At 43.6% G+C, this 57671-nt stretch carries 48 protein-coding genes and 3 pseudogenes; 38 read left to right on the forward strand and 13 right to left on the reverse strand.

What is annotated here, in order from left to right; translation table 11 throughout:
• Nucleotides 1–171: 171 nt before the first annotated feature.
• Nucleotides 172–978, reverse strand: a pseudogene (locus tag V7R42_RS12190) (IS110 family transposase); the annotation flags it as partial.
• 178 nt (nucleotides 979–1156) lie between these two features.
• On the opposite strand from V7R42_RS12190, the gene V7R42_RS12195 reads away from it, so the two are divergent.
• Together V7R42_RS12195 and V7R42_RS12200 are read left to right on the forward strand one after the other, a co-directional pair.
• Entirely contained in the window at nucleotides 1157–2311 is a 1155-nt protein-coding gene (locus V7R42_RS12195) for a c-type cytochrome (protein WP_334020521.1), read from the forward strand.
• Nucleotides 2312–2449: 138 nt separating this feature from the next.
• A complete protein-coding gene (locus tag V7R42_RS12200; RefSeq protein ID WP_334020522.1) occupies nucleotides 2450–2854 on the forward strand; it encodes a hypothetical protein in 405 nt (134 codons plus the stop codon).
• 275 nt (nucleotides 2855–3129) lie between these two features.
• On the opposite strand, the pseudogene V7R42_RS12205 reads toward V7R42_RS12200, so the two are convergent.
• A pseudogene (locus tag V7R42_RS12205) lies at nucleotides 3130–3342 on the reverse strand (IS110 family transposase); the annotation flags it as partial.
• A gap of 151 nt (nucleotides 3343–3493) precedes the next feature.
• On the opposite strand from V7R42_RS12205, the gene V7R42_RS12210 reads away from it, so the two are divergent.
• The 3 genes from V7R42_RS12210 to V7R42_RS12220 all read left to right on the forward strand — a co-directional run bounded on the left by V7R42_RS12210 (nucleotide 3494) and on the right by V7R42_RS12220 (nucleotide 5402).
• Nucleotides 3494–3916 (forward strand): MaoC family dehydratase, encoded by a 423-nt coding sequence (locus V7R42_RS12210; RefSeq protein WP_334020524.1) that lies wholly within the window; start codon nucleotides 3494–3496, stop codon nucleotides 3914–3916.
• A 476-nt stretch (nucleotides 3917–4392) separates the two neighbouring features.
• Nucleotides 4393–4770 carry a hypothetical protein gene (locus V7R42_RS12215; RefSeq protein ID WP_334020525.1) on the forward strand — a complete coding sequence of 126 codons (378 nt, stop codon included), beginning with the start codon at nucleotides 4393–4395 and terminating at the stop codon, nucleotides 4768–4770.
• A gap of 278 nt (nucleotides 4771–5048) precedes the next feature.
• Nucleotides 5049–5402 carry a hypothetical protein gene (locus tag V7R42_RS12220; protein ID WP_334020527.1) on the forward strand — a complete coding sequence of 118 codons (354 nt, stop codon included), beginning with the start codon at nucleotides 5049–5051 and terminating at the stop codon, nucleotides 5400–5402.
• A 274-nt stretch (nucleotides 5403–5676) separates the two neighbouring features.
• Here the strand turns inward: V7R42_RS12220 and V7R42_RS12225 are convergent.
• A pseudogene (locus tag V7R42_RS12225) lies at nucleotides 5677–6063 on the reverse strand (IS110 family transposase); the annotation flags it as partial.
• 170 nt (nucleotides 6064–6233) lie between these two features.
• Here V7R42_RS12225 and V7R42_RS12230 point away from each other — a divergent pair.
• The 10 genes from V7R42_RS12230 (at nucleotide 6234) to V7R42_RS12275 (ending at nucleotide 14618) form a co-directional block, all read left to right on the forward strand.
• Nucleotides 6234–6698: a hypothetical protein gene (locus V7R42_RS12230; RefSeq protein ID WP_334020528.1), complete on the forward strand. Its 465-nt coding sequence runs from the start codon at nucleotides 6234–6236 to the stop codon at nucleotides 6696–6698.
• Between the two features lie 130 nt (nucleotides 6699–6828).
• Nucleotides 6829–7794, forward strand: coding sequence for a DUF1353 domain-containing protein (locus V7R42_RS12235; RefSeq protein WP_334020529.1), 966 nt, complete (start codon nucleotides 6829–6831; stop codon nucleotides 7792–7794).
• A gap of 585 nt (nucleotides 7795–8379) precedes the next feature.
• Nucleotides 8380–9018, forward strand: coding sequence for a DUF6630 family protein (locus tag V7R42_RS12240; protein WP_334020530.1), 639 nt, complete (start codon nucleotides 8380–8382; stop codon nucleotides 9016–9018).
• Between the two features lie 116 nt (nucleotides 9019–9134).
• A complete protein-coding gene (locus tag V7R42_RS12245; protein WP_334020531.1) occupies nucleotides 9135–10154 on the forward strand; it encodes a hypothetical protein in 1020 nt (339 codons plus the stop codon).
• A 163-nt stretch (nucleotides 10155–10317) separates the two neighbouring features.
• Nucleotides 10318–10818 carry an AAA family ATPase gene (locus V7R42_RS12250; RefSeq protein ID WP_334020532.1) on the forward strand — a complete coding sequence of 167 codons (501 nt, stop codon included), beginning with the start codon at nucleotides 10318–10320 and terminating at the stop codon, nucleotides 10816–10818.
• Nucleotides 10819–10955: 137 nt separating this feature from the next.
• Nucleotides 10956–11555 carry a DUF998 domain-containing protein gene (locus V7R42_RS12255; RefSeq protein WP_334020533.1) on the forward strand — a complete coding sequence of 200 codons (600 nt, stop codon included), beginning with the start codon at nucleotides 10956–10958 and terminating at the stop codon, nucleotides 11553–11555.
• A 168-nt stretch (nucleotides 11556–11723) separates the two neighbouring features.
• Complete coding sequence (locus V7R42_RS12260; protein ID WP_334020819.1) at nucleotides 11724–11939, forward strand: DUF6419 family natural product biosynthesis protein; 216 nt, start codon at nucleotides 11724–11726, stop codon at nucleotides 11937–11939.
• Nucleotides 11940–12133: 194 nt separating this feature from the next.
• Nucleotides 12134–13183, forward strand: a complete 1050-nt coding sequence (locus V7R42_RS12265; RefSeq protein ID WP_334020534.1) for a DUF2157 domain-containing protein — start codon at nucleotides 12134–12136, stop codon at nucleotides 13181–13183.
• A 31-nt stretch (nucleotides 13184–13214) separates the two neighbouring features.
• The gene (locus tag V7R42_RS12270; RefSeq protein WP_334020535.1) at nucleotides 13215–14348 is read left to right on the forward strand and encodes a succinylglutamate desuccinylase/aspartoacylase family protein; all 1134 of its coding nucleotides are present in this window, start codon (nucleotides 13215–13217) and stop codon (nucleotides 14346–14348) included.
• A 93-nt stretch (nucleotides 14349–14441) separates the two neighbouring features.
• Nucleotides 14442–14618, forward strand: coding sequence for a hypothetical protein (locus tag V7R42_RS12275; RefSeq protein WP_334020536.1), 177 nt, complete (start codon nucleotides 14442–14444; stop codon nucleotides 14616–14618).
• A 223-nt stretch (nucleotides 14619–14841) separates the two neighbouring features.
• Here V7R42_RS12275 and V7R42_RS12280 read toward each other — a convergent pair whose 3' ends face one another.
• Both V7R42_RS12280 and cdd read right to left on the reverse strand, forming a co-directional pair.
• Nucleotides 14842–16023: a murein transglycosylase domain-containing protein gene (locus V7R42_RS12280; RefSeq protein WP_334020537.1), complete on the reverse strand. Its 1182-nt coding sequence runs from the start codon at nucleotides 16021–16023 to the stop codon at nucleotides 14842–14844.
• A gap of 367 nt (nucleotides 16024–16390) precedes the next feature.
• Nucleotides 16391–16798, reverse strand: a complete 408-nt coding sequence (gene cdd, locus V7R42_RS12285; RefSeq protein ID WP_334020538.1) for a cytidine deaminase — start codon at nucleotides 16796–16798, stop codon at nucleotides 16391–16393.
• A 135-nt stretch (nucleotides 16799–16933) separates the two neighbouring features.
• Between cdd and nlpI the strand changes: the two genes are divergently transcribed.
• Both nlpI and V7R42_RS12295 read left to right on the forward strand, forming a co-directional pair.
• On the forward strand, nucleotides 16934–17836 hold the full coding sequence (nlpI, locus tag V7R42_RS12290) for a lipoprotein NlpI (protein ID WP_334020539.1): 903 nt from the start codon (nucleotides 16934–16936) through the stop codon (nucleotides 17834–17836).
• 12 nt (nucleotides 17837–17848) lie between these two features.
• A complete protein-coding gene (locus V7R42_RS12295; RefSeq protein ID WP_334020540.1) occupies nucleotides 17849–19519 on the forward strand; it encodes a sel1 repeat family protein in 1671 nt (556 codons plus the stop codon).
• Between the two features lie 26 nt (nucleotides 19520–19545).
• On the opposite strand, the gene cysZ is transcribed toward V7R42_RS12295, so the two are convergent.
• On the reverse strand, nucleotides 19546–20283 hold the full coding sequence (gene cysZ / locus V7R42_RS12300; RefSeq protein ID WP_334020541.1) for a sulfate transporter CysZ: 738 nt from the start codon (nucleotides 20281–20283) through the stop codon (nucleotides 19546–19548).
• A gap of 262 nt (nucleotides 20284–20545) precedes the next feature.
• Between cysZ and smc the strand changes: the two genes are divergently transcribed.
• The 3 genes from smc (at nucleotide 20546) to ligA (ending at nucleotide 28004) form a co-directional block, all read left to right on the forward strand.
• Nucleotides 20546–24085, forward strand: a complete 3540-nt coding sequence (smc, locus tag V7R42_RS12305; RefSeq protein ID WP_334020543.1) for a chromosome segregation protein SMC — start codon at nucleotides 20546–20548, stop codon at nucleotides 24083–24085.
• 20 nt (nucleotides 24086–24105) lie between these two features.
• Entirely contained in the window at nucleotides 24106–25671 is a 1566-nt protein-coding gene (gene zipA / locus V7R42_RS12310) for a cell division protein ZipA (RefSeq protein ID WP_334020545.1), read from the forward strand.
• A 296-nt stretch (nucleotides 25672–25967) separates the two neighbouring features.
• The gene (ligA, locus tag V7R42_RS12315) at nucleotides 25968–28004 is read left to right on the forward strand and encodes an NAD-dependent DNA ligase LigA (protein ID WP_334020547.1); all 2037 of its coding nucleotides are present in this window, start codon (nucleotides 25968–25970) and stop codon (nucleotides 28002–28004) included.
• Nucleotides 28005–28220: 216 nt separating this feature from the next.
• Here the strand turns inward: ligA and V7R42_RS12320 are convergent, their stop codons facing one another.
• A complete protein-coding gene (locus V7R42_RS12320) occupies nucleotides 28221–28748 on the reverse strand; it encodes a DUF2062 domain-containing protein (RefSeq protein ID WP_334020548.1) in 528 nt (175 codons plus the stop codon).
• A gap of 210 nt (nucleotides 28749–28958) precedes the next feature.
• Between V7R42_RS12320 and V7R42_RS12325 the strand changes: the two genes are divergently transcribed.
• From V7R42_RS12325 to V7R42_RS12350, 6 genes are all read left to right on the forward strand, one after another.
• Entirely contained in the window at nucleotides 28959–31565 is a 2607-nt protein-coding gene (locus V7R42_RS12325) for a ComEC/Rec2 family competence protein (protein ID WP_438823654.1), read from the forward strand.
• Between the two features lie 220 nt (nucleotides 31566–31785).
• Nucleotides 31786–33534 (forward strand): lipid A export permease/ATP-binding protein MsbA, encoded by a 1749-nt coding sequence (msbA, locus tag V7R42_RS12330; RefSeq protein WP_334020550.1) that lies wholly within the window; start codon nucleotides 31786–31788, stop codon nucleotides 33532–33534.
• A complete protein-coding gene (gene lpxK / locus V7R42_RS12335) occupies nucleotides 33531–34562 on the forward strand; it encodes a tetraacyldisaccharide 4'-kinase (RefSeq protein ID WP_334020551.1) in 1032 nt (343 codons plus the stop codon). The genes msbA and lpxK overlap by 4 nt, the downstream gene beginning before the upstream one ends.
• A 5-nt stretch (nucleotides 34563–34567) precedes the next feature.
• Nucleotides 34568–34762: a Trm112 family protein gene (locus V7R42_RS12340; RefSeq protein ID WP_334020552.1), complete on the forward strand. Its 195-nt coding sequence runs from the start codon at nucleotides 34568–34570 to the stop codon at nucleotides 34760–34762.
• Nucleotides 34763–34804: 42 nt separating this feature from the next.
• A complete protein-coding gene (gene kdsB / locus V7R42_RS12345) occupies nucleotides 34805–35557 on the forward strand; it encodes a 3-deoxy-manno-octulosonate cytidylyltransferase (RefSeq protein ID WP_334020553.1) in 753 nt (250 codons plus the stop codon).
• A gap of 127 nt (nucleotides 35558–35684) precedes the next feature.
• The gene (locus V7R42_RS12350) at nucleotides 35685–36344 is read left to right on the forward strand and encodes an SDR family oxidoreductase (protein ID WP_334020555.1); all 660 of its coding nucleotides are present in this window, start codon (nucleotides 35685–35687) and stop codon (nucleotides 36342–36344) included.
• Between the two features lie 142 nt (nucleotides 36345–36486).
• On the opposite strand, the gene V7R42_RS12355 is transcribed toward V7R42_RS12350, so the two are convergent.
• A complete protein-coding gene (locus V7R42_RS12355; RefSeq protein WP_334020556.1) occupies nucleotides 36487–37227 on the reverse strand; it encodes a substrate-binding periplasmic protein in 741 nt (246 codons plus the stop codon).
• A gap of 233 nt (nucleotides 37228–37460) precedes the next feature.
• Entirely contained in the window at nucleotides 37461–38915 is a 1455-nt protein-coding gene (rimO, locus tag V7R42_RS12360; protein WP_334020557.1) for a 30S ribosomal protein S12 methylthiotransferase RimO, read from the reverse strand.
• A 309-nt stretch (nucleotides 38916–39224) separates the two neighbouring features.
• Here rimO and V7R42_RS12365 point away from each other — a divergent pair, with 309 nt between their 5' ends.
• Entirely contained in the window at nucleotides 39225–39695 is a 471-nt protein-coding gene (locus V7R42_RS12365; RefSeq protein ID WP_334020559.1) for a DUF2919 family protein, read from the forward strand.
• Nucleotides 39696–39772: 77 nt separating this feature from the next.
• Here V7R42_RS12365 and V7R42_RS12370 read toward each other — a convergent pair whose 3' ends face one another.
• Complete coding sequence (locus V7R42_RS12370) at nucleotides 39773–40186, reverse strand: hypothetical protein (protein ID WP_334020560.1); 414 nt, start codon at nucleotides 40184–40186, stop codon at nucleotides 39773–39775.
• Between the two features lie 110 nt (nucleotides 40187–40296).
• Complete coding sequence (tcdA, locus tag V7R42_RS12375) at nucleotides 40297–41073, reverse strand: tRNA cyclic N6-threonylcarbamoyladenosine(37) synthase TcdA (RefSeq protein WP_334020561.1); 777 nt, start codon at nucleotides 41071–41073, stop codon at nucleotides 40297–40299.
• A 222-nt stretch (nucleotides 41074–41295) separates the two neighbouring features.
• On the opposite strand from tcdA, the gene V7R42_RS12380 reads away from it, so the two are divergent.
• From V7R42_RS12380 to V7R42_RS12390, 3 genes are all read left to right on the forward strand, one after another.
• On the forward strand, nucleotides 41296–42261 hold the full coding sequence (locus V7R42_RS12380) for a glutathione S-transferase family protein (protein ID WP_334020562.1): 966 nt from the start codon (nucleotides 41296–41298) through the stop codon (nucleotides 42259–42261).
• A gap of 85 nt (nucleotides 42262–42346) precedes the next feature.
• Nucleotides 42347–43210 (forward strand): pirin family protein, encoded by an 864-nt coding sequence (locus V7R42_RS12385; RefSeq protein WP_334020563.1) that lies wholly within the window; start codon nucleotides 42347–42349, stop codon nucleotides 43208–43210.
• Nucleotides 43211–43501: 291 nt separating this feature from the next.
• Complete coding sequence (locus V7R42_RS12390) at nucleotides 43502–44962, forward strand: phosphomannomutase CpsG (protein WP_334020565.1); 1461 nt, start codon at nucleotides 43502–43504, stop codon at nucleotides 44960–44962.
• Nucleotides 44963–45211: 249 nt separating this feature from the next.
• Here the strand turns inward: V7R42_RS12390 and V7R42_RS12395 are convergent, their stop codons facing one another.
• On the reverse strand, nucleotides 45212–45634 hold the full coding sequence (locus V7R42_RS12395; protein WP_334020567.1) for a DUF3429 domain-containing protein: 423 nt from the start codon (nucleotides 45632–45634) through the stop codon (nucleotides 45212–45214).
• A gap of 99 nt (nucleotides 45635–45733) precedes the next feature.
• A complete protein-coding gene (locus V7R42_RS12400; protein ID WP_014949444.1) occupies nucleotides 45734–47011 on the reverse strand; it encodes a citrate synthase in 1278 nt (425 codons plus the stop codon).
• A 703-nt stretch (nucleotides 47012–47714) separates the two neighbouring features.
• Here V7R42_RS12400 and sdhC point away from each other — a divergent pair.
• The 8 genes from sdhC (at nucleotide 47715) to sucD (ending at nucleotide 57637) form a co-directional block, all read left to right on the forward strand.
• Entirely contained in the window at nucleotides 47715–48089 is a 375-nt protein-coding gene (gene sdhC / locus V7R42_RS12405) for a succinate dehydrogenase, cytochrome b556 subunit (RefSeq protein WP_014998321.1), read from the forward strand.
• The gene (gene sdhD / locus V7R42_RS12410) at nucleotides 48083–48430 is read left to right on the forward strand and encodes a succinate dehydrogenase, hydrophobic membrane anchor protein (RefSeq protein ID WP_334020569.1); all 348 of its coding nucleotides are present in this window, start codon (nucleotides 48083–48085) and stop codon (nucleotides 48428–48430) included. Before sdhC ends, sdhD begins: the two co-directional genes overlap by 7 nt.
• Nucleotide 48431: 1 nt before the next feature.
• Nucleotides 48432–50204 (forward strand): succinate dehydrogenase flavoprotein subunit, encoded by a 1773-nt coding sequence (sdhA, locus tag V7R42_RS12415; RefSeq protein ID WP_334020571.1) that lies wholly within the window; start codon nucleotides 48432–48434, stop codon nucleotides 50202–50204.
• A gap of 14 nt (nucleotides 50205–50218) precedes the next feature.
• Nucleotides 50219–50929, forward strand: a complete 711-nt coding sequence (locus V7R42_RS12420) for a succinate dehydrogenase iron-sulfur subunit (protein ID WP_012518362.1) — start codon at nucleotides 50219–50221, stop codon at nucleotides 50927–50929.
• A gap of 176 nt (nucleotides 50930–51105) precedes the next feature.
• Nucleotides 51106–53925 carry a 2-oxoglutarate dehydrogenase E1 component gene (locus V7R42_RS12425; protein ID WP_334020572.1) on the forward strand — a complete coding sequence of 940 codons (2820 nt, stop codon included), beginning with the start codon at nucleotides 51106–51108 and terminating at the stop codon, nucleotides 53923–53925.
• Nucleotides 53926–53934: 9 nt separating this feature from the next.
• Nucleotides 53935–55446: a 2-oxoglutarate dehydrogenase complex dihydrolipoyllysine-residue succinyltransferase gene (odhB, locus tag V7R42_RS12430; RefSeq protein ID WP_334020573.1), complete on the forward strand. Its 1512-nt coding sequence runs from the start codon at nucleotides 53935–53937 to the stop codon at nucleotides 55444–55446.
• Nucleotides 55447–55598: 152 nt separating this feature from the next.
• On the forward strand, nucleotides 55599–56765 hold the full coding sequence (gene sucC, locus V7R42_RS12435) for an ADP-forming succinate--CoA ligase subunit beta (RefSeq protein ID WP_334020574.1): 1167 nt from the start codon (nucleotides 55599–55601) through the stop codon (nucleotides 56763–56765).
• Complete coding sequence (gene sucD / locus V7R42_RS12440; RefSeq protein ID WP_334020575.1) at nucleotides 56765–57637, forward strand: succinate--CoA ligase subunit alpha; 873 nt, start codon at nucleotides 56765–56767, stop codon at nucleotides 57635–57637. Before sucC ends, sucD begins: the two co-directional genes overlap by 1 nt.
• The last annotated feature ends 34 nt before the right edge of the window (nucleotides 57638–57671 follow it).

A 57671-nucleotide genomic window follows, 5' to 3' on the forward strand; every position in this document is an offset into this window, starting at 1 on the left:
TGACCTCTCCCCCAAAAATAACATCATAACGCCCTCGTAGGTTGTGCCACATTCCGCGGCCTGATCCGAATGCGTTAGCTCAAACTCGTTTTTCATGCAGGTACTCGGCTTAGTCTTAGTTTTGGATTAACCGGTGTGAGTACCACTTCTTTTGCAATAGCCCAGATGTAAGCGGCCATTTCCGGCTTTGGTAATGGCTCCTAAGTGTCGCTTTCCACCTGATGATTGCTCACTGGGTACTAAGCCCACGTAAGCCATGAGCTTTCTGGGATGGTCGAAGCGGTTCAAATCGCCAAGCTCTGCTACCACGCCAACAGCAACGAGTAATCGAACGCCTCGCATCGCCTGTACGGCTTTCACTACCGGATAATAACGCCATTGTTGAACGTGATGTGTTAATTCATTATCTAGCCTTCCTAAACGGCGAATGCGCTCTTCTATGGTTTGCAACTGTTCTTGTAAGACTATTTGCTGGGCTGGGTGAGGCAATATCAATTCCGTGAGCCAGCGAAGGTGTTTCTTCGACCAGTTGGCAGTGCCTTCATAGCGTATGTTGTTGCGCAGCATTAAGGCTTTAAGCTGGTACTCCGCTTCCTTTAAATCCTTCATTGCTGCTTCTCGAGCTCGGGATAAATCCCGCACAGCCTCATCTTCCGGCTCGGGCACATAGATGGGTGTAAGGTCTTCAGACTTTAGTGACCTAACGAGCTTAAGCGCATCCCGTCGGTCGGTTTTAATTCGCTCTCCTGGCTTTTTTGGAATAAGAGACGGTGCCACAACATAGCAACAATGCCCCAAGCTCGTTATCAAACGATAAATCCAGTAACCACACGGTCCTGCTTCATAAACAACATGAATGGTTGCGCCCGGATATTTAGATTCAAACTGGCGGAGCAGGTTTTTAACACTAACTTTTGATGACTGTATCCGTCCATAGTGAACCGGACACGCCCTTCGATGTTCCTCACAATAAGCCACTTCATGGAACTCTTAGTGCGTATCCAAGCCGATAAAAATCATGCTATGTTTATTCATGCTTGCCTCCAAATGATTTAGTCTTAAGCAAACTAATTATGGTTCTGGCCGGCACCCGGTGGCTATTAGCTAACCCACGAAAATGCGGGGGCTAGCACTTTTACAAGGAATCATTGTGTCTATGCTCCCATCTAACATCGTCATCGATTTTAGATATCGGTTTTTAAAAAAAGGATTATTTAATATGCGCCGATTTTTACTTTTAGGTTTTACTTCGCTAATTGTGTTTTATTGTATACCCAGCAACGCTGATCTGTCATTAACGCTGAATACTGATGAAATGGAAAAGGCGGATGCTATGTATCAGCAGTATTGCTCTCTTTGCCATGGAAAAAACCGCGAGGGATATAAAGCAGATCATGCGCCTTCATTAAAATCAAAATCGATGCTGAGTACAGCGTATCCACAGTTATTGTTCGATTCTATTTCTTGGGGAAGAGTTAATTCGGCGATGGATGGCTACAGTCAAGATGCCGGAGGCCCTCTTACAGATTCAGATATCATATTACTGATAAGGTGGCTTGCTCAGAAAGAGAACGTCTCACCTATAGAATTAGAGCAAGTTTCAATAAAAGGAGATTCTTCCAAAGGAAAAGCACTCTATGCTTCAAACTGTTCAAGTTGTCATGGTCAGCAAGGCCAAGGTGTCACAGCACCTGCTATAGCTGACCAATTGTTCCTCTCTAGCGCAACAGATAGTTATATTAAGTACGCGATTGTACATGGTCGAGTAGATACACCGATGCAGGGTTTTAAACATCTTCTTGGAGACGAAGAAATTAATGATTTGGTCGCATATTTAAGAAGTCAAGCATCAGGTTGGAAGCCAGCACCGGTTGAACTTGCCGAATGGCCTAGTCCGGATGAGTACGTGGTGAATCCTAGAGAAGCCGAACCGACTTTCAATCTCAGGGAAGGCCGGTATGTACCTGCCATGGAGGTAGTAAAGGCTATAGAAGAGAAAAAAAGAATGATTGTTTTAGATACTCGCCCAGGGTCCGCGTGGCAACGTATTCATATTCCTGGGGCTGTCCCTATGCCGTATTATCGAGACAAATCTAGGATTGCAGAAAACTTACCCAATGACGGCACTTGGATAGTAGCTTACTGCGCTTGTCCTCATGCCGCTTCTGATTCAGTTGTAGATCATTTACGCAGCCTTGGTTATGAAAATACAGCGGTCATAGATGAAGGTATTTTAAAGTGGATCGAAATGAGTTTACCTGTTGTCGCTGGCAAGGATAAAACTGGCAGTGTTAAGAGAGAGAATAATTAAGGTCAAATTTGGGGAGTATAATTAGTGTTCACTTTATTGGGCCAAGATCACCCTTCGGTCACTGGGACAGTAACGCAGCGGCTCTTCGCTATTGTACCGCTACGACACTGCCTATTAGCTTAGCGTTAGGCACCACGGATGAAGGCCAAGAAAAATTTAAATGTTTTACATTTGGATGGCGCCGCCGGTTCCATCGTCGGGTTGCTATTGTTTCTGCTGCAAAACTGGGTAAGTAGCTTATATAACTTGCCAATAGCAACTATTCATTTTTTAGCGACTGCAAATGTTTGTTATGGAGTGTATGCATTATCACTTGCTTTTTCGAGCAACAGAAGTCTTTTATCAATTTCATTGCTAGCAATTGCAAATGCTCTTTGGATGGTCGTATGCGTTATTATGGTTTCGCTATTCTTTCAAACGGCAAGTTCTATTGGTCTAATATTTATCAGCCTCGAAGGTATATTTGTAATTGGTCTAGCAATATATGAATGGAAAAATAGATATCAGTTGTCGGTGGCAAGTGGTGCCATACAAACGCATTAACTCTCGCTGCGCTCGCTAGGGATAAAAACACGTAGGTTCCCTGCGCTTCGCTTGAAACTGTAGCCTACGTGTTACTGCCCATTATGCGGGCGTTGGTATGACTCCCTTTGTCAACCTTGAACGAGCGCTTTCCTGACACTCTTTCAGCCCATAATCAGTTGTTTATATCACTCAAAATAAATGAGCTAACGCACCGGATGAGGCAGTAATGTCGTCGGTTGATATGCTGGTATCCGTAGGTTACTTATTCAATGAATAAGCAGTGCTTTCCAACAATAACCATACGGTCCTGCTTCATAAACAACATGAATGGTTGCGACCGGATATTTAGATTCAAACTGGCGGAGCAGTTTTTTAACACTGACCTTAGAGCAGGGGATGCGGCCATAATGAACAGGTACAGCCCCATGCAGTTCTTTATAATAAGCAACTTCATGAAACTCTTTATGCGTATCCAAGCCGATAAAAATCATGCTATGTTTGTTCATACTAGCCTCAAAATTGATTTAGTATTGAACAAACTAGTAATGGACTCCGGCCGGCGCTCCGGTGGCTGAAAAGTTAACCAACGGAGGGGTGGGGCTAGTATTTCACAGGGAGTCATTATGTCTATGTTGTTTTCAATTGATAAGGATGTTTATGAACAAGGATATCTACGTTGGCTATTCGTTTGAGAAAGTCTGTAAATTCACTAGAAGCGAACTTCGGGAAATGGCCAAAGCTTGCGGCGACATGAACTTTATTCATCACGATCTAGAAGCAGCCAAAAGAACTCGGTTTAAAAACTTGATCGGGAGTGGGAGTGCAATCACTGGTTACTTCTCAGCACTAATTCCAACACACTTTGCTACATTAGCTCCAATTCTTGGGCTAGAAATGGCTCAGAAGTTTCTTGCTCCTATATTTCCGGACACAACGTTATACATGAAATGGCAAGTAAATAAGGTTAACCCTAAATCAAATAACGACTTAATTATAGAGTTGTATGGAAGCATCACCGACGAAAATGAAGTAATTTGCATATCGTCAACGGCTTCTATTCTGCTGGTTGATAAAATGTAGCTAGCATAATAAGCGACTAAAGGTAATCTTCTTCCTAGTGTATGTAGAGATAATCCGACAAAAAATACAACAGAAGCAGAACGAGATACGCTTGATGAATTGCGAAGGATGGGAAGTTCTCTGATCTCAAGTCCTGACATGTGTGATTGGGATCTATTAGTTGTTGCACAGCACGGGTGGCTTACATCTCATAAATTCTCTCTGAAGACTAAAAAATTCGTAGCCCTAGAGAAAAATACTGAGATTAAAAAATCTGTATTTGAAATTCATATGCCGCCGGGCCTTAGGAAAGATTTACTTAAGACGCTAGATAGGCTTCGTGTAAATAGCCATACTTTATTTCCAGATTTTGAAGGGCTCTGTAAATACTTAAATTGGCGTCATGACCGTGCATAACAATCAACTACCTCGGATCAATTTACGATCCGCTACAATTGCCCGCTGAATGTGGCGATAGGCTTTCAATAGGAGATGACATGGATAATCCCGAAGCATATATAGCAATGATGGAGTCGTGGAGAAGTTTGGCTTCAGAATTCGGCCAGCTTGCAGTTGCGGCTTTAATACTACCTATAGTTTTTCTTAGGAACATAATAGGTGTACCTGACGGGCAAGGCTTAGCGAATAAAATTAATAAGTGGCTTTATATCTCATGGGCACTTTTATTTGTGTCTATAGGTTTGAGTATGGCCTATCAAAGTACTGCCATTTGCAAAATTGGTCTTGTTTCCGGTCTCGGTACAGGTTTCGCTTGCAAATTTAATCCACACATCATTTTCACCGCGTTTTTCATTTCTTTTGCTCTTGGTATATTGGCATTTATCGTCGGCGCACTTAAATCATTAAAGGACTAAAAAATGAATCAATGCTTGCTTGTTAGTTTTCGGTGGTTTTTGCTTTCTCAAATAGTATTTGCTATATCTTGGGTCTTTCCCTTTCAGGAGCAAATAAGTGATTTCACGAACCTGAATTTTGAAGATAATCTTAGCGATATATCAGGGGGGATTGGTTTTGTGTTTTTGATTATTTCCATCTTGAAACTTAAGCCTAATAAGCAAAGTCAGTCGGACGCGTAAACGCGACGCTGTTTTTAGGGGAAAGGTTAGGCGTTATAACGATAAGGAATATTACGATGCTTCTTACACCGAAAAATATAAAATCAACAACGATAATGTCAATTGTAATGGCGTTGACGCTTTTTTTCATGCGTGGCTTTTATTCAGAGGTTGAGATAACCCCTATTAACATAATACCTTATTTTCTATCCGCTTTTTGTGGCGTTGTTTTCGCTTTTTTATATTTATCTCTTTTCCCAGGTCAAAGAAAAAATAGTTTTCTCACATTTTTTATACCTGGTGCTGCCCTACTAATTGTATTGCTTCTAACGGGACTAGCTAATTTATGGCTAATAGAGGAGTTAATGTTTATGTTAGCTTTTATATTTGGTGGGCAAGAAATTTCAAAGCCTATTGAAAAGTCGTTATAAGCTGTTCAAGCGGAACTGCTAAAGTTGTGCTTGGCTTCGCTTCGCTACACATTTTAGCCAAACATTTATTAGCCCCTTAACAGCGCGTTGGTATGACCCTTTGCTAATCCTGAACGAGTGCTTTCCCGACATTCTTTCAGCCTATAATTAGCTTTGTTTTTCATTCATAATAAATGAGCTAACGCACCGGATGAGGCAGTAGTGTCGTTGTGTCCACTTCTTTTAAATCTTTCATTGCTGCTTCACGGGTACAGGACAAATCCCGAACAGCTTAATGTTCCGGCTCATGTAAATAAATAGGTGTAAAGTCTTCCGACTTTAGTGAACTAACTAGTTTAAGCGCATCTCGACGGTCGATTTTAATTCGCTCCCTCGGTTTTTCGGGAATAAGAGACTAAGCCACGATATAGTAACAATGTCTCAAGCTCGTTATCAGCCGATAGATCCAATAACCGCACAATCCTGCTTCATAAACAACGTGAACTGTTGCGACCGGATATTTAGATTCAAATTGATGTAGCAGCTTTTTAACACTGATCTTAGACGAGGGAATACGGCCATAATGAATAGGCTCAGCCCCACGTTGCTCTTCACAATAAGCAACTTCGTGAAACTTTTTATACGTATCCAATCGGATAAAAATCATGCTATGTTTGCTCATGCTAGCCTTCAAATTGATTTAGTATTGGTCAAACTAATAATGGACTCCGGCCGGCGCTCCGGTGGCTAAAAAGTTAACCCACGAAAATGCGGGGGCTAGCATTTTTACAGGGAGTCATTGTGTCTAGGCCCATTAGTAATTGCAGTACGTTTTTTTAAAAGGAGAATGAAATGACAGAAGAAAATGAAGTTAAAAAAGAACCAGAGTTATCAAAAGTTAACGACAACCTTACAATTCTGACCAACGGAATGCTTTCAATATCCAGTAGTGTTGTTGATAGTATTGGAAAACTTCATTTAGAATCAGAAAAATTTGCTGAGAAAGCTCCAGGGCAACGCTCATCGCAGCTTGGTTTTTTGTTAGTAATTGCCGCATTTCTATTGGAAATAATTCAAGGTCTTCCCACAATCGGTTTTGAGTTTTCAGACACAATGTCCATAAGTATGTTGTTTTCAGGAGCCTTTCTTGTTGTTTTGGGTGGAGCATTTGAAACGTTTTTCACTTTAAAACTGGCTCAGATGCAAGAAGCAAGAGCAAAGATTTTGGAACAGGCCGCTCAAACTGCGATGTCGCAAGCTGAAGAAGTGCGTAAAACAAGCGAATCGCTCTTTAGTAAACTGACAGGAAGGGCCTAACAAGACACTTAACACGTGTAGCACTGTGTGCCACACTGGGACACAAACGCAGCGGTGCTTCGCAATATTACCGCTGCATTTGTGCCCTTTAGCTTTGCGTTAGGCAAAAGTATTAACAATGGAGATTGATATGAGGTTAAAGATAAAAGTACTAATTACCTTTGTTATCGCCTTATCATCTGGGTTTCTTCATGCAGAAGAATATTTTGGAGGATTTAAGGGTGATTTAAAAGGAACTTTCTTAAAAGCAGATCCAAGACCTATATTTAAACTATCCGATAAGTTCGAATTTAATGACCCCAATGGTTTGTTATGGTCAGTGCCTGCAAATGAAGAAGTAGATGGCGCATCCATACCACCTGCTTTTTGGTCGTTCATTGGGGGACCTTTTTCTGGGCACTATATAAAAGCTTCTGTAATTCATGATTACTACTGCGATGAAAAAACGCGAACCGAGCATGATACACATAGAAATTTCTATTATGGAATGCGTGCAAATGGTGTGAGCAAATGGAAAGCCAAGTTTATGTACTGGGCTGTTGCTACTTTTGGTCCGAAATGGACATTAGAATCGAGAGTTGTTCAAAACTTTAAGTGTGTACGTATAGGTGAAAAACAAGTTTGTAGCTCAGTTCCTAAGGTCGAAACACTCGTTGTTAATGTACAGAGTGTGGATCTTGACGATCCGGAGGTGCTTGCAGCAGCTCTCAGTAAAGCTTCGGCAGTTGCTAGAACTCTCAAAACAAGCAACGGCGAAATTCTGGATGTCACTCCGGAAGGTTATATTTCTTCAGACATCGAGACTATTAGCAAGAGCGCTGATGGGTATCGGGAATTATTCTCTGAAAAAAACTATTTGGATTCACCACAAAAATTAGGTGTGTTATCCAAGTGGGATGTAAAAGAACTAGATGGTGTTAAGACTTGGAATGATAATAAACTACCAATCATTCAAAATGTCTCACCAATCAATATAGATAACCTTAATCTTATAGAGCAAGGGCAACAATTTAGATTGGACGAAAGCGGAATTGAGTTGCTAAATAAGCAGCTTGATATGAAATCTCTTGAAATGGAGATGCAAATTGAAAGATGAAGTCGATATCCTCGAGTGTATGTGCCTAACAAACGCGCCAATTAGGACGCTCGCAAGCTCGCGCCTATTACGCGGGCGTTATACCCAGGACTTACCCAAACTTACTGGGCATTTCCCATAGTTAGATGGGAGGTGACTTATGACTAATAAAAAGAAGGTTCATGCTTACACTGAAAAGCTGCGTAAGGCGCTGTTCGTGAGGCGAATCAAAATCCCCAAAACAAATCTACCACTGACGTCGACAGTTTAAATAATGCGGCAGCAACCAGTTCTCGAGCATTCAATAGTGTGAAATTTCATCAAGAAGAGACTGATGAGTAACAAGCAATTGAACGCCAGTCGGTCGACCTTAAGAAAGTGCGTTTTTGAAAATGGCCGCGTATTTGCGAGTGAGAACATGTAGGGCTTACCTGCACAAGTCGAACTCACATAAGGTTTCAAATTCAACTCGCATCAGAAAATTAAATCCTGTATCTTCATATACATCAACAATTTATAGAACTGTTAAATCGGCATGCACCACTAGGTGATATAAGCCCAACTGAATGCGAAGCGGCATGCACTTAACATGGAAGTCCACTTTTAGTGAGTAATACCAAACCAGATTGGAATCAAGGAATGAAAAAAATACTGATAGTTATAACTGCTCTGATTGCCGTAGGTTGTAATGAGAGTCAGCCAAAAAATCATCTCCCAGAAATTGCATTAGCGAAGATAATAGGCAATGGGAACAAAGCAATCGTAGAAGACGTTCAACTTTATCTTTCTGATAAGAATGCATACAAACTAGAACACAAAGACGGACTAGAAGAATACGGATTTGACGGTGCCTTTGAAGATTCATTTGACCTTACATTTGTAATTATCGAAGGCTTGAACAGTATTAACCGTGTAGCAGTTGTAGATTGGAAGGAAGATGCGCAATATGTCTTTAGTTTGTTGAATGACATTTCTCAAAATACGCTTTCAACATGCAACATTTCGAAAGAGCTGACGGCAGATATGCAGAAAACTCAGTTCAACATATCTTACTATTTGGAATCGAATGAATCTGGTTTTATGTTTTCAACCTGTGCAAAAAGCGTAGGGTTGGAAATTATTGGAATCGACGATGGGTCAGACTCGTTCGTCTTGTCCTTAGTACCAAGTAGTAGTGTGGAACAGCTTAAAGCCTATTCGCAGCAAGTAGGATTGGAAATAAACACCTACGGAAAACGTGTTTAATTAGTGAATGTAGCGTAAAAGCACGTGCTGCGTTCGCTTTTTTCTTCAGCTTTGATACAGCGCGTATAAGCCTGTATCAAAGCTGTTACCTGTTATTTACTCAAAGGAATGCAAAGATGCTGTACAAAATAGAAGAACAAGCAGAAGTGTTTGAAAAGTTGGAACCCGTAGAGTTCAAAGACTTTTCTAGCTTTGGAAAATTAGAGAAAGATCTAGAAAACTTAATAGCGAACAGTATTTTAGACGTCTTATTTGAAGACGCTAGATTGATGCCGGTATTTCAGGAACGACAATGGCAGGCAGAAGCTGACATATATGCACTGAATGAAAGTGGTGAACTAGTTATATTCGAGCTGAAGCGTGCATCTGCCGGGAAAGATGCCGTTCATCAAGCGCTAAGATATGCACAAGATGCTGGTCAATGGAGCTATCAAAAATTAGAAAATAAGTTCAAAGAATATAGCAAAAGTGACATGTCGCTAGTTGAAGCGCACAGAGAAGCTTTTAGTCTTGAGCATCAATTAGAGCCTAAAGAGATCAATAATAAACAGCACCTATTAGTTATTGGCAGTGCAGCGGATGACTCATTAATATCTTCAGTCGATTACTGGAAGAAAAGTGGCATATCTATCGATTTTTTGCCCTATAGAGTTTACGAACTTGCTGGCGAAAAGTATTTTGAATTCTTTGCGCTTCCCTATGATAAGCACAAAAACCCAAGTGATGTGAAAGGTGTATTATTTGATACAAATCGCAGTTGGAATGAGGACTCTATTTGGTCGATGATGGATAATAGTCGTCTGGAGGCGTATGGAGACGCCAAAAGATTTGTTCACCATGTTCATATAGGCGATATTGTTTTCTTTTCCCACAAATGGTGTGGCTTGATAGCTGCCGCAAAAGTGAAAGGTGAGGTTAAAGCGCCAGACAGTGAAACTTTGTATCGAGACGTAGAGTTTTTAACTCCCATCCCAAACCGAGACGATAACACGTTATTGGCTATGCCTTTTTCAGAAGTGAGTGCTAAAACGGGTAAAAGTTTCTTTTGGGCTAGAACGATAAAAGTACCTTACTTAACAAAAAGCGAAGCACTTGAATTGGTCGATGAGCTCAATAATTATTTACATTGCACATAACAAGTTAACGCAGTTGGGCTTTCTTACAGTCTAAACTTTTGGCGTTAGCGCACTTTTAATGGCCTCTTACTAGTTTCTTGCTACGTTGCCCGTGGATTGTTATTGGTCGTTTAAAACGGGTTGTTAACGCCGCATTTTAATATTTGATTTAAGGAGCGTGGTTTTGGCAAAAATTTTGATATTTGGTAACTCTGGCTCCGGAAAATCCACGCTGGCAAAGCACTTGTGTCGTACAAAGGGCTTAGCTCACTTGGATTTAGATACACTCGCGTGGAAACCAACCAGCCCGCCAGAAAGAAGGCCCATTGAGGAGTCTGAAAAAGAGATCCAGGCTTTCATTACTTCTAACAACAACTGGGTCGTTGAAGGTTGTTATACCGATTTGCTGGAACTCGTGGAAGCGCAGTCTACTGAAGCTATATTTATGAATTTACCCGTTGAGTCCTGTATTGCCAACGCGAAGGCGAGACCTTGGGAGCCCCACAAATATAAGACTAAGCAGGCCCAAGACGATAACTTGGCAATGCTCATAGATTGGATTGAGCAATATACACAGAGAAACGATACATTTTCTTATGCGGCCCATAAGCGGTTTTATGATAGCTACCATGGCCATAAAAAGATGATTACGCAAAATGTCTCAACCATGCCAAGTTCAGTATAATCTGGTTAAGACTGGGTATTTTTGTCGCTTTTTATGGGCTATATTTTTAAAGGATTATGCCAGTTTAAGGAAGGTGTTACTCTGGCATTACGCCAGTCTTTTAAAAGCATATACCTTTTTTCAAGGAGGACATTGGTTTGGCTAGTTTTTTGTCTTTTACAGGGGTTGTAGCTTCAGTTTGGATAGTGTCAGGCATTTATATTGCGTCTCGATTTTATCCAAATTATAGCCATTCAAAGCAATTCTGCAGCGAGCTTGGCGCATTTGGTAGCCCAACTCAAAAACTCTCTCCTGCAATTAATAATTACCCTTTAGGTGTTCTATTCGTACTTTTCGGATATTACCTCATTGATCTACCGTCAGCGCCATTGCCCACTGCGGTGATAGGGGCGATGGTTATTATTCACGGCATATGCACTTGGGTTTGTGGTTACTTCCCAATGGATGCTGACCCTTACACAGCAACGCCCTCGAAAAGTTGCAAAATCCATACGTGGTCGGGGCTAATAATGTTAGTGTCGTTTATTGTGGCGCCGCTGGTTGTTACTTTCTCTAGCGACTATTCTTTTGCATTGCGTTCTGTGTCTGCACTAAGCGTTGTTGGCTGCGTTTATTTTTCTTATAAGTTAGCCAATGCGCTTGAACAAAAAACTGTTCCAGGGCTATACCAACGGCTAAGTTACGGTTGCCAAATTATTTGGCTATTTATTTACTCTTTGTTCGTGGTAGCCCAGTAACGAAGAGTTGAAGAACAAATGCTATTAAGCGTCTTGCTTGTCTGTATTATTTTCTTAGAGGATAAGTTTGTGAATACACTTTTTTTAACATCAACTGTACTTATATCTGTTTTGTGTTTGCTTTTAGCGGCTGCGCCGTTTACGCCGGCCATTGCGGGTTCATTCGTAATGCTTATTCTCGCTGGTGTTTTAGGCCTTAAAGGTTATTCAAAAACAAGTTTGCTTTTACTTTGTATTAACACATTTTCAGTCGTTGTTAGCCCTAATACAAGTAACGCTAGCTTTACCGTTTTGACCATCATATTTATTATTTTCGTTTTTGCTTTCACCGGTGTGGCCCTAGGACTAAGGAAGGATGTCCAAAGATATGGCAGTTGTTCGTAGGTAACCAGATTTTCCATTACCGCAACAATAATTATATCGAGTAGCCTTATGCTAATGAGGATTATTTTACACTTATCGATAGCGTGGAATCTGGTATCGAAAAGGGAAGTGAGTAAACTTCAAAGCACTGGCTTTTTAGCCGTAACTGAGTAAAGTGATAGCTTACAGCTTATTAAGCTCATTCAAGGAAGTACATGGAAGTATCGAAAGCCACTATTCAAAAAGCAGTAGCTAAAAATATCATATCTGAGCAGCAGGGCAGTGCCCTGTATCACTTTTTGAAAGAAGAGAGTCGTCATACCCCGTCTTTTACTTTTACCCATATTCTGTATTACTTAGGCGGCCTTATTGCTATTGGCGCCATGACATTATTTATGAATTTAGGATGGGAGCAGTTTGGCGGTGCAGGGATCATATTTATCTCAATGCTTTATGCAGGAGTGGGCTTAAAGCTTGCTAATTCCTTCGCACGTAAACGTTTAATAATACCAGCAGGTATTTGCGCCACCTTTGTGGTTTGTTTAACGCCACTAGCTATTTACGGTGCGCAGCAATGGCTGGGCCTTTGGCCCGACGATAATGCGGTTTATCGCCAGTTCCACCATCGCATTGAATGGCTATGGCTATACATGGAACTTGGTACGCTCATCACAGGGATTGGAGTAGCGTGGCGATATAAGTACCCGTTCCTCGTAATGCCGATTGCGGTAACGCTTTGGTATATCAGTATGGACGCTGTTATGCTCATTATTGACCAAGACGATATGTGGAATTCCCACACCTGGGAATTTCGCGCGCAAGTTTCTATGTACTTCGGCATATTTATGACCTTTCTAGCTTTTTGGGTTGATATAAGGGTACGAACCACCGCTGACTACGCATTTTGGCTGTATTTTTTTGGTGTGCTTGCGTTTTGGGGCGGGCTGACTAGCCAACATTCTGACAGCGAGCTTTCGAAGTTTTTCTATTTTTGTATAAACCTTGCCATGATAGGTATAGGTGCTTTGTTGATTCGAAAAGTATTTGTGGTTTTGGGGGCGATAGGCGGTTGTCTTTATCTCGGGCACTTAGCATCTAACGTCTTTAAAGATAGTTGGCTTTTCCCCATTGCGTTAACGGCAATTGGTTTAGGCGTAGTGTTTTTAGGAATATGGTGGCAGAAGAATGAAGTTAAAATTACGCGCAAAGCTCGTAATATAATGCCAAAGCCGCTGCAGGAGCTGTTGGATAAAAAGCTAGGGTAAGCAGCACTACCTGCTTTAAGGCGGTTGTTTTTTGCAAAGGTGTTTTAAAATACTCTTTATTGATTTAGTTGAAACGTTCTGGCTTACTAATGCGCTGTATTTTTATGAGTTGTCTGCTATGTTGTTTAAGAAGAACCATATTACTTCCGTTGTTGTCTCCCTATGCTGTGCGCTAAGCCTGAGCGTACATGCGAATGAACCGTATGAATTAATGGGGGTCACAACAAATACAGGGGAAAAAACGTCTTATCTTGCTCAGGAAAAGAATATAACCCTGCCAGTGACCGTTATAAACGGAAAAAGTGACGGTCCTGTATTATTGCTTACTGCCGGCATTCACGGCGATGAGTTTCCTTCTATGTATGCGTTACAGCGACTGCAGCAAAGCATTGAACCTGAAGAAATGAGCGGGGTGTTGGTAGTGCTACACCTAGCGAATCTAGACGGCTTTCATGGACGAAGACAAGCGCTTAACCCTAAAGATGAGAAAAATCTCAATCGGGAATTTCCCGGAGATGCGAATGGCACACCAACAGAGCAAATTGCCGAATTGTTAACACGAGAGTTTATTAGCAAGATAGACTTCTTGGTTGATATGCATTCAGGCAGTACCAATCAAACATTGCTTAACCATGTTTACTCGCCTTTTGTCGGCAATACGGAACTTGATGAGTTGACTTTCGAATTTGCCAAGGCAACGGGTATGCAGCACATAGTGCTTTACGGTGAACGTCCTAGGGATCCAAATAACTCTATATCCTATCCAAACACTGCAATGACAAGGGGAAAGCCGGGTCTCACTACGGAAATCGGTCACTTGGCTCAGTCAAATGAAGCGTTCGTGACTGAAGCGCTTCAAGTTGCTAAAAATACCATGGTTTTTCTTAAAATGTTGCCGGGAACCATAGCGGAACACCCTAAGCCCGTTATTTACGAAACAATAAAGTATCCGGTTAGCACTACCACCGGTTTCTTCCAAGCGTCGAAAGCGATAGGCGATAAGGTTGAGAAAGGGCAAAACATCGGTACTGTTATAGATTATTTTGGAAACCTTATAGAAACGATTACTGCCCCTGTAGACGGCACAGTTATGATGGTAAATCAGACCCCTGCCATTAAAAGCGGCCAGTCTGTAATGGCGATTGGTGTTGAAGTTTCTGAATAGCGAAGCTATTGGCGTAATAACAACCAATGTTTAATTAACCTACGCAATTAAATAAGTGTTAAGGTTAATTCAGACATTGTATGAGGGAATGACATGGACTTTCTTTTCAACGTATTGATTTGGGCAGGCGTGGTTATTTTTGCCATTTTTATTATTGGCTTTATGGCAGCAGCTAAATTAAATAAGCGACAAGATGAAGATCGCGCCAGTCAGTCCTGTGCAGAGCCCATTCGAGAAGGCGAAAAGCCGAGTAACCAAAATAGAAATTAGCTTTTCATCCGTTTTAAACCGGGCGAGAGCAGCTCGGCTCTTTTAGTCATTATTTTGAACAGCGTTTTTCCAAAACTTACTTGTCTGAGTCGTTGTGTTTAATGGCTAAATGATTCGGCAAAAAACGCTGTCAATCACACGTAGCGTGCTCAGCGTGTTTCTGCCGCTCCCTCAAAATTAAACGTTTTCCAACACCTTGCTTAATTTAGACCGCATTTGCGTGCTACTCGTAGTTCTTTTTAGCCTTGGTAACTTTCTCTAGATATTTACACGATTCGGCGCGAGGGTGGTTGTATCGTAGCTTGCTATAAACCCCGTCGGGCGAATGTTGGTTTATCTTTGCCATGGCAACCGAACGATTGGGATGAAAGGTTTTTAGTACATTTCCCGCACCACCGTTGTATGCTGAAATCATCGAGTATTCTTGGCTTGTTTTATTGTTGATTTTTGCCAAATATCGGGTTTGTAGTATGTGAAGATAAGCACTGCCTATGTCGATGTTATGTGCAGGAGAAAACAACGTTTGTTTGCTTGGTTGTCCAGGTTTATGTTTAACCAGTTTATAAACGTCACGGCCCGCTGTGGCCGGAACTACCTGCATTAAACCATAAGCGTTTGCACGGCTAACCGCATAAGGGTTGAAAGAGCTTTCGGTTTCTATAATGCCATAAATAAGTGCGGGTGATAAATTATAGCGTCTCGCCGCTTTCAATACATATTGACTGTATTTCATTTGACGAATGTGTTCGTGCTGATCGACAAGGTCAAACTCAACTGAATACACTGATTTTCCATTTGATAATGAACGTTTTAATTTATTGCTTACCAGATAGTTTGCATAACGTTCTGCTCGCCAGCGATATTTAACGATTTTACCATCGTGATCGGTAACTTGCGGATAGAGAAATGGTACGCCATCAATATTAGGGGCTGCGCTGGAGAAAATATCTGTTTTAGTGGGGTCTGCTGTGGTCAGCAAGGTAGTGGTAATCGCTTGCACCAGCATAGCCTTTGGATTTTGGTTATCTAGTGTTTCTACCTGTACTTTGCCGGTATCAAAATTAACAATGGCACGGGCTTGGTAATCGTTAACGTATTTAACATACTTTTTCTTGTTGGGCAGTTGTTGGTTTTTTTTACCCCATTTTTTACTTACTTTTTTCGAAAGGCCGTCATAAAGTGTTTGAATTACGTTAAGGTCGGCACGAATATGATTTCGCGTAATGGTCGCCTGTTTGGCAATGGCCTCCACATCTTCCAAGCTATCTGCATTTTGAACCTGTTTTGAGAGTTTTTTTACTGAATTGATGGAATCAAACTTCATCGAAGACTGACAGCCACTAAGTAAAACCGTCAATAGCCCAAAGAAAAATAATTCCGTAAGGCGAAGTCCTTTTATATACATCTTTTTTTACTCACAAATCTAGCGCAACTTTAGTATAGCAACCCCCACAGACATTTCCCATTTAAAACAACGTATTAAACAGCTTTGGTTTGTCTTACGCATCTAATGCAGACTAATAAAGTTAAAAAAGCGATAGTTTAATTAGGGGGCAGCGCATTGCGTGCCGTTAGAAAGCAGACTGAAAGTATCTCAATGTACTGGGTATGCAGCCAAAAACTTGTGACCGATTTTGGCCGCGCATTTAAATGTTATATTTTTCGGGTATTTTGACAGTGATGAAGCGACGCAAAATCCGGTGGCTGTGATTGGAATGCACGTCGCTATGTGTTTCTGATTCTTTCACGCACCATTAGGCTACTTTTAGCGTTTACTTGTCTAAGTCGTGGGCTCGGAAGGCATTTGGAAGTAAATCACCAATTGTCGTTTCAAATGTTTTTCCATTTTGACTAACCATGGTCACGGGGGTTTCATCTGGCGCAAATTCTGCAATTTTCTGTCTACACCCGCCGCACGGAAAGCAAAACTCATCGTTCGGGCTGGCAATTACTATATGAGAAATTCGTTTTTGGCCTTGTGTAACCATATTCCCAATAGCGGTGGCTTCAGCACATTGTCCTAGTGGAAAGGCTGCACTTTCTACATTGCAACCAGAGAAGATTTCTCCTGAAGGAGTAAGTACTGCAGCACCAACTTTAAAGTTGGAATATGGAGAGTGAGAGTTTTTCTGTGCATTAAAAGCAAGTTGAAATAGTTGTTCTAAGTTATTTTTCTTCATAGCTACCTGTGTTAACCACCCAATACACTTTACTTTTCTCATCAAATGCGAGAAGGTTGGCGGCATTAACGCCGCAACTAGCGTATACTAAATACTCAGGCGGTTTTTTCTTTTTTTATAGAATGCTTTTTTACCATGCGCAGAAACGTTAGTCTCATCTTTTTTTCCTTATTCGTTGCTATTTTAACCGGTTGTGCGCAAACATCGGCGGTTTCCGAAAGGCCACAAATGGGAAACTTGCTTTTAGCCGAGCCAGCACCTGTTAATCCACGCTCGGAAATGGCGATTGCGCGCTACAATCAGGTACTAACTAGTCCTGCGCTTTCAGATGAAGACAAGGCAGAGCTGCATTTTCAACGAGGCATGCTTTACGACAGCGTAGGTCTTGCAGGTTTAGCACAGTTTGATTACACCCAAGCAATCAACTTAAAGCCAGATTTGGCAGAAGCCTATAACTCTATGGGTATTCACTACATTCAACAGAATGATTTTATTCAGGCTTACGATGCATTCGACTCTACGCTGGAAATTAATCCAGAGTACGATTTCGCGTTCTTAAATCGCGGTATTGCGCTTTATTACGGTGGCCGCGCTGAACTTGCCACAAACGATCTAAATCGTTTTTTTAAAAAAGACGAAAGCGATCCATTTCGTGCACTGTGGGCATATTTTGCTCACCACGATGTGTCAGCGCTTGAAGGGCAAACCTATTTAGCTTCAGTTCGACCAACGCTAGACAATCAGCACTGGGCTACTACGCTGGTGGATTTGTTCTTGGGTACAGTAAATGAAAATGACGTGCTTAACTCATTGTTAGACGGCGTTAAAAGTCAAAAAGCGCTAACAGACAGACTATGTGAAGCGTATTTTTACTTAGGTAAATTTCATACCCAACGGGGCAATAGCGGTATCGCATCGAATTACTTCAAGCTTGCGTTAAGCACCAATGTATTTGATTACGTTGAACATCGCTACGCAAGAATGGAACTTAATCGTTTGCGTGAACAAGCCAGCAATAATCTAGTTAGCGAAGAGTAAGTCACAAGCGTTATGCGAGGCTTATTTTTAGCAGTGTTCGCACTGCTTATTGTTGCGGGCGATAGCGGGCGCTATGTCCCTCAACTCATTGTTAACGCCACCCGCGTGCTCGCACCGCTAAGCCAAGACTTAGCCAGCGCGCCAACTGGAGTAGCGGGGGCCACGTCATCTGTTAAGCAAGAAGTGGACGGTGCCGTTCAGCAAAGTACAGCATCTATATCGCCAGATCATTCCTTAAGTAGCACTCATCTTAATTATGATCACAACGCTATTAATAATGCGCTGGCGTTACTGTGGTTAGCGTCAATACAAGGCAGTGAAAATGCCCAATCACGCTTGCTTGCTCATTTCGAGCGTGCGTACAATGAAGCGTTTGCCCCTCATAGCTTTATAGATGAAGCCACCGCTACCTATTTTCTTGAAAAACTGGTTAATTTGGAAAATGCAGATGCCGCATGGCTGTTGTACCAAATATTGGGAGAAGAAGGGGCATCGCAACGCTTCATGCGTTTGGCGGCATTAGGGGAGGTTGCAGAAGCACAACTTGCTTTTGCAATGTCTACCGAGTCACCAGAAAAGCGTGAGAAGTGGTTAGTTCGCGCGGCATCCCAAAACTACCTACCTGCACAGGCTGCACTTGCCGACTGGTATCTTTTGCACGGACAGCACCAGTTAGCCAAACCACTACTTGCTACCACGGCTAATGTAGACATGCAAAGTGCGTTTAAGTACGGCAGACTTCTGTGGGACGAAGGGGAATTTTCTGAGTCTAAAAAACATTTTAGCTTTGCCTCGAAAAAAGGACACCTTCAGGCAAGCAGAGCCCTAGAGGCAATTAATCTTTATACTCCTTACTCTATAAAGCAAGCGGTAGAACAGTCTTCGTTATCTAATTGGAAAAGCCGAGGGAACTGCCTTCAGCGTATACAGCCTTTTGCTACCAGTTTAGCTACCATTATGCGTGCTCACAGCCTGTACAACTCATTTAATGACGATACACGCTTGCAGAACCTTTCTATTTGCCTAGCACCGCCTATTTGGCTTAAATCCGATGTGCTCAGTTGTAACCCAGATTACAAAAATGCTGGGGTTCTGGGCTGTAATATTACGCCATTAGCGAGCATTGCGAAAAAGCAAAAATTTAGCCATGCGGTAGTAGTGGCAGAGCAGGGTAAGGCCAATGTTCAAAACGGTGTAATGTATTTAGACATAAGCGACGCTTATTCAGTGTTTGTCCACGAGCTAGCACACTTTGCTGGCTTCGCTGACGAGTACCCTATTGGCACGGGCATGGCGAACAAGCTATGCGATGAAGATGAAATAAGTGACTTTTCACCACCTAACCTGGTCGTAGATTCCGAGTACTGGTATGCACCGCATGAGACCGTAGAAAATTGGCTTGAGATTGATCCGACAACCATTATTGCCCGCGCTAAAACCTGTACTGTGCTGGGGAAAAACAGTTATAAGCCTAGCCGAAGAATTACCTTTATGGAGCATCACGACAGCGGCGTGATCCCCCCTTTATATTTGGTACTTTGGCAGCAGCAGTTAGAAAAACAAAACGCGCAGCGACCCATTTCCATGAATTTTTTTCAAGCTTTTCACAATAGCGGAAATCAAAAAGAAGCCGCACACTGGTTAGCTGAATACGAAGTTTTCACTGGTACAAGTCACCATTAACAGCATTTACAAAAACACACTCGCGGTTATTGGGTGAGTGTGCCTTTAAGCTCTCGCACCCACATCGAAGTGGCACCGCAAATTGCTACGGGCATAACAATAAAGTTAACCACGGGAATAAGTGAGAAGACATTTACCATTATGCCAAAGGTCATTGCTTTTCCTTTATGCTCGCCAAGGTGCAGGCGCATGCGCGTAAAATCTATCTTGTGGTTGTCGTATGGGTAATCGCAGTACTGAATTGCCATCATCCAGGCGTTAAATAAGAACCACAACACTTGACCAATAATAGGTAGGAAAAAAAACAATAACAAAAATCCAATAGCGCGAGGTAAATACCAAACGAGCTTGGTAAGTTCACGGCCTACAGTCCTAGGAATGTCTTTTACCAACGACATTACGCCTTCGTCACCTAAGTCTTGTCCCGTTAAATGTCGCTCTACCTTTTCAGATAAAACGCCGTTAAAAGGGGCAGCTATCCAGTTTGCGAGCGTGCCAAAGATGAGTGCGAAAATGAGTAACACACTGATGACGGCGAGGGGCCACAAGAAGAAGCTGATAGCCGTTTTAATCCAACCCAACCATTCAGGTACAAGGTCAATTACATAAGCGATGCCCATTTCTATTTGACCAAATAAGAAGTAAAAAGCCACAGAAAAGAGCACTAAGTTAATTGTTAGAGGCACAAAAACAAAACGCTTTAACCCTTTGGTTTTTATTAGCGAAAAGCCTTCAAAAAAATAATGTACACCGCCTGAACTCATTCGTACTCCTTCGCGTTTGAAACGCCACGTATGTTGACTATTCTCTCTATCATACGCGCTTGGCGTATTCTCTGCCTAACCCAATGAAATGGTAATTGTTACAAGCTGTTAGATTTGGTAGAGTCGAAGCATAATAACAAAAGAATCGTCCGTGTGATTGCATCATTTCTACATCTACTTGCATTTCAGCCGATAGTTAGCTGGCTTCTGGCCAATTTCAAGGCGATACCGCGTGCAGCTTTGTGTTTAAGAGGGATGATGTGTGAGGCTTAAAAAGATTAAACTCGCGGGCTTCAAGTCCTTTGTTGAGCCAACTACAATTCCATTCCCCGGTGAAATGACTGCCATTGTAGGTCCAAACGGCTGCGGTAAGTCGAACGTCATCGACGCCGTGCGTTGGGTGTTAGGTGAAAGTTCCGCTAAAAATTTACGTGGCGATGCAATGACTGACGTAATTTTTAATGGCTCTTCGTCACGTAAGCCTGTTGGGCAATGCAGCGTTGAACTTGTATTCGATAACAGTGCAGGGCGGATAACAGGTGAATTTGCTAACTACAATGAACTGTCTGTTAAACGCTTAGTTACGCGAGATGCCACGTCTACCTATTTTCTCAATGGCACCAAATGTCGCAGGCGCGATGTCACCGATCTTTTCTTGGGAACGGGGTTAGGCCCGCGTTCTTACGCCATTATTGAGCAAGGTATGATCTCACGGCTTATTGAGTCTAAGCCACAAGATTTGCGCGTCTTCATTGAAGAAGCCGCGGGTATTTCAAAGTATAAAGAACGCCGTAGAGAAACAGAAAATCGCATAAGACACACCCAAGATAATCTTGAACGCTTAAATGATGTGCGCGATGAATTGGGCAAGCAACTCGAGAAATTACAACGTCAGGCCGCGGCGGCTACTCGATATAAAACACTACGCGCACAAGCCCGAGAATTGAAAGGGCAGCTAGCTGCGCTTCGTTTTCTTAAAAATAGTGAACATATAGAAACGTTGCAAAAGCAGCAGCAAGCACTTCAGTTAGAAGTGGATGATTTAGTTGCTCGGCTACAGGGTGATGAAGCTGGGCTTGAGTCTTACAAAACTAAGCAGCTGGAAACAAAACAAACGATAGATGATCTACAGCAGCAGCTGTTTACTACCAGTAACGCAATAACGCGACTAGAGCAAAACGCACTGCACGCAAAACAACGAAAAGGGCAGGTTGAGCAGGAGTTAGCCCGAATTAACGAGCAACACGAACTGCTTAATCACTCTATAAACGAAGCACAGGAAGCGCTCGCGGTGTCAAATGAGGCGCTTGAAAACATTGAGCCTGAATTTGCCCTCAAGGAAGCAGAGTTAGAGCACGCCAAAGAGTGTTTTGAAGACGCTGAACAAGCGCTAAGAGAGTTCAACGCGCAAGCGCGAGCGCAAGAGCAAACCTACAATCAACTTCGTCAAAATATTCAGCAATGCCATAGCCAAATTCAGTCAACCATGAGTATGCAGCTACGCACATCGCAGCGTATTAGCGAACTGCAAGACGAGCTAAAACAGCTAGGCGATGAAGACTACACCAGTCAGGTAGCTCTTTTAGAAGAGCAATTTAGCGAACTTGATTTTGACATTGATGAAGCTAAGCAATTACTTCAAGAGTCCAGTCAAAAGGTGTCGCAGCAACAAGGCGAGGTGAATGCTATTGAAGCGAAGCGCCGTGATGCGCAGGGCCAGTTACAAACTGCACTCTCCACAAAAGCTGCGCTAGAAGCGCTTCAGCAAGATGCCTCAAATAATGAAGACGTACTGTTAGACGGGATAGAAAAGCTGTGGCAACAGTTTAGCTCTAACCAAACGCTTGCGCCTTGCGTAGAATCGATTTTACAAAACGCCAAAGACCCCGTTGTTGCTAAAAGCCATGACATACAGGCACTGCTTCAAAACCAAGCTAATCTGCCAAGTGGCGTTAAAGTGTTCACCGGTAAGGCGCTTGTAAGCACCGCCAGAGCGGGTTCATTAGCACACGCTCTATTAACTGAATCTAGCACCAATGAATCGTCAACACAGCGTGTTCCCGCATTTTTTGATGACATTTACCTTTGTAGCGACGATGACGAACTTGCGACAACGATTGAAAGTGCTTTTGCAAGCGCTCTTGATAATGAGGATGAATCTGAAGGCATAGCCAAGGGGTTTACTAGCGCAATCTCGCCTTCAGGGTTGTGGGCAAGCTCACAGTGGGTAGTAAAACCTGGAGAAGTAAGCGACGGTGCATTGCAGCGGGCGAACAAAATTAAGGGGCTAGTAGACAGCATTGAAGAAACTGAAAGCCTTATAGATGAAATTGAGCATTCATTCGAGCGCGCCAAACAGGAACTTGAACAGAGCGAAGAGCAAAAGCAGGCTATTCAGAGCGCCTTGGGTGAAAAAGAAAACCAGCGTGCACAGCTTAAAAATAAACTTTCTTTGCTTGAAATGCAGCAAGAACAGCAGTCTACACGCACTGCCAAACTTAATGACGAGTTAGCAAAACAAGAATTAATGTTAGCGAAAGAAGAAGAGCAACTAGCTCAGCTTTCGGAAAAATTAGAGCTACAAGAGGCACAAATTCTTGAGCACGAAGTACACATTGACGATGTGAACGCTAAGCGTGATGCCAAGGAGCGAACTACATCAGAGTTGCGCGCGTTAGTTGATACATTAACATCGCAAAATCATGAGCTTGCACTTAATAAGCAGCAGCTTAAAAATCATCAAAATTTATATGGTCAGCAGGTTACGCGTAACCTTCAGCAGCGTGAGGAGTACATAAAAAATAAAGAAAGGTTACAAAAAGAGCTTACACAGCTGACGTCTCCTGAAGAAATTCAAGAAGTAGAGCTTCAGTCGTTGTTAGAGAATAAAGCGGAATTAGAACAGCTAAAAAGCGCTAAGCAAAGTAGTCTAGAAGATATAGAGCAGTGGTTGCGAGAAGCCGAAAAAGGGCATCAAGCTCTGGGTAAAGATATTCAAACCCGACAAACTAATATCGATAAACTTAACATTGATATTGAAGGTTACCGAGTACGTGCGAATACGATCTTAGAGCAGCTTGATGAAACGAAACAGTCGCTCAAGAGCATTTTGGAAACGTTACCCGAAGATGCCGAAGAGAAACGCTGGCAAGAAGACCTTGAAAAAACACAGGCTAGTTTGCAGCGCTTAGGTGCAGTGAACTTAGCTGCGGTTGAAGAATTTGAAACCCAGTCAGAAAGAAAATCTCATTTAGATACACAGCATAACGACCTTACCGATGCCTTGGAAACGCTACAATCGGCCATCCGCAAAATTGATAAAGAAACGCGTACCCGCTTTTCAACGACCTTTGAACAGGTTAATGAAGACCTTAAAATGTTATTTCCCAAAGTGTTTGGGGGCGGTTCGGCGTACCTTGCGCTTACCGATGACGATTTGCTAGAAACGGGGGTGACGATAATGGCTCGCCCCCCTGGTAAGAAAAATAGTACCATTCACCTCTTAAGCGGTGGAGAAAAAGCACTAACCGCTTTATCATTGGTGTTTGCTATTTTCAGATTAAATCCGGCACCGTTTTGTTTGCTGGATGAAGTAGATGCACCATTGGATGATGCAAATGTAGGGCGCTTTTGTAACTTAGTGTCAGAAATGTCACAAACAGTGCAGTTTATTTATATCACCCACAATAAAATAGCGATGGAAATGGCCAGTCACCTAACTGGTGTTACGATGGCGGAACCAGGAGTTTCGCGCATGGTAGCAGTCGATGTGGACGAGGCTGTAGCCTTCGCAGAAGCATAACAAAGGGCGAAAGAAATTAAATGGAAGATCAATTACGTCTATTTTTACTCCTAGGAGGCACGGTTTTTATCATTGCAGTGCTTGCCCACGGTATTTGGAAAATTCGTAAAAACAACAGGCCTTTAGAAAAAGAGCGATTAGAGCCTCGTCAGTGGCAAGATGATGACAATGATTTTGAGCCAGACGAGCAAGAGGGCTTTGACGACCTTGGCATTGGTGCGGTGCGTGTGGTAAGTAAATCGCCAAATCAAGCCCGTGAGGTTGACGGCAACGCATCAGAAAACTCTGAAAATAGTCCAGCACATCATGATTTTGATGAGGAACATGCTTACAACAGCGAAGAGCTTGACGAACACAATAGCTCGTCTCAACACGCTACATTAGAAGCGAAGCATAACGTAAAAGAGCGCGAAGTTGGTGATTATGCGGATAGTCCTGCAAGTAGTGCAGGTGATCCTGCCATGCTGCCTGATGCCCAAGAGGAAGTTCAGAAAGCGCCAAAGCTTTATGGCTCTGTGGTAACGAATCCAAAGCCGCACATGAAAGGACAAACTCGCCCAGATGGAGCTTCAACTAAAGGTACTAACCGAGGCGATGAAAACCTTGCTGCGTTCCCTGAACCACCTGGTTTCTTACTTCGTGAAGGCGAAGAGCAAGACGAACCTTCGACAAAACTTCAAGAGGAGAACAAAGAAGGTACTGAACACGGTGCTTCGACCATTCAAAGAAGTGTCGATAATGCACAGTCACGTGATCAAATTCTGAGCCAGCAGAGCGGCCGTCATGAAGGAACGCGCGTAGAACCAACCCGTCCTGCTCAAAAGTTTTATATCGACCCTACGCTGGAAGAAGAGCCTGAAGCAGTACAGCCGCCAGCTAAAAACGAAAGAGAAGTCGCAGATTTTAGTTTAGATGCACCAAAGGAGTCATTCTCGTCTAGCGACATTCAAGAGGAAAATGAACAGGCGAGGCGTTTTACGCGTAATAAACGAAGTAAAACAACGACAAGAAGACGTGAAGAGCCGAATTTTGGTGACGATCAAATGCGCATCGATTTCGACACCAGCGAAGCAGAGAGCGCTGATTTTGATGAAGACAGTTTTAGTGCGAATGAAGCTGACAGTACATCAGTGCCTGAAAAGTCGTCGGCTATCGAACCTGAAGTGTTGGTATTAAACGTAAGAACGCCAGAAGGGGAACCTATTTCTGGCGCAGCGCTGCTACCTATGTTGCTGACGTTAGGCTTCAAATTTGGTGACCAGGACATTTTTCATCGTCACGTGAATTCAAACGGCAAAGGGCCGGTATTGTTTAGTCTTGCTAACATGTTTAAACCAGGGGTGTTTGATATTGATAATCTGGAAAACTTTGAAACTCAAGGTATTTCACTGTTTATGATATTGCCTATTGAGGGTGACCCTCATCAAGTGTTTAACATGATGCACAACGCAGCTCGAAAATTGGCAGATGAGTTCGGTGCTCAGGTTCTTGATGGACGTCGAAGTGTATTAACTAAGCAGGGCTTGCAACAGTACGTAGAGAAAATTCGTGAATTTGAACGCAAGCGCATGATTGCTCGCAGCTAACGTTACCATTGTCTCTTGCGTCTAAATCCTATGAATTATTCGTGTAGACACAAAAGCGTTTAAAAAAGGACTTGGCTTATACCCTGGTCCTTTTCTATTGATTAGGGGCTGCTGATTTTTGGTGTACAGCAAAGGCTAGCGGGCCTCAGCGTTATAGCGTGGCTGTTCGTTTCACTACCAAACCGAGTTTGGTCATATTTTTACAGCCCCATAGAAACATACAATGGCTTTGGCAAAAAGACCTTGGCAACAAATTGTAATACTTTTAACTATTTAAACGGCGTGACAACAACTCCATGTCAGATTCTTTAGAACAAGCAAAGCAACAAGTAGCAGAACTTCGCAATACGCTCAATGAGTATAATTATCAGTACTATGTATTGGACGAACCATCGGTTCCCGATGCCGTTTACGATAGGGATATGCAGGCGCTTATCGCGCTTGAAAAAGAATATCCTTCGCTTCAAAGCCCGAACTCTCCCAGTCAAAAAGTAGGAGGCGCAGCGTTATCGGCTTTTGAACAAGTTACTCACGATGTACCTATGCTATCGCTGGATAATGCCTTTGACGAAGAATCATTACTTGCATTCGAAAAACGTTTAAAAGACAGACTTAAAGATTCAACGACGTTAGACTTTAGCTGCGAGCCAAAGTTAGATGGTTTAGCGGTAAGTATTTTATACGAAAATGGTGAATTGGTTCGCGCTGCAACCCGTGGAGACGGCCAGGTAGGCGAAAACATCACGGCTAACGTGCGCACCATCTCGAATGTGCCGTTAACCCTTCGTGGTGGTCATTATCCCGAGCGCGTTGAAGTGCGCGGTGAAGTGTTCATGCCTCGTGAGGGCTTTGCAAAACTCAACGAACATCAAAAAGCGACGAGCGGCAAGGTTTTTGCCAACCCTCGTAATGCTGCGGCCGGTAGTTTGCGTCAACTCGATTCTAAAATTACAGCCAAGCGTCCGTTAATGTTTTATGCCTATTCACTAGGTGTAGTACAACCCGAAAGTTTTGAACTGCCCACAACACACAGCGAACGCCTTATGCAGTTAGGTGATTGGGGGTTGCCGCTGTGCCCTGATATCGATACCGCCAAGGGCGGTAAGGGCTGCTTGGCGTACTACAACCACATTTTGGAAAAGCGCGACAGTTTGCCGTATGACATTGACGGCGTTGTGTTTAAGGTTAACCGTATTGACCTACAAAGTGCCCTTGGCTTTGTGGCACGCGCTCCTCGCTGGGCGATTGCACAGAAGTTTCCTGCACAAGAAGAAGTGACTACGCTACTGGACGTTGAATTTCAGGTGGGAAGGACGGGGGCGATCACGCCGGTCGCCCGCTTAGAGCCTGTGTTTGTAGGTGGAGTAACAGTATCAAATGCTACGCTTCATAATCAGGACGAAATTTCCAGATTAGGCGTTAAAGTTGGCGACACCGTGGTGATCCGTCGTGCCGGTGACGTTATTCCTCAGGTCGTGTCTGTGGTTGAAGCCAATCGCACGGGAAGCGAATATGACATTACTTTCCCATGCCACTGCCCGGTATGTGATTCACAAGTTGAAAAACTGGAAGACGAAGCCGTTGCCCGTTGCACCGGTGGGCTAATTTGTGCCGCGCAACGCAAGCAAGCACTTAAGCATTTTGCCTCGCGTAAAGCCTTCGATATTGATGGTCTGGGCGATAAGCTCGTTGATCAATTAGTTGATGCTGATCTTGTGCACAGCCCTGCGGATTTTTTTACCCTCTCCCTGGGCGATGTCATTGGGCTAGAACGTATGGCCGAAAAGTCAGCCAGCAAGCTGTTGGCTTCACTGGAGGCATCAAAGCAAACTACACTTGCTAAGTTTCTATATGCATTAGGTATTCGTGAGGTAGGTGAAGCTACGGCGGCAAACCTGGCTGCGCATTTTGAGACGTTAGACGCTATTCGTAAAGCCCCTCTTGAAGCGTTGGTCGAAGTGCAGGACGTGGGTGAAGTGGTGGCTACCCACATATTTAATTTCTTTAACGAGTCACATAATACGGATGTTATTGATGCGCTATTAAGCGAAGGCGTTAACTGGCCTGCGATTGAAAAGCCCGATTCGGATAACTTACCCCTTGAAGGCAAAACCTGTGTGATTACCGGCACACTCAGTGAAATGGGGCGTTCTGATGCGAAAGCCCGTCTGCAGTTACTGGGTGCAAAAGTGGCGGGGTCGGTGAGTAAGAACACCGATTTCTTAGTTGCAGGTGAAAAAGCGGGTTCCAAGCTAACTAAAGCGCAAGAACTTGAAGTGGAGGTGTGGGACGAAGCTGCTCTTATTGCTTTTTTATCAGAGTATGAAAAGTAGCTTTTTAGCTAAACCAGTAAGGGAGCTAGGCGTAACGGTTTTCCTGATTGTTTCACTGCTTAGCGCCTATTAATAATTCTACAAAAAAGCCACTTCAGAAAAGTGGCTTTTTTATTAGATAACGCTTTAGCTTTCACGCTGAATGTCGTGTTGCCGTGGTTTCGGTTTTTGTCGAGGGCAAATATTTTTAAAAAACTCAAGGTTTGGTCTTTTGCGTTAATGCGCTTCTTTATTCCGCATTTGTCTGCGTCTCTCCCAGGCCTTTTTCACTTGAAAGCGCCAAACCCAGTTTAAAGAGAAATAACCCGCCAACCCAAATACAACAGAGCAAATACCACAACCAACCAAGAATGCGGGGCCTATGGTGTTTATGCTCTCGACGACCCACTGCCAGCTAAACTGAAACTCAAAGTGCTCAGGTTTGGTCCCAAGTACAGTAGTGCCAACTTTATAAGCGCCATAGAATATGGGCGGGATAGTAAACGGGTTGGTTACCCATACGGTTGCTACAGATAGGGGTAAGTTTGCGCGAAACGGAATTGCTAAACCGGCAGAGAGCCACATTTGAAATGGGACCGGCCAAAACGCAAAGAATAAGCCTATGCCAAATGCACCGGATGCAGAGCGACGGTTTAGGTGCCAAAGATTGGGTTCGTGCAATACGCTACCAAAAATTTTTAAAGCCTTATTTTGCTTAATGCTTTGGTGATCAGGCAGAAAACGTCGAATAAATTTCTTAGGCATAAATATCAATGCATCTCGAAAATAAAATCAAAAAAGACAGAGAAAACGACCGCAAACGGAACCGCGCAACATGAAATTGCGCTACTCACATTTACTCACTGTCAATTGCTACGTAAAAACATGGTCAATCGTATCACAATTTGCTTAAGCTGTTTTTGCGTTGGCGCAATGAGTGCGGTTTTCTGGCAAAAACTTCCAAGTACTCACAGCATGGCATTGATGATTGCGATCCTTGTAACATCCGCAGCAATCATCTTGCTGTTTTCGGTGAAGAAACTCAGCGAGTTTCATGCTTTGCCAGAAGTACTGCTTTGTTGGGCAGTGTGTGGATTACTGTCTGGAGTACTTTGGGTGGCGAGTTTAGGGCATTTTTACTACGCTTGGCAACTGCCTCAAGGGAAAATTCAACAAGATGTCATAATTTCAGGCGAAGTTATGTCTGGGGGATGTGTTTCAAGCTTAGAAAGTGTGCCGGGAGCAGCCTATCAATATGTTGTTGCGATTAAATCGGTCAACGGTGAAAGTACTGCGGCGTATTTAAATGAGGGAGCACTATTCCCCGTGTTCAAACGGCTTTTGACTAGCACCTTTGTGTTTAAAGCGCGTCTTTCTCATAAGCATTACGCATTTAGATACAACATAAATGATCAATCATTTCGTTTTCACAATGCTGTTTTAGGTGAGAAATATCCATCAAAGACGCAGCGACTGGCTAAACCAAAGAACTTTACTTGTTTACACAACGGCGACACGTTTTCCGCTGTTGTTAGGCTTAAACCCGCGTATGGGACTGCGAATCCCGTTGGCGCCAGTCGCCAGCAACAGTTGCTCAGTCAATTTATTCATGCAACCGGATACATCAAATCCATAAATCATAATCAAACACAGCATAACCATTCGGTGCGCCAGGCACTTGCTACTACATTAAAGCAGCAAAACCTGATCAACTATTCATGGTGGCGAGCACTACTATTAGGAGATAAAACAGACTTTACCTTGCACGATTGGACGTTATTACAACGCTCCGGCACTGGGCACATCTTTAGTATATCAGGCATGCATCTTTCGCTTATTGCGGCAGTGAGCTTACTGCTCTTTAATCCAGTTATATTTTTGCTGGCGCACCTTGTTAATGCGCTAGAAAGCGCAAAAGATTGTTTTAACATCAAGATAAATTATAGATATAAGGCAACGTCGCGAAAGCAAAGGGAGCAGTGCAACCAAAAAGTAATCACCACTAAAGCGCCAATTAGAACCACGGTACTCGTATCTCTTGTTGTTGCTTGTTTTCTTTATGCGTTATTAAGTGGGAGTGCTTTACCCGTTGTACGTGCATTAGTACTTTTAACCGTTGGTTGCTTTTTGTCTCTATCGCGTCTTGCCTGGAGGCCAGTGAACATTGCACTGACAATGTTAGCCTTAAATTTACTTTTGTTTCCTTTTTCAATGCTTAGCGCAAGCTTTTACTTGAGCTCGGTGGCGGTGGTGTGCATTTGGTTTTTAGTGGTTATTTGGGGGCTGAAGCGGGCACCATGGTATGTATCGTTATTTAAATTACAAATAGCCCTAACTGTGTTAATAATGCCACTAACCCTAATATGGTTTGGTAGCGCTAGTTTCATTTCAATTATTGCTAATTTAATTGCCTTGCCGGTAATAACCGTACTTTTACCTATTTGTTTGTTATCCCTTCTAAGCCTTCATTTTATCGAGTTCGTCTTTATTCAGCACCTTTCAGGTACGCTAATGCATTACAGCGATGCGTGTTTAGGGTATTTGTTATCGCTTTTAAATAGGCTTAGTGACGTTTCATTCAGCGCAATAGATTTTCATGTAAGTAGTAGCGCGGCACTTTGTTTAGTCGGAGCTTTGTTCGTATTGCTTTTACCAACATGGCGGTATAAGACTCTCTGTGTAGTTCTTCTCTTATTGCCATTAGTAAGCACCATTAAAAAATGGTTACCTAGCAATGAAACCTTGTGGGCATTACACGTGTTTGACGCAGGCCAAGCCAGTGCAATTGCGATTACTAAGGGAGATAGAGCTATCATTATTGATTCTGGCGCGCAATTTAATGGGATTGCCCATACAGCCACGGAACACCTGTTACCTTTTTTAGAAAGTAAGCATGTTGAAAGCATAGATGTCGTTATACACACGCATAGTGATAACGACCACGCTGGAGGCGCCTTAGCTGTTCAACAACATTCTCTTGCAACACATGCGACTTTCTATACGCCTACATTGGGTTGCGAACGAGGAAAGCAACTAGTTTGGCAGAATTTAACAATCAGTTTTTTATGGCCGCTTAAAGGTAATGAACAAGATAATAATGCCATGTCTTGTGTGGTAAAAATTGCAAGTAAATCTAGTAGCGTATTAATTCCCGGTGACATTGAGAAGGCGAGCGAATACGCCCTGATCACGCGTGAAATTAACGAGAGCCGGAAAAATCGGGCGTCATCTTTACGTAGTGCTTCGCTAAATACTTCAAGAACAAGCCCTTCGAAGCTCAGTGCCGACATTCTTGTTGCACCACACCACGGTAGCAAAACGTCATCGACAAACGTTTTTATTGAGCATGTCGCACCCAAGGTGGTTATTTTCACGCAAGGGTTTGAAAACCGCTGGCAGTTTCCCGCCCGCGCTGTGGCTAAGCGTTACGAGCGTTTTGGCGCAACGCAATATTTGACAAGCTATCATGGGTATATAAGAGCAAACTTCGATAACGATTCTTTCTATATTGATACCCAACGAGCAACGTTACAAAATCGCTGGTATTTACCAGGCATTGCGCCGCGTCACCTTAAAGAATAAGCACTATCGCCATCGACTTAAAACAGAGGCTAAAAATAAAAGCTTGCGACGAAACGAAGATGCGCACAAAGCCCTTTAAATAGATATAAAGTGACCACACATTGTTCAGTTAGTTGGCAGACTAACCAATTTCGCCGCTATATTAGTGAATTAGAGCGAGAACGAGTACAATACTTCAAACGCGTTTTTGTTAACGTTTCAAACAGGTTAAAAAAACTACATGCAACAAGCCGACAACTCGGATTATCAAATTAAGCGCTTTTTACAGTATCTTAAAGCGTATAAGGTGCCTTTCGTTTTTGCCATCATTGGTATGATTGGTTATTCCGCGGTAGATACCTTTGTATTTTCCCAGCTTCAGCCAATGATTGACGAATCATTGGGAAAAAACGATCACGACTACCTTCGTTTAGCTGCCTATGCCATTGTGCCGTTGTTCTTGTTACGCGGTATATTTAACTTCTTAGGGAGCTACACGTTAAGCTGGATTGGTGCTCAGGTGGTCATGCGCATGCGCCAGCAATTGTTTGAGAAATACATTCATCTACCGGTGTCGTTTCACGATAATCATGCGGTTGGCGGGCTTATCAGTAAAGTCACTTACGACACAGAGCAAGTGGCGAATGCATCTGGTAAGGCGCTGCTAACATTGGTGAGGGAAGGCGCACTAGTCATCGGTTTGCTGTGTGTGATGTTCTATTACTCATGGCAGCTTTCGCTCATATTTCTTTTAATTGGCCCCATTGTGGCGGTGATTGTTTCTATCGTCAGTAAGCGTTTTCGCGTTGTAAGTAAAAACATTCAACAGTCAATGGGCAACCTAACATCGTCGGTAGAGCAAGCAGTGAAAGGTCACAAAGTTGTGATCATGTTCGGCGGTCAAGAAATAGAGCAAAAGCGTTTCGAGCAGAAAAACAATCACAACCGTCAACAGTCGATGAAGCTGAATGTCACCTCTATTTTGAGCGTGTCTTCAATACAAGTGATAGCGTCAATTGCCCTTGCTGTCGTTCTGTTTATTGCCAGCACGCCGGGCATGCTTGAAAAGCTTACCGCAGGTGTGTTTATTAATGTGGTCTTTTGTATGGTGATGCTGCTTAAACCCCTTAAACAGCTCACTACCATTAATAACCAGTTCCAAAAAGGTATGGCAGCGTGTGCCAGCATTTTTGAAATTCTTGATGAAGCTGACGAGGAAGATAAAGGGAAAACCAAAGTAAAACGCGCAACAGGAAAAATTGAATTTGACGACGTTACGTTCTCTTATCCAAGTAAACAAACGCCCGCCTTATCTAATGTGAGCTTTATTGCAAACCCTGGCCAGTCTATAGCGTTAGTAGGGCGCTCAGGAAGTGGTAAATCGACTATCTCGTCGCTGCTTACGCGCTTTTACGTGCCGCAAGAAGGCCAAATTCGCTTGGACGACACGGCGCTCAATGATATTGATCTTAAGGACTTGCGGGCGCAGTTTGCTGTGGTATCGCAAAACGTTACGCTGTTTAACGATACTATAGCTAACAATATCGCTTACGGTGCGCGTCAAAACGTATCGCGTAAAGACATCGAGAATGCGGCAAAGATGGCGCATGTTGAAGAGTTTTTATCAAACTTGCCTGAAGGGTTAGACACGATTATTGGTGAAAACGGCTTAATGCTTTCGGGTGGTCAACGTCAGCGTATTGCTATTGCGCGCGCGATACTCGCCGACGCCCCCATCCTTATTCTAGACGAAGCGACATCTGCCCTTGATACAGAGTCCGAGCGCTTAATCCAAGATGCATTAGAAACGCTGCAAAAACGATGCACCAGCATTGTTGTGGCGCATCGCTTGTCTACTATCGAAAACGCAGATTGCATTATGGTAGTGGAGCAGGGGCGTATTATTGAAAAAGGTAAACACAATGAATTGCTTGAAAAAGGTGGTCATTACGCGCAACTGCACGCTTTGCAATTTGGTGAGACTAAGTGAGTCTGCCACAAAATAAAACCAGACACGACAAATGGTATTTTGGCCATCCCTTAGTGTGGCTGCTCTCACCGTTTGCGCTGCTGTTTTACTTTGTCTCAGCGATTCGTCGGTTACTTTTTAAAATTGGACTTAAGAAGGTCTTTAAAGCTAATGCTCCCGTTGTCATTGTAGGTAACATATCCGTGGGAGGAAATGGCAAAACGCCTGTTGTACTGGCACTAGCCGACTATTACCAAAATCAAGGCATAAAGGTCGGCATTTTGAGTCGTGGTTATGGCGCTAAATCACCGGTGTATCCGCGATTGGTTAAAGGCGAAGACGACGCGTCTGAAGTAGGTGACGAGCCTCGTTTATTGGCCATTCGAAGCCAATGCGATGTGGTCATCGATCCGGTCCGTGCTCGTGGAGCCGCATATTTAAGTGACGAATTGCATTGTGACTTAATTATCTGTGACGACGGCCTTCAACATTATGCGCTTCATCGTGATGTTGAAGTTGTAGTGATGGATGACAGAAAGGTGGGAAGCGGTTATCTGTTACCAATGGGCCCACTTCGTGAAGGACAATGGCGATTGGGAACCGTTGATGCGCTAGTGCATAATAGCCGTTCAATGCCAACATTCAACCATGCCGTAGCACCTCAATATTTGATGACCTTGGTAGCAGGGGACTTTACCTCAGTACCGAACAGAGCAAGAACTAGTCCTCTAGAAGAGATAAAAAAAGTTCCATGTAGCGCCATAGCTGGAATAGGGGCTCCTCAGCGTTTTTTCTCTCAGCTTAAAAAAATGGGTATACAGCTTTCTACCGCAATGCCACTGAATGATCACCATGCAATAACAGCATTAGATATACCGAGTGGTAGAGTATTGATGACAGAAAAGGACGCCGTAAAAGCAGCGTCCTTTGCTCATCACGACTGTTGGTTTTTACCGGTTACCGCACATTTAGCGCCAGATTTTTTTAATTTAATAAACGTAAAACTTGCTAAGGCAGGTTTAAATATCAACCAAAACGGACAGGAATAATAACAATGGCCTTTGATAAAAAGCTTTTAGAAGTTTTGGCTTGCCCAGTGTGTAAGGGGAAATTAGTTCTGAGTGATGATAGCACTCAGTTGGTGTGTCGATTTGACAGGTTGGCATTTGATATTAAAGATGGCATTCCTGTACTTATTGAAAGTAAAGCAACCGCATTGTCGCTAGACGAGGTTGATGGAACCCGGTAACAAAACGTTAAACTAAGTGATAAATAAGGGCGAAATAAAGTTATGTCATTTATAGTTGTGATCCCCGCTCGATACGGCTCAAGTCGGTTTCCTGGCAAACCCTTAGCGCTTATTGACGGAAAGCCGATGATTCAACACGTCGTTGAACGCGCAAAAGAGGCGGGAGCCGATAACGTTATTGTCGCGACAGACGACGAACGTATTCAAAATGTGGTGCTTGGTTTTGCCCAGGTATGTATGACGTCTGTTGATCATCAATCGGGAACAGAGCGTATAGCCGAGGTTATTGTAAAAGAAGGTATTCAGGGTTCTACTATTGTAGTGAATGTGCAGGGCGACGAGCCATTTATACCTGCTGAGAACATCAGACAGGTTGCAGATAATCTTGCTAATGCACCTCAGTGCCAAATGGCTACACTGTCTACGCCAATTGAACGAGTTGAGGATGTGTTTAATCCGAATATCGTGAAAGTTCTGGTGAACGAAAAGGGGGAGTCTATTTACTTTTCACGGTCTCCTATACCTTTTGAACGCGATCATATGATGGCGAATCCACAATCTGCGAATACACATTTATACAAACGCCATATAGGTATTTATGCCTATCGCGCCGAGTATGTTAAACAATATGTAGCTTATAGACCCAGTTCACTTGAACAAATAGAGTCATTAGAACAGCTTCGAGCTATATGGTATGGCGATAAAATTCACTGTGAGGTAGCGATAGCCCCACCACCAGTTGGTATTGATACACCAGAAGATCTAGAACGCCTTTTAAAGACTATAAAACAATAAGAAATGAGTGCTGAGATAGGGCGGATGCTTTTCAATCACTTTGCTAAGGTCTTATCAAAACAGCCAATTCTTGAAAAAGGTTAGTGAAACCTTTCAAACGCATACACAAAGTAACAAGGGAACCGTTATGAACGTAGTTATTACTGGTGGCAATAGAGGCATAGGTCTTGCGCTTACCAAACAATACAAAGCACGCGGCGCAAAAGTTTATGCTACGTGTCGAAACAGTTGCGACGAGTTAAACAATGCAGGTGTAACCATTATTAACGGTGTCGATGTATCCCAGTCGGAAATGTTGGCAGAGAAACTTGCACCTTTAATGGATGTCAATATAGATTTGCTCATTAATAATGCAGGAGTGCTGGGACGCGAAAGTATTGACGATTGGGACCCAAACACCATCGATTATCAATTTCGGGTTAATGCATTGGGGCCATTGTTAGTGACTCAAACACTATTACCAGCAATAGCGAAAGATGGCAAAATTGCAATGATTACCAGTCGCATGGGTTCAATGGCAGACAATGGTTCGGGCGGCTACTACGGCTACCGAATGTCCAAAGCCGCACTAAATGCGGCAGGGGTGTCCATGGCGAATGATTTAAAGCCAAAGGGGATTGCAGTAGGTATTTTCCATCCTGGATTCGTTCAAACAGAAATGGTGAATGGAGCGGGAGACATTGATGCTGATAGCTGTGCCGAGCGTTTGTCTAAACGTATAGATGAGCTAAATGTAACTAACGCAGGTCGCTTCATCCATTCAAATGGTGATGAGTTGCCTTGGTAGGTTTAATGTTGGCTTGCCACAAACTCAATCAATAATGCATCACACCAAGAGAGCGCTTACGAAAAGCGCTCTTTTACTTTTAAACTACACCTGTCTTTAACTGCACGTGTCCTTAACTACGCCGTTCCAATGCGCCCTAGCTTTAGCGCGTTAAATCATACGTATCAATGATTTGCTTAATAGACCCGTCTTTTAGACGAGCGCTAAGGGCTTGGTTAAACTCAGGAAATAGTGATGCGCACTTTGATTTGGCGGAGATAGCAAAATGTACGTTGTTTGATGATATAGGTGACTGGCTTATTCGCATGCCGTCATTTTCTGGGTCGTTCAAGTGGCTTAGTGCTGCACTTTGTGGTGAAACTGCGTAGTCAGCACGATGTCGACGCATCATTTCATACATTTTGTCGTGGTCTTTAACTTCGATAATATTCAAGTTTGATTTAATGCTATCGAATTTTTCACCTAAGCTTATTCCTCGAGGCATCACACCTATATATTGCGCGAGTGCGTTAAGCGAAAGGTCGGTACCTCGCGTTTGAGAAAATGAAGGGGAAAGCACAACGTAAACCTCTTCTGCTGCAAACGGTGCGGTGATAAGCCATTTTCGACTACGAGCTTCGTTCCAATAGTTTCCCGCCAAAATATCAAGCTCGCCCGCGTCGAGTTTGGATTCTATTCGTTTCCAGGGTAGCCCAGTTTCTATCTTCAGTGTGACACCTAAATCCCGTGCTAGCAGGGTTAGAACGTCAAATGCTATCCCCGTAGCGTTCAACCTTCCTTCAAACTCGTTAAATGCGTAGGGAAACCACTGTTGTGCTCCCGCGGTGTGTAAAGTCTTACACTCTGTGGTGGCTAGTGCTCGGGGAGTGAATACAAAAGTCAAAATGAGCAATATGCCAAATGATAAGATGTGGCGGGAAGAGTGTTTCAATTTGGAGTAGGGTAACATTGCCATATTTTATTCACGTACCACAGAAGATGGCGTTGATTGTATTTCTAGTTTAATTGTTTATAGGGTTTGTTATACATAAAACCCTATCGACTGGCAATTAGCCGATAGGGTTACAAAAATAACGAATAGATGACTTTCGAGTATAGACTGCAGTTAATCGAAAGTTACAGCGCGGGAGCAGCGCCTTCGTCTTCTTCGTCTTGGTCGTCAGACAATACTGCCCATACGTCGTGTTCGTTAGCGTGAATAACTTCAGCCCATACACGATCGCCAGGTTTTACGTCATAAACGCCGTTTAAATGAACCAGACCATCAACTTCCGGTGCGTCTGCATAGGTACGGCCGACTGCACCTTCTGCATCAACGCTGTCGATAACAACTTGATATTCGTTACCGATTCTCGCTTGAAGTCGCGCTGCGCTTATTTCTCCCTGTACTTCCATAAAGCGTGCGAGGCGGGCTTGTTTCACTTCTTCTGGTACTGGGTCGGGGAGGTCATTTGCTCTTGCACCTTCAACAGGGGAATAGGCGAATGCACCAACGCGATCAAGCTGCGCTTCGCGAAGGAAGTCCAATAACTCTTCAAACTCTTCTTCCGTTTCGCCCGGAAAGCCGACGATGAATGTCGAACGAATGACTAATGATGGGCACTGTTCACGCCACTTTTTAACGCGCTCTAGCACGCGCTCAGCACTACCCGGGCGTTTCATTAACTTAAGAATACGTTTGTTGGCGTGTTGAAACGGAATATCCAAGTAAGGAAGGATCTTTCCTTCGTTCATCAGTGGAATTAGGTCATCCACATGCGGGTAAGGGTACACGTAATGTAATCGGACCCAAATGCCCATTTCGCCCAGCTTTTCACACAACTGTTGCATGTGTGCTTTAACCGGCATGCCGTTCCAAAAGCCTGTTCTGTGCTTAACATCAACACCATAGGCGCTAGTGTCTTGTGAAATAACCAATAGCTCTTTGACACCGGCGTCTTTCAAACGCTTAGCTTCATCGAGTACGTTACCCACTGGGCGGCTGACAAGGTCGCCACGCATAGAAGGAATGATACAGAACGTGCAACGGTGGTTACAGCCTTCTGAAATCTTCAAGTAAGCATAATGACGAGGCGTTAATTTTACGCCATGGTCAGGGATCAGATCTTCAAACGGATTGTGCTGGGGTTTTGGAAGATGATCGTGTACTTGCTCTACTACCGTTTCGTAGGCATGAGGCCCCGTGATAGCCAGTACATTTGGGTGAAGCTCTCTAATTTCGTCTTCTTTAACACCTAAACACCCGGTAACGATAACTTTGCCGTTTTCTTTAAGTGCTTCGCCTATGGTGTCTAATGACTCTTCTACCGCCGCGTCAATGAATCCACAGGTGTTAACGATAACCAAGTCGGCATCGTTGTAGGTAGGGACTACGTCATAACCTTCGGTGCGAAGTTGAGTAAGAATACGCTCTGAATCAACTAAGTTCTTAGGGCAACCTAAGCTAACAAAACCAATTCTGCTGCCATTGCTTTGTTGCGAAGGTTTGTTGTCACTTAATACCTTCACTGGCGTTTCTAGCGTGGTGGTTTTATTTACTACTTTGTTTGGATTAAACGTTTCTACTGTCATCTAAAATATCACCTGGAAAATGACTGTGCTTAAAATGGCCGCGGATTATACAGCAAAACACGTTTGTACGCAGTATATATAATTAACGACGAAGATATAAATTTTTAATGCATACTCACAATGCTGCCTTTGGGTTAGACTTAAAAAGAGGAAACAAATTCAAATGGCCACGGGTTTCATTGTTTAAGAAACAAGAAGAAGGTTTAAAAACAGATTGTTCACCCCCACCTCTATCACTTCTCGAAAATAAACACTAACAAAGTTGAACGTGTTTTATGGGTTCAGAATTAAGATCTAAGAAATGGAAACATGCTGAAATTACCGCTAACGTTTTATGATGAGTCAGGACGTATTCTTCCTCCTCGTTGGCTTTACAGTGTGTGTATACTTTTATGCATTGACTGGCTCGCGTTCATATTTTCTCTTGCCTCTCGTACTCAAACCAGTGAATTGCTGGCGTTCTTTTATCCGCAAAAAGAAGCCTTAGGACTGGGGTTAGCGGCAAGTCTACCCGTGTTAATCGCTTTGTCTTTGGTTAGTCAGCGAGATCGCCTGTGGAAGAAAGGCTATTTAGCGTGGCGCAGATGGGTTATTCCACTGGCACAGTTAGGTATACTCGCGCTGTTGAGTGTTCAGCTTTACTACACTATGCATCATCATTGGGGGTTTGAGTATATTACGGGCGTAAAAATCGTATTTTACAGCGTTGCCTTGTACGCTATTTCCAAGAGTCGCCATTTAAAGTGGATGGTAGAGGATTGGGAAACCCCTAATCCCTGAAAATACAGTCTCGTGGATGCATTTTTACACGCATCCAGTTGAATGGTTTTTGAATGAATGCTAAACGGGTGGAAACACTAATGTCTGCGCGAGTGCTTAGCCAATGCTTGTTGATAATAGGAAAATACGCTGATTTGAGTATCATTCACGAGGCGTTCATAGCAAATGCCTGCAAATGCATAAGTATTTTCACCTACCTGAAGAAATACTGCAGGTGCTTTGGGATTGGACTGATCATAAATCCATTGGCCATCTAATTGCGTTTTTAAAATCTCTCCCACATAAGCACCGAAGATATTGCAGATGGTGAACACTGCCTCATCTTCCAGTGCTAAATCGTGGTACCTCTTAACGAATCTAAGTAAGACATCGTCTACCAGCGCTACGCTAGCCGGGGAATGGTCGAGTACAATATCAAACTCATCAGCTGCCGTTACTACAGCATCCTTTGCACTGTCTGCCATCAATTTGTTGAGTTCATCAGGTGACATTTTATTCTCCTTCTCGCCGATACCTACGGAATAACAAGCTAACGCTTAAAAAGTCGTAAAGACAAGGTGTTATAAGTTTTTGAGTATTGTTCGCAAGTTATCTGCAAAGTCTATTTTTGTCCAGTTATTCTATTAATGACACTTGCAGCGGCGAACATTCCAAACGTGGCTGTTACCGTGACTACAGCACCAAATCCGCCTGCACAATCAAGGCGGGTGCCGCCTTCCAACGCAGATTTATTGTAGCAAACCGAGCCGTCTGGCTGAGGATAGCGCAGCTGCTCAGTTGAATAAATGCACTCTACACCAAAGCGGCGTTTAGGGTTTTTACTGAAGTTGTAATTACGTCGAAGTTCACTGCGTAGTTTAGCCGCGAGGGGATCTTGCGTTGTCTTCGCTAAGTCGCCTTTAGTAACTTGAGTTGGGTCTATCTGCCCCCCCGCACCGCCAACCGTGATAATGGGGATTTTGTTTCGTTTACAATGCGCAATCATCGCCGCTTTAGCTCGAATACTGTCTGTCGCATCGACCACAGCGTGCATTTCTTTGGTTAGAAGTGTGGCTGTATTATCTGGGGTGACAAAATCTTCAATACAGTTCACTTTGCAAGCTGGATTTATCAAGTGAATTCTTGATGCAATGGCGTCGACCTTCGCTTCTCCTATGGTATTGGAAAGTGCGTGAATTTGTCGATTTGTATTAGTTACGCAAACATCATCAAGATCAATAAGTGTAATAGTACCAATGCCCGAACGTGCCAATGCCTCGGCAGTCCAACTTCCTACACCGCCTATGCCGACAACGGCCACATGACTATTGGCTAAATTATGGGTTTGTTGTGCGCCATACAAACGCACAATACCGCCTAAACGTGGATCATCAGACATGTTTCACTTCACTTAAAAATAAACTAACTCAAAGGCGCGTGTTTACGCAAAAACGTGCAAACACGCTAGCAGGGCGCGCATCATCTCAAAAGTGAACACTAAAGATCAACACACTCCAGTTTTTTCGAATAATAAATCCGTTTTTACGCGACATACGTTCTACCCAGTACATGCTTAAATGAATTTATTGTTTAATGAAGTAATAAAAAAGGGGGCAGGCATATGGGCTTACTCGTCGATGGTAAATGGCAAGACAAGTGGTACGACACCAGCAAGAATGGTGGGAAGTTTGAGCGCCAAGCCTCAAAATTTCGTGACAAAGTCAGTAATGAAGATGACTCGACGTTTCCTGCTGAATCAGGCCGCTATCACCTTTATGTGTCGTTAGCTTGTCCTTGGGCGCATAGGGCACTTATATTTAGAAAATTAAAGGGATTGGAAGCGCATATTGATGTTTCGGTGGTTCATCCTGAGATGCTTGATAATGGGTGGGAATTTAAAAGCTACCCGGGGGCAACGGGGGATAAGCTTTATGACTTTGATTATGCGCATCAAATGTACACCAAGGCGGAACCTGAGATTACTTCGCGTGTTACCGTTCCAATACTATGGGATAAACAAACCGAAACCATCGTTAATAATGAGTCAGCTGAAATTATTCGTATTTTTAATAGTGGGTTTAACTCACTCACTGATAATGACGATGATTACTATCCTGAAGCGTTACGCAATGAAATCGATACCATTAACAATATGGTGTATCACGATATTAACAACGGCGTGTATAAGGCAGGATTTGCTACCACACAAGAAGCTTATGAAGAGGCAGTCACTGCCTTATTTGACTCATTGGATAGGGTTGAGGAAAGATTGAGTAAACAGCGTTATTTGGTTGGTAGCAAAATTACAGAAGCTGACTGGCGCTTATTTACTACGCTAATACGTTTTGATGCTGTTTATCACGGGCACTTCAAGTGCAATAAAAAGCGAATTGCAGACTATCCAAATATATACGGTTATATGAAAGAGCTTTATCAGGTGCCGGGTGTTGGTGAAACGGTTAACTTCGAGCATATCAAAAGGCACTACTATTTCAGTCACACCATGATTAACCCAACGCAGGTTATTCCCGTGGGACCGGAGCAAGATCTTATGTCATCTCATGGTCGCGATAAAATCGGACGTTAAAAAATCAAAAGGTCAGTAATTTTAGAGGCTGAACGCGAAGTTCGTAGAATTGATTGAAAGCTAAGGTTTAAGGTAGTAACAAATTATGTCAGAGGAAGTGATTGAACAAAAAGCGATAGAGAAAGTGGTTACAGGTATGCCAACAAGGGATGGCGCAGGCGTGTCGCTTACTCGTATTATCGGGCAACCTGATTTACCTCGCCTCAATCCTTTTCTAATGTTGGATTTTTTTGGTTCAGATAATCCAGACGAATACATTGCCGGTTTTCCACCACACCCTCACCGTGGTTTTCAGACAGTTACCTATATGCTCGCAGGTAAAATGCGGCATAAAGACTCTGTAGGCAATGAGGGGGTTATCAATGCTGGTGGCATTCAATGGATGAATGCGGGTCGAGGGATTATTCACGAAGAAATGCCCGAGCAAGAAGAGGGACTATTGCAAGGTTTTCAATTGTGGGTGAATCTGCCGGCAGCAGAGAAAATGTCGGCACCGAACTACCAAGACATACAGCCAGATAGTGTTCCCACCGTGCAAATACAAGACGCTTTAGTAAAAGTATTAGCAGGGAAAGTTGGTGGTGTGAAAGGACCTGTCAAGACAACGGCGGTTGCTCCCACTTTTTTAGACGTATCGCTAAAAGGCGGGAGTGCTGAAATTGCCCTAAACTCCGATGAAACGGCCTTTATCTATGTGTACGAGGGTAACGTAAAAATTAAAAACGGCGATCAAGGCAGAGAAACTATTGTGTCTCCGGGAGAACTGGGCGTTTTGTCACAAAATGGAAAGCAGCTATCTGTATCTGCCGATACGGGATGTAAGTTTATCGTTGTCTCAGGTAAACCTATTGAAGAGCCTGTGGTGCAATACGGGCCTTTTGTAATGAACACACAGGCGGAAATTGTTCAGGCTTTTAACGATTTCCAAAGCGGTTCATTGGCGAAGTAGAGACTAGACTGGTCTTTTTTGAATCTACCGTACTTTCGCCGAAAGTATCGTCATAAAGACGTTCCATAACAGTATCTACTTCGAACTCGCACTTTAAATTTATCGATTGGAAACAGCGTTAGCAAAACGTTGCGCTGTTCAAATTGAATTAGTAATTCACCCCCTCTAATGATTTAATATCGGCATGTCTAATCTCTTTTACGACTATAACAAAGGGGCGTATGCGCTTTTTAGTTGTAAAATGCGATAATGTAATCATAAATAGTTAAAACACAGGGAATTTCGATTTAAATGGCAACCCCAATTACCTGCTTTAAAGCGTACGATATTCGTGGCGAATTGAACTCACAACTGACTGAAGATGTAGCGTATCGAATTGGCTATGCTTTTGCGCAAGAATTAAATGCAAAAACTGTTGTTGTTGGTAGTGATGTGCGTCTTACGTCAACACCATTAAAATTAGCGTTAAGCGCGGGTCTAATCGATGCTGGTGCAACAGTGACCGATATTGGCATGGCAGGAACAGAAGAAATTTACTTCGCTACCAAACACCTTGGCGTTGATGGTGGTATTGAAGTAACGGCAAGTCATAACCCCATTAATTACAACGGTATGAAACTGGTGAAGTCAGGCTCTGTTCCAATTAGTGGCGACACAGGCCTAAACGCGATAAAAGAGAAAGCGGAAGCACTAGAAGATAGCTTCGTGTCAGAGCGATTAGCACACTACACTGAGGGTGCGTTGATTGATGCTGATGCGTTTTTTAACGGTACGGCCCATGTAAAAGAAGACAAGCTTTCTGAAACCGATAAATATGCGGTTAAATCGTGTATGTCTGACTATGTTTTTCACATGCTTTCTTACGTTAATTTGAGCAATTTTACGCCGTTAAAAGTGGTGGTTAATGCAGGTAATGGTGCCGCAGGCCCTGCGCTAGACGCTATTGAAAAAGAAATGAAAGTGCAGGGTGTTCCGATAGAGTTTGTGAAAGTACATCACAATGCTGATGGTACATTTCCAAACGGCATACCCAATCCATTGTTACCTGAAAACCGTGCTGACACGGCTGACGCTGTTAAAGCGTCGGGTGCTGACTTTGGCGTTGCGTGGGATGGTGATTTCGATCGTTGTTTCTTGTTTGATGCTGATGGTGAATTTATTGAAGGATATTATATTGTTGGCTTGCTTGCTGAAGCCTTTATCGAGAAAAATACCGATAGCAAGATCATATATGACCCTCGCGTATACTGGAATACAGAAGATATCGTGGCGAATGCAGGCGGTACACCTATTAAGTCGAAAACCGGCCATGCGTTTATTAAGGAGCGTATGCGCAAAGAAGATGCGGTCTATGGCGGTGAAATGAGTGCGCACCATTACTTTAGAGATTTTGCCTACTGTGATTCAGGCATGATCCCTTGGTTGCTAATTGCCGAATTGGTGTGTGTGAAAAAGCAAACACTAGCGAGTATGGTAAAAGCGCGAATTGAAGCGTTTCCTTCTTCTGGTGAAATTAACAGTAAACTGAAAGATGCTGACGCTGTGCTGGAACGCGTTACAAGTAAATATCAGCCACTAGCCAGCGTAGTCGATACTACCGATGGCCTGGGTCTGGAGTTTGGTACTTGGCGCTTTAACTTACGTAAATCGAATACTGAGCCAGTTATTCGTTTAAACGTCGAAAGTAAAGGCGACACTGCGTTGATGGAACAAAAAACCGAAGAGCTACTTTCTCTCATTCGCGCTGAATAACCACGGTACTTTTCGTTAATACCGCTAGATAGGTATGAAACGAAGGCGATAATATGGTGATATTATCGCCTTTTTTGTTTTCGAGATTTAAACTTGTTAAATCTCTATTTATCAATAGCTTGAGCTGGTTATGCGTAACTTTATGGCTTGAGTTAGACACTCGCTTAATCACCGCAGGCTTTTGCCTCTATTACATTTTTTGCAATTAACTAATGTCATGCCTTTAACGCTAAGCTGTTAGTAGTAACGTTATACGAGCAAGTAAATCATCCAGGCGTGACAGATAACAACGACACTTGTTAATCCCATCCGCAAACTTATGTAACTTACAATCTGCTCTTTAGGAAGACTAAGGATAAACTTGTCGTAAATAAGTACGGCGACGTAGCTTAGCGATAAAACGCCAAAAACTCTTACATCGTGCGAAAACACTAAACACAACCACCCGACAATCGTAGGCAGCATAGCGATAAGCATTTGCTTGTCGTAACGTTGATTACTTATTGCGTCCCACCAATGGATACCGCCAAAAAAAGACAACAGCACGGCAGAATATTGAACAAAGTAAACAGCGCTTTGTGTAAGTGATAACAGGTTTACCTGATAAGCCAGTGGCATAGCCACAAAAGGAATGAGACCGGCAATACCTAGAAAAACCGCTGAATAGGGCATTGTTGTTCCTTGAAGTAATTTTGTATAAACAAAAATAGCGCCTTAAAGGCGCTATTTTTACTATTAAGCGTAATACTTAGTTCAGTATTTACTAATTTACTACTTAATTGGCGTGTACTTACGCTGGTTATGACCAGTGTAAAGCTGACGAGGACGACCAATTTTTTGTTTAGGGTCGCTCATCATTTCATGCCAGTGTGAAATCCAACCTACTGTACGAGACAGGGCAAAAATACACGTAAACATGTTTGTTGGAATACCAATCGCTTTAAGTACGATACCAGAATAGAAGTCTACGTTCGGGAACAGTTTCTTCTCTGCGAAGTACGGGTCACTCAACGCAATCTTTTCTAGCTCCATCGCTACTTCTAGTAGTGGATCTTTTACGTTAAGCTCGCTTAATACTTCGTGACAGCTTTCACGCATAACTGTTGCACGTGGGTCGTGGTTTTTATAAACACGGTGACCGAAGCCCATAAGACGGAATGGGTCATTCTTGTCTTTAGCGCGTGCAATAAACTCAGGAATACGATCAACTGTGCCAATTTCTTCTAGCATGTTCAGACATGCTTCGTTTGCACCACCATGAGCAGGACCCCAAAGTGAAGCAACACCAGCTGAAATACATGCATATGGGTTTGCACCAGAAGAACCAGCAAGGCGAACGGTAGACGTTGACGCATTCTGTTCGTGGTCTGCGTGAAGCGTAAAGATACGGTCCATCGCGCGCTCAACAGCTGGGCTGATTTGATATTCTTCTGCTGGTACAGAGAACATCATGTTCAGGAAGTTTGCTGCATAGCTTAAGTCGTTTCGTGGATAAACAAACGGCTGACCTACATTGTACTTGTAGCACATAGCAACAAGGGTAGGCATCTTAGCAATTAGACGGTGCGCGCTGCGAATGCGCTGTTCTTCATTAGAAACGTCTAAATCACTATGGTAAAACGAAGACATAGCGCCAACGGTACCGCATAGCATTGCCATAGGGTGCGCGTCGTTGCGGAAGCCATGGAAGAACATGTTTATTTGTTCATGTACCATGGTGTGACGTGTAATTGTCTCTTTAAATTCTTCGTACTGTTCTTTTGTCGGTGCATCACCGTGAAGAAGCATGTGACAAACTTCTAAATAGTCTGCGTCACGCGCTAGTTCTTCAATAGGGAAACCGCGGTGTAATAATACACCTTGAGCGCCATCAATGTAGGTAATTGAAGACTCGCAAGATCCTGTCGCCATAAAACCTGGGTCGTACGTAAAATAACCGTGCTGGCCTAACGTACGGACGTCGATTACATCTTGTCCTTCGGTGCCAGACAAGATAGGAAGCTCGATTTCCTTACCGCCGGCTTTAAGAATGGCTTTCTGATCTGCCATAAAATGCTCTCCTCAGAATGGTTCTGTTTGCAGCGAAAACGGACGAAAATATCCGCTTCGTTGGGAAAAGTGGGCGTATTTGTACTTTATTATGCACCAACAAGTCAATTTAATTGCATATTTGCACAATAAATATTCCGGATTGCTTAAAAAAATACTAGCAATTGGATAACGTTTAATTAACCCGTTGGGATTTCACTTTGCCCGATACGATGCAATTATCAATGGCTTTTCGATAAAGGTAAACCATCGAACGATAAATATATTAGCAGGTTGGTTTAAAAAGTAACCTTTTGATGAAGAATAAATACGCAAGTAGATTAAAAGTGGTTAATTTGTCGTTGTTCTGCATAGTTATTCCATTGGGCTACTGGTAAACTTTCCAACACTGTGATTGCGCTCGTTTAAACGTATTGCGCGCAATTTTGATCGCTTTTAATCAAAATTTTTATCGCAAAAGCGTATATAAAGACTAAAGTCTTACTACGGCACAAAAAATTGTAATTATATACTACGCTGGATATACTCAGCGGTGCTTTGAATACAGAATAATTATTCTGTTACAGGCATTAAAGAATAATTCACAAATTGTTAACAACTCATTGGATGAGGCAATTAACAGGTTAAAAATCGAATTCACTTACTCAGGACATAATAAAGGTAAGAAATTCATTATCCCCTACGGATTAAACAGGCATACATTGTGAAAAAGCAAAGACCAGTAAATTTAGAACTCAATACTATTAAATTTCCGCCCTCTGCTATTTCGTCAATTCTCCACCGTGTAACCGGTGTTGCAATGTTCTTCGCGCTACTTTTTGTTATCTGGGCATGGGCAGTTTCTGTTCATTCGCCTGAAGGTTTCGCGGACGTACAAGCAATCATGGACGGTTTCCTTGGAAAATTTGTCGCAATTGGCACAGCTTCAGCGCTGACATATCACATTCTAGGCGGCCTAAGACACGTTGTTATGGATTTAGGTCACTGGGAAGAATTAGAGTCGGGTAACACAAGTGCAAAAGCAGTAATCGCACTTTGGGTTGTTCTGACCGTAGTATTGGGAGTTGCATTATGGTAACCAACCAAGCAAGTATTAAGCGCGACGGCGTACAAGACTACGTTTCACTTCGCGCTACAGCAGCAATTATTTTCGCGTACTCGGTTTTCATGGCGTGGTTCTTTATTACCACCGATAACCTCACGTTTATCGAATGGCGAGGGTTATTCTCTGGCCTGGCTATGAAAGTTTTCACATTGGCAGCACTAATAGCAGTGATGATCCACGTGCGCATCGGCCTTTGGCAGGTGCTTACAGACTATGTTAAATCAGCAGGTCTGCGCGCAGGACTACAATATATCTTAAATATCATCGCATTCGGCTATGTAGCTGTTGGCCTATTCGTACTGTGGGGAGTGTAAAATGAGTTTGCCCGTTCACGAGTTTGATGCAGTTGTAATTGGTGCTGGCGGTGCAGGTATGCGCGCAGCACTTCAGATTTCGCAGTCTGGTAAATCATGTGCACTGTTATCTAAAGTATTTCCAACCCGTTCTCACACTGTGTCTGCGCAGGGTGGTATTACCGTAGCATTAGGTAATTCACACGAAGACAACTGGGAATGGCACATGTACGATACCGTTAAGGGTTCTGATTATATCGGTGACCAAGACGCTATCGAATATATGTGTAAAACCGGTCCAGAAGCTATTATTGAAATGGAGAATATGGGTTTACCGTTCTCGCGTTTTGAAAATGGTAAAATTTATCAGCGTCCATTTGGTGGTCAGTCTAAAAACTTCGGTGGCGAGCAGGGCGCTCGTACCGCAGCTGCAGCCGACCGTACTGGTCACGCACTTCTTCACCTTCTTTATCAACAAAACGTAAAGAATAAGACGAAGGTATTCTCTGAGTGGTACGCACTAGACTTAGTGAAAAACCAAGACGGTGACGTTGTAGGTTGTACAGCAATCGACATTGAAACAGGTGAAGTTGTTTACTTCAAATCACGTGCTGTTGTTCTTGCAACAGGCGGTGCTGGTCGAATCTACGCATCTACTACAAACGCACACATCAATACCGGTGACGGTGTTGGTATGGCACTTCGTGCAGGCGTTGCGGTTCAGGATATGGAAATGTGGCAGTTCCACCCAACGGGTATTGCTGGCGCAGGTACATTGGTAACGGAAGGCTGTCGTGGTGAGGGTGGTTACCTTCTAAACAAAGATGGCGAACGTTTCATGGAACGCTACGCTCCCAATGCGAAAGACCTTGCTGGTCGTGACGTTGTTGCGCGTTCAATGATGACTGAAATTCGCGAAGGTCGCGGATGTGAAGGCCCGTGGGGTACGCACATTAAGCTTAAGCTAGATCACCTTGGTAAAGACGTACTTGAGTCTCGTCTACCTGGTATTCTTGAGCTTTCACGTACGTTTGCACACGTTGACCCTGTAAAAGAGCCAATTCCAGTAATTCCTACTTGTCACTATATGATGGGTGGTATTCCTACCAACGTTGATGGCCAATGTTTAACGGTTGATGAAAACGGTAACGACAAGGTCGTTAATGGTCTATTTGCGTGTGGTGAGATTGCATGTGTATCTGTTCACGGTGCGAACCGTCTTGGCGGTAACTCACTACTTGACCTTGTCGTATTCGGTCGTGCGACTGGTTTACATCTTGGTAAGACTTTGTCTGAAATGGCACCAACACGCGACGCATCAGAGTCTGATCTTGAAGGCTCTATGACGCGTTTCAACCGTTGGGAAAATTCAGAGAAAGGTAAGGGCGAAGACCCAGTACAAATTAAGAAAGACTTGCAGAAATGCATGCAGCTTAACTTCTCAGTATTCCGTGAAGGTGAAGCAATGGCGGAAGGTCTGAAAGAGCTTAGCGAAATTCGCGAGCGTCTTAAGCATGCACGCCTTGACGACAAGAGCGCAGACTTCAATACCCAGCGTATTGAGTGTTTAGAGCTTGATAACCTAATGGAAACCGCGTACAGCACAGCAGTAGCAGCGAACTTCAGAACGGAAAGCCGTGGTGCGCACAGCCGCTTCGACTTCCCGGACCGTGATGATGACAACTGGCTATGCCACAGCATCTACGATCCGAACACTGATAAAATGCTTAAACGTGAAGTGAATATGGCGCCTAAGCTTAGGGAAGCATTCCCGCCTAAAGTGCGTTCATATTAAGAGAGGCAACGATCATGCAATTAACTTTTTCGATTTATCGTTACAACCCAGAAGTAGATGCGAAGCCTCGCATGCAAGACTACACTCTCGAAGTAGAGGAAGGTCAGGACATGATGGTGCTAGACGCGCTACTTGCACTTAAAGAGCAAGACCCGACGCTTTCTTTCCGTCGCTCTTGTCGTGAAGGTGTATGTGGTTCAGACGGTGTGAACATGAACGGTAAAAATGGCCTGGCATGTATTACTCCGCTGTCAGCTCTAGGCAAGGGTAAAATTGTTGTACGTCCACTTCCAGGTTTGCCAGTGGTGCGTGACCTTGTCGTAGACATGACACAGTTCTATACACAGTACGAGAAGATTAAGCCGTTCTTAATCAACGACAGCAAACAGCCGCCAGCACGCGAGCACCTTCAGTCACCTGAAGAACGCGCGAAGCTAGATGGTCTGTACGAATGTATACTGTGTGCGTGTTGTTCTACATCATGCCCGTCGTTCTGGTGGAACCCAGACAAGTTCATCGGCCCTGCTGGTCTACTTCACGCTTATCGTTTCCTTATCGATAGCCGTGACACAGCAACCGAAGAGCGTCTTAACGACCTTGATGATGCGTTCAGCGTATTCCGCTGTCACGGTATTATGAACTGTGTAAGTGTATGTCCTAAGGGCTTAAACCCTACAAAAGCAATAGGCCAAATTAAGTCTATGCTTTTACAACGGGCTGTTTAGTACTATATTCTGATAGCTTCCTAAAGTTACAGATAGTGATGCTCTAAATAGCCATCCCGAAAGGATGGCTATTTTTTTATATATTCGCTGTTATAACACTTGGTTATGCTGAGAATAACCTTATAATACATCTTGATTGTTAACTAGATTTTATAAAACGTAGCAAGGCAAATTAAATGCAAGAAAGCGTGATGAAAGCGTGGTGGGATTCCTCGCACATGGCAGGTGCCAACGCTGCCTATGTTGAAGAGTTGTATGAAACCTATTTAGAAGACCCGCAAAGTGTCTCTGAAAATTGGCGACAAATCTTCGATAACCTCCCCAAAGTCGATGGCGTAGAGTTAGAAACCAATCATACAACGATTAAAAATCAATTTAGGCAACTTGCTGCGTTAGGGCCAACGGCCCGCATGTCTAGTCCGTCTGTGCCTTCTGCAAATGTTTCAGACGACAGGCAAGTTAAAGTTCTCCAATTAATCAATGCGTTCCGCTTCCGCGGTCACCAGCACGCAAACCTAGACCCGCTAGGTTTATGGAAACAAGAGCGTGTACGCGATTTAGAACTGTCTCATCACAGCCTTTCCGAGCAAGACTTCGATTCCGTGTTCAATGTAGGTTCATATGCAATTGGCAAAGAATCTATGCCGTTGGGTGAACTGTTTAAATCGCTCAATCGAACGTACTGTGGTTCTATCGGTGCAGAATACATGCACATCACTGATACAGAACAGAAGCGTTGGTTACAGCAAAAGATTGAATCGGTTCAAGCAAAGCCTGAAATTTCTCGCGATGAAAAATTAGGCATCCTTAAGGGCCTCACTGCGGCTGATGGCATGGAAAAGTACTTGGGTTCTAAATTCCCAGGTGCAAAGCGTTTCTCTCTAGAAGGTGGCGACGCACTTATTCCTATGCTTAAAGGTTTAATCACCAAGGCTGGCACTGCAGGGACCAAGGAAGTGGTTATCGGCATGGCCCACCGTGGTCGTTTGAACGTGTTAGTTAACGTATTGGGTAAAAACCCATCGGTACTATTTGACGAGTTCTCCGGCAAGCACGATGATTCGTTAGGCGCAGGTGACGTAAAATACCACGCGGGTTTCTCGTCTGACTTCGCAACCCCAGGCGGCAATGTTCACTTGGCTCTTGCGTTTAACCCGTCTCACCTTGAAATTGTTAACCCTGTAGTAATGGGGTCTGTACGTGCTCGTCTTGCTCGCCGCAATAACGACACTAACACGGTACTTCCGATTACTATTCACGGTGACTCAGCAATAGCAGGTCAGGGTGTAGTACAAGAAACCTTTAATATGTCTCAAACTCGCGGCTTCGCTGTGGGGGGGACTGTTCGTATTGTAGTAAACAACCAGGTTGGTTTTACCACGTCGAAGACAGAAGATACTCGCTCGACGCAATACTGTACTGACATTGCAAAAATGGTACAGGCACCAATTTTCCACGTGAACTCTGATGACCCTGAAGCGGTTGCCTTTGTTACACAACTTGCACTTGAATATCGTAACAAGTTCAAGAAAGACGTGGTAATTGACCTAGTATGTTATCGTCGTCATGGTCACAATGAGGCGGATGAGCCAAATGCCACACAGCCGTTGATGTACCAAAAAATTAAAAAACATCCGGTTCCACGTGCACTTTACGCTGACCAGCTTATTGCTGAAGGTGTGATTGAGCAGCGTGACGCAGATCGCTATTTAGAAGAATACCGTGCAGCACTCGATCACGGGGCGTGTGTGGTTGAAGAGTGGCGTCCAATGACCGAGCACAGTGTAGACTGGTCTCCATATCTAGGTCACGACTGGGATACGCCTTATGATGGCGCGCTTTCAGTTGAAAAGCTTAAAGCGTTAGGTGAGTCAATCACTACTATTCCAGAAGAGCACAAGCTTCAGTCGCGTGTTAACAAGCTGTACCAAGATCGTAAAGCGATGGTCGCGGGTGAAAAGCTACTCGATTGGGGTATGGCAGAAAATTTAGCTTATGCCACTATCGTAGATGCGGGCGAAGATATTCGCATTACCGGTCAGGATTCTGGTCGTGGAACTTTCTTCCACCGTCACGCGGTATTACACAATCAAAAAGACGCATCGACATATATGCCGCTACAGCATATTCGTGAAGGTCAGGGCGAAATCGAAATTTACGACTCGGTGCTTTCAGAAGAAGCGGTGATGGCATTTGAGTATGGTTATGCGACTGCAGAGCCTACCTGTTTAACCATTTGGGAAGCCCAGTTTGGTGACTTCGCTAATGGTGCACAGGTTGTTTTTGACCAATTCTTAAGCTCTGGTGAAGCAAAGTGGGGCCGTTTGTGTGGTTTAACAGTATTGCTTCCTCATGGTTATGAAGGTCAGGGCCCAGAGCATAGTTCTGCGCGTCTTGAGCGATTCTTGCAAATGTGTGCTGACCACAACTGGCAAGTGTGTGTACCTTCAACACCTGCACAGGTTTACAACATGCTTCGTCGCCAAGTGGTGCGCCCCATGCGTAAGCCACTTATCGTAATGTCGCCTAAGTCACTATTACGTCACCCTCTTGCGGTATCTTCACTTGAAGAACTAGCAGAAGGTAAATTCCACAACGTAATCGGTGAAATTGATGATATCGATCCGAAGAATGTGAAGCGTGTTGTTATGTGTTCAGGCAAGGTTTACTACGATTTGTTAGACCAACGCCGTAAAAATGAGCAAACAGACGTTGCAATCATCCGTTTAGAGCAACTTTATCCATTCCCACAAGAAGAATGCGCTAAAGTTGTGGCACAATACAGCCATGTAAAAGATTGGGTTTGGTGTCAAGAAGAGCCTCAAAACCAAGGCGCTTGGTACTGTAGCCAACACCATTTCTGGCAAGCAATTCCAGATGGCGCAAAATTAACATATGCAGGCCGTGATGCATCCTCGTCACCTGCAGTAGGTTATGTATCCGTTCACAACCAGCAACAGAAAGCCCTGGTTGAAAACGCACTCACAATTAAATAAGGAACAGTAATGACAATTGAGATAAAAGTTCCGGTTCTACCTGAGTCAGTTGCCGATGCCACCATTGCAACCTGGCACGTAAAGGCCGGTGACGCAGTTAAACGAGACCAGAACCTGGTTGATATTGAAACTGATAAAGTGGTTTTAGAAGTTGTGGCGCCAGCGGACGGTACAATTGGTGAGATCCTAAACGAAGAGGGTGCAACTGTTTTAGGCGAGCAAGTTATTGCTAAACTAGAAAAGGGCGGTGCGGCTGCACCGGCTGAAGCTAAAACAGAAAGCAAAGCGAAAGACGATTCTAAATCAGATGCGGCTCCAGCGGCTTCTGGAAAAACTTCTGATGTTAAAGTACCAGTACTTCCAGAATCTGTAGCTGACGCAACTATTGCTACATGGCACGTTGCTGTAGGTGAAGCAGTTTCTCGCGACCAAAACTTGGTTGATATCGAAACTGATAAAGTCGTACTTGAAGTTGTTGCTCCTGCAGATGGTTCTCTTGCTGAGATCATTGCAGAAGAAGGCGCGACTGTAACTGCTGAAGAAGTCATTGCAAAATTTGTAGAAGGTGCAGCAAGCGGTGCTTCTGCTCCAGCAGCGTCAAGCGAAAGCGATGACAGTGACGACAGTAGCGATGCGCTTAGCCCATCGGTACGTCGTTTACTCGCTGAAAAAGGCGTTGACGCAGCTAAAGTGAAAGGCACAGGTAAAAACGGCCGTATCACCAAAGAGGACGTTGAAAAATACCTTAAAGGTGGCGACAGCTCAGCGAAGGCAGCGCCTGCTTCGACTGAATCTGTATCAGCAGAATTGCCAACAGGCAACCGTACTGAGAAGCGCGTTCCTATGACGCGTCTTCGTAAGACCATTGCCAATCGTCTTCTAGAAGCGAAGAACTCTACGGCAATGTTAACGACGTTTAACGAAGTTAACATGAAGCCAATTATGGATCTTCGTAAACAGTATCAAGACAGCTTCGAGAAGCGCCACGGTATTCGCCTTGGTTTCATGTCTTTCTATGTGAAAGCGGTAACTGAAGCCCTTAAGCGTTTCCCTGAAGTTAATGCGTCAATCGACGGTGATGACATTGTTTATCACAATTACTTCGACGTATCGATTGCTGTTTCTACACCGCGTGGCCTTGTTACACCAGTACTTAAAGATACTGACACACTAGGCATGGCAGGTGTTGAAAAAGGAATTAAGGAACTAGCACTTAAAGGCCGTGACGGTAAGCTGTCATTGGCTGAACTACAAGGTGGTAACTTCACAATTACCAACGGTGGTGTGTTTGGTTCACTAATGTCTACACCAATCATTAACCCGCCACAAAGCGCAATTCTTGGTATGCACAAAATCCAAGATCGCCCAATGGCTGTTAATGGCAAAGTAGAAATTCTACCAATGATGTACCTAGCGCTTTCTTATGACCACCGTATTATCGATGGTAAAGAATCAGTAGGGTTCTTGGTAACCGTTAAAGAGATGCTTGAAGATCCAACACGTCTACTTCTAGACGTATAAGACTTTCGTCTCACGGAATTGTGGTTAGGCGCTTTGCTTGTGTTATCTTGCTTAGCGCCTAACGCAACGCTGATATTTGCCCTATAATATCAGTCAAACTAATCAAGTCGCATTTGCGGCTTTTGTCTTACTAAAAATCGGATAGAAACACCATGAATTTGCATGAATACCAAGGTAAGCAGCTATTCAAAGAATACGGTTTGCCTGTTTCTGAAGGATACGCAGCAGACACTGCTCAAGGTGCTGTAGAAGCCGCTGACCGAATCGGCGGAGAAGAGTGGGTAGTTAAGTGTCAGGTACACGCGGGCGGTCGCGGTAAAGCTGGCGGTGTAAAGCTAGTTAAAAACAAAGACGACATTCGCGCTTTCGCTGAAAACTGGCTTGGCAAAAATTTGGTGACTTTCCAGACTGACGAAAACGGTCAGCCTGTGAGCAAAATCCTTGTTGAATCTTGCACAGATATCGCTAACGAGCTTTACCTTGGTGCAGTAGTTGACCGTACAACCCGTCGCGTTGTATTTATGGCATCTACTGAAGGTGGCGTTGAGATTGAAACTGTTGCAGAAGAAACGCCAGAGAAAATTCTTAAAGCTGAAATCGACCCAATCGTTGGTCCTCAGCCTTACCAAGCGCGCGAAATGGCGTTTAAACTTGGTCTTTCTGGCGTTCAAATCAAGCAATTCACTCAAATTTTCCTTGGCCTAGCTAAGATGTTTGAAGAACTTGATGTTGCCCTAATCGAAATTAACCCGCTAGTTATCAAAACTGACGGTAACCTACACTGCCTAGATGCAAAAGTAGGTATCGATGGAAACGCACTTTATCGACAGCCTAAGCTGAAAGATATGCAAGATCCTTCACAAGAAGATGCGCGTGAAGCTCACGCAGCTCAGTGGGAACTGAACTACGTAGCACTAGACGGTAACGTAGGTTGTATGGTTAACGGTGCAGGCCTTGCAATGGGTACCATGGACATCGTAAACCTACACGGTGGCAAGCCAGCTAACTTCCTAGACGTTGGTGGCGGCGCAACGAAAGAGCGTGTTGCTGAAGCTTTCAAAATCATCCTTTCTGATGACAATGTTAAAGCGGTATTGGTTAACATCTTCGGTGGTATCGTTCGCTGTGACATGATCGCTGAAGGTATTATCGGTGCAGTTAAAGAAGTTGGCGTTAAAGTGCCGGTCGTTGTGCGCCTTGAAGGTACCAATGCAGAACTAGGCCGTGAGGTTCTAGCGAACTCAGGTCTTGATATCATCGCTGCTGAATCGCTAACTGATGCAGCACAGAAAGTTGTTGCTGCAGCGGAGGGCAAATAATGTCTGTATTAATTAATAAAGATACTAAAGTAATTTGTCAGGGTTTCACTGGCGGTCAGGGTACATTCCACTCTGAGCAAGCAATTGCTTACGGTACGCAAATGGTTGGTGGTGTAACACCAGGCAAGGGCGGCACTGAACACCTAGGTCTTCCAGTATTTAATACTGTACGTGAAGCGGTAGAAGCAACTGGCGCAACTGCAACAGTAATCTACGTACCAGCTCCTTTCTGTAAAGATTCAATCGTTGAAGCTGCAGATGCGGGTATCGAGCTAATCGTATGTATCACTGAAGGTATCCCAACGCTAGACATGCTTTACGTTAAAGAATACGTTGAAGCAAAAGGCGTTCGCATGATTGGTCCAAACTGCCCAGGTGTTATCACTCCTGGCGAGTGTAAGATTGGTATCATGCCTGGTCACATTCACAAGCCTGGTAAAGTAGGTATTGTTTCTCGCTCTGGTACACTTACGTACGAAGCAGTTAAACAAACTACTGACGAAGGTTTCGGCCAGTCTACTTGTGTTGGTATCGGTGGTGACCCAATTCCTGGTTCAAACTTCATCGACATCCTTCAGATGTTCCAAGACGATCCACAAACTGAAGCTATCGTAATGATCGGTGAGATCGGCGGTACTGCAGAAGAAGAAGCGGCTGCGTTCATTAAAGAGAATGTAACTAAGCCAGTTGTTTCTTACATTGCTGGTGTTACTGCTCCTCCGGGTAAGCGTATGGGTCACGCTGGTGCAATCATCGCAGGCGGTAAAGGTACTGCTGATGAGAAATTCAAAGCACTAGAAGACGCAGGCGTTAAGACTGTACGTTCACTTGCTGATATCGGTAAAGCGCTTCGCGAGACTACAGGTTGGTAAGGTAACGCTTAACAATTTTGTGATAAAAGCCCGC

Source organism: Alteromonas sp. S015 (assembly GCF_036864485.1).
Classification (GTDB): Bacteria; Pseudomonadota; Gammaproteobacteria; order Enterobacterales; family Alteromonadaceae; genus Alteromonas.

Coding starts and splice junctions, on each gene's coding strand:
- V7R42_RS12195 (WP_334020521.1), top strand. CDS start 1,157: ATGCTCCCATCTAACATCGTCATCGATTTTAGATATCGGTTTTTAAAA.
- V7R42_RS12200 (WP_334020522.1), top strand. CDS start 2,450: ATGAAGGCCAAGAAAAATTTAAATGTTTTACATTTGGATGGCGCCGCC.
- V7R42_RS12210 (WP_334020524.1), top strand. CDS start 3,494: ATGAACAAGGATATCTACGTTGGCTATTCGTTTGAGAAAGTCTGTAAA.
- V7R42_RS12215 (WP_334020525.1), top strand. CDS start 4,393: ATGGATAATCCCGAAGCATATATAGCAATGATGGAGTCGTGGAGAAGT.
- V7R42_RS12220 (WP_334020527.1), top strand. CDS start 5,049: ATGCTTCTTACACCGAAAAATATAAAATCAACAACGATAATGTCAATT.
- V7R42_RS12230 (WP_334020528.1), top strand. CDS start 6,234: ATGACAGAAGAAAATGAAGTTAAAAAAGAACCAGAGTTATCAAAAGTT.
- V7R42_RS12235 (WP_334020529.1), top strand. CDS start 6,829: ATGAGGTTAAAGATAAAAGTACTAATTACCTTTGTTATCGCCTTATCA.
- V7R42_RS12245 (WP_334020531.1), top strand. CDS start 9,135: ATGCTGTACAAAATAGAAGAACAAGCAGAAGTGTTTGAAAAGTTGGAA.
- V7R42_RS12260 (WP_334020819.1), top strand. CDS start 11,724: ATGCTTATTCTCGCTGGTGTTTTAGGCCTTAAAGGTTATTCAAAAACA.
- V7R42_RS12265 (WP_334020534.1), top strand. CDS start 12,134: ATGGAAGTATCGAAAGCCACTATTCAAAAAGCAGTAGCTAAAAATATC.
- V7R42_RS12275 (WP_334020536.1), top strand. CDS start 14,442: ATGGACTTTCTTTTCAACGTATTGATTTGGGCAGGCGTGGTTATTTTT.
- V7R42_RS12280 (WP_334020537.1), bottom strand. CDS start 16,023: ATGTATATAAAAGGACTTCGCCTTACGGAATTATTTTTCTTTGGGCTA.
- cdd (WP_334020538.1), bottom strand. CDS start 16,798: ATGAAGAAAAATAACTTAGAACAACTATTTCAACTTGCTTTTAATGCA.
- nlpI (WP_334020539.1), top strand. CDS start 16,934: ATGCGCAGAAACGTTAGTCTCATCTTTTTTTCCTTATTCGTTGCTATT.
- V7R42_RS12295 (WP_334020540.1), top strand. CDS start 17,849: ATGCGAGGCTTATTTTTAGCAGTGTTCGCACTGCTTATTGTTGCGGGC.
- cysZ (WP_334020541.1), bottom strand. CDS start 20,283: ATGAGTTCAGGCGGTGTACATTATTTTTTTGAAGGCTTTTCGCTAATA.
- zipA (WP_334020545.1), top strand. CDS start 24,106: ATGGAAGATCAATTACGTCTATTTTTACTCCTAGGAGGCACGGTTTTT.
- ligA (WP_334020547.1), top strand. CDS start 25,968: ATGTCAGATTCTTTAGAACAAGCAAAGCAACAAGTAGCAGAACTTCGC.
- V7R42_RS12320 (WP_334020548.1), bottom strand. CDS start 28,748: ATGCCTAAGAAATTTATTCGACGTTTTCTGCCTGATCACCAAAGCATT.
- V7R42_RS12325 (WP_438823654.1), top strand. CDS start 28,959: ATGGCATTGATGATTGCGATCCTTGTAACATCCGCAGCAATCATCTTG.
- msbA (WP_334020550.1), top strand. CDS start 31,786: ATGCAACAAGCCGACAACTCGGATTATCAAATTAAGCGCTTTTTACAG.
- V7R42_RS12340 (WP_334020552.1), top strand. CDS start 34,568: ATGGCCTTTGATAAAAAGCTTTTAGAAGTTTTGGCTTGCCCAGTGTGT.
- kdsB (WP_334020553.1), top strand. CDS start 34,805: ATGTCATTTATAGTTGTGATCCCCGCTCGATACGGCTCAAGTCGGTTT.
- V7R42_RS12350 (WP_334020555.1), top strand. CDS start 35,685: ATGAACGTAGTTATTACTGGTGGCAATAGAGGCATAGGTCTTGCGCTT.
- rimO (WP_334020557.1), bottom strand. CDS start 38,915: ATGACAGTAGAAACGTTTAATCCAAACAAAGTAGTAAATAAAACCACC.
- V7R42_RS12365 (WP_334020559.1), top strand. CDS start 39,225: ATGCTGAAATTACCGCTAACGTTTTATGATGAGTCAGGACGTATTCTT.
- V7R42_RS12370 (WP_334020560.1), bottom strand. CDS start 40,186: ATGTCACCTGATGAACTCAACAAATTGATGGCAGACAGTGCAAAGGAT.
- tcdA (WP_334020561.1), bottom strand. CDS start 41,073: ATGTCTGATGATCCACGTTTAGGCGGTATTGTGCGTTTGTATGGCGCA.
- V7R42_RS12380 (WP_334020562.1), top strand. CDS start 41,296: ATGGGCTTACTCGTCGATGGTAAATGGCAAGACAAGTGGTACGACACC.
- V7R42_RS12385 (WP_334020563.1), top strand. CDS start 42,347: ATGTCAGAGGAAGTGATTGAACAAAAAGCGATAGAGAAAGTGGTTACA.
- V7R42_RS12390 (WP_334020565.1), top strand. CDS start 43,502: ATGGCAACCCCAATTACCTGCTTTAAAGCGTACGATATTCGTGGCGAA.
- V7R42_RS12395 (WP_334020567.1), bottom strand. CDS start 45,634: ATGCCCTATTCAGCGGTTTTTCTAGGTATTGCCGGTCTCATTCCTTTT.
- V7R42_RS12400 (WP_014949444.1), bottom strand. CDS start 47,011: ATGGCAGATCAGAAAGCCATTCTTAAAGCCGGCGGTAAGGAAATCGAG.
- sdhD (WP_334020569.1), top strand. CDS start 48,083: ATGGTAACCAACCAAGCAAGTATTAAGCGCGACGGCGTACAAGACTAC.
- sdhA (WP_334020571.1), top strand. CDS start 48,432: ATGAGTTTGCCCGTTCACGAGTTTGATGCAGTTGTAATTGGTGCTGGC.
- V7R42_RS12420 (WP_012518362.1), top strand. CDS start 50,219: ATGCAATTAACTTTTTCGATTTATCGTTACAACCCAGAAGTAGATGCG.
- V7R42_RS12425 (WP_334020572.1), top strand. CDS start 51,106: ATGCAAGAAAGCGTGATGAAAGCGTGGTGGGATTCCTCGCACATGGCA.
- odhB (WP_334020573.1), top strand. CDS start 53,935: ATGACAATTGAGATAAAAGTTCCGGTTCTACCTGAGTCAGTTGCCGAT.
- sucC (WP_334020574.1), top strand. CDS start 55,599: ATGAATTTGCATGAATACCAAGGTAAGCAGCTATTCAAAGAATACGGT.
- sucD (WP_334020575.1), top strand. CDS start 56,765: ATGTCTGTATTAATTAATAAAGATACTAAAGTAATTTGTCAGGGTTTC.